General features: G+C 43.7%; 55 protein-coding genes (2 of these 55 running past the window's edge). 34 read left to right on the top strand and 21 right to left on the bottom strand.

Annotated features, from left to right (window positions below; translation table 11 throughout):
• The 3 genes from clpB to A3K91_RS08665 form a co-directional block, all read left to right on the top strand.
• A protein-coding gene (gene clpB / locus A3K91_RS08675; protein ID WP_062844901.1) for an ATP-dependent chaperone ClpB crosses the window boundary here: on the top strand, positions 1 to 1,891 show its 3' portion. It extends 707 nt beyond the left edge of the window; the window shows 1,891 of its 2,598 coding nt (coding positions 708–2,598); its start codon lies beyond the left edge, outside the window; the stop codon is at positions 1,889 to 1,891.
• Between the two features lie 174 nt (positions 1,892 to 2,065).
• Positions 2,066 to 3,307 carry a PQQ-dependent sugar dehydrogenase gene (locus A3K91_RS08670; protein ID WP_062844900.1) on the top strand — a complete coding sequence of 414 codons (1,242 nt, stop codon included), beginning with the start codon at positions 2,066 to 2,068 and terminating at the stop codon, positions 3,305 to 3,307.
• 247 nt (positions 3,308 to 3,554) lie between these two features.
• Complete coding sequence (locus tag A3K91_RS08665; RefSeq protein WP_062844899.1) at positions 3,555 to 5,204, top strand: BCCT family transporter; 1,650 nt, start codon at positions 3,555 to 3,557, stop codon at positions 5,202 to 5,204.
• Positions 5,205 to 5,357: 153 nt separating this feature from the next.
• On the opposite strand, the gene A3K91_RS08660 is transcribed toward A3K91_RS08665, so the two are convergent.
• From A3K91_RS08660 to A3K91_RS08630, 7 genes are all read right to left on the bottom strand, one after another.
• Complete coding sequence (locus tag A3K91_RS08660; protein WP_062844898.1) at positions 5,358 to 5,681, bottom strand: hypothetical protein; 324 nt, start codon at positions 5,679 to 5,681, stop codon at positions 5,358 to 5,360.
• A 222-nt stretch (positions 5,682 to 5,903) separates the two neighbouring features.
• On the bottom strand, positions 5,904 to 6,200 hold the full coding sequence (locus A3K91_RS08655) for a DUF3144 domain-containing protein (protein ID WP_062845958.1): 297 nt from the start codon (positions 6,198 to 6,200) through the stop codon (positions 5,904 to 5,906).
• A gap of 146 nt (positions 6,201 to 6,346) precedes the next feature.
• Positions 6,347 to 7,513: a methionine adenosyltransferase gene (gene metK / locus A3K91_RS08650; protein ID WP_062844897.1), complete on the bottom strand. Its 1,167-nt coding sequence runs from the start codon at positions 7,511 to 7,513 to the stop codon at positions 6,347 to 6,349.
• Positions 7,514 to 7,675: 162 nt separating this feature from the next.
• Positions 7,676 to 8,272, bottom strand: a complete 597-nt coding sequence (locus tag A3K91_RS08645; RefSeq protein ID WP_062844896.1) for a DJ-1/PfpI family protein — start codon at positions 8,270 to 8,272, stop codon at positions 7,676 to 7,678.
• A gap of 177 nt (positions 8,273 to 8,449) precedes the next feature.
• A complete protein-coding gene (gene nth / locus A3K91_RS08640) occupies positions 8,450 to 9,145 on the bottom strand; it encodes an endonuclease III (RefSeq protein WP_062844895.1) in 696 nt (231 codons plus the stop codon).
• A 98-nt stretch (positions 9,146 to 9,243) separates the two neighbouring features.
• Positions 9,244 to 10,098: an RnfABCDGE type electron transport complex subunit B gene (locus A3K91_RS08635; RefSeq protein ID WP_062845957.1), complete on the bottom strand. Its 855-nt coding sequence runs from the start codon at positions 10,096 to 10,098 to the stop codon at positions 9,244 to 9,246.
• Positions 10,099 to 10,435: 337 nt separating this feature from the next.
• Positions 10,436 to 11,326: a LysR family transcriptional regulator gene (locus tag A3K91_RS08630; protein ID WP_062844894.1), complete on the bottom strand. Its 891-nt coding sequence runs from the start codon at positions 11,324 to 11,326 to the stop codon at positions 10,436 to 10,438.
• Between the two features lie 92 nt (positions 11,327 to 11,418).
• Here A3K91_RS08630 and A3K91_RS08625 point away from each other — a divergent pair, with 92 nt between their 5' ends.
• On the top strand, positions 11,419 to 12,354 hold the full coding sequence (locus tag A3K91_RS08625; protein WP_062844893.1) for a DMT family transporter: 936 nt from the start codon (positions 11,419 to 11,421) through the stop codon (positions 12,352 to 12,354).
• Between the two features lie 22 nt (positions 12,355 to 12,376).
• Here the strand turns inward: A3K91_RS08625 and nudC are convergent, their stop codons facing one another.
• From nudC to dnaQ, 3 genes are all read right to left on the bottom strand, one after another.
• Positions 12,377 to 13,372 (bottom strand): NAD(+) diphosphatase, encoded by a 996-nt coding sequence (gene nudC, locus A3K91_RS08620; RefSeq protein ID WP_062844892.1) that lies wholly within the window; start codon positions 13,370 to 13,372, stop codon positions 12,377 to 12,379.
• A 129-nt stretch (positions 13,373 to 13,501) separates the two neighbouring features.
• Positions 13,502 to 15,184, bottom strand: a complete 1,683-nt coding sequence (locus A3K91_RS08615; RefSeq protein ID WP_062844891.1) for a hypothetical protein — start codon at positions 15,182 to 15,184, stop codon at positions 13,502 to 13,504.
• Positions 15,185 to 15,328: 144 nt separating this feature from the next.
• Complete coding sequence (gene dnaQ, locus A3K91_RS08610) at positions 15,329 to 16,972, bottom strand: DNA polymerase III subunit epsilon (protein WP_062844890.1); 1,644 nt, start codon at positions 16,970 to 16,972, stop codon at positions 15,329 to 15,331.
• Between the two features lie 401 nt (positions 16,973 to 17,373).
• On the opposite strand from dnaQ, the gene A3K91_RS08605 reads away from it, so the two are divergent.
• The 3 genes from A3K91_RS08605 to A3K91_RS08595 all read left to right on the top strand — a co-directional run bounded on the left by A3K91_RS08605 (position 17,374) and on the right by A3K91_RS08595 (position 19,929).
• On the top strand, positions 17,374 to 17,925 hold the full coding sequence (locus A3K91_RS08605; RefSeq protein WP_228139846.1) for a hypothetical protein: 552 nt from the start codon (positions 17,374 to 17,376) through the stop codon (positions 17,923 to 17,925).
• Positions 17,926 to 18,006: 81 nt separating this feature from the next.
• Entirely contained in the window at positions 18,007 to 18,312 is a 306-nt protein-coding gene (locus A3K91_RS08600) for a hypothetical protein (RefSeq protein WP_062844889.1), read from the top strand.
• Positions 18,313 to 18,651: 339 nt separating this feature from the next.
• A complete protein-coding gene (locus A3K91_RS08595) occupies positions 18,652 to 19,929 on the top strand; it encodes an LD-carboxypeptidase (protein ID WP_416231975.1) in 1,278 nt (425 codons plus the stop codon).
• 154 nt (positions 19,930 to 20,083) lie between these two features.
• On the opposite strand, the gene A3K91_RS08590 is transcribed toward A3K91_RS08595, so the two are convergent.
• Positions 20,084 to 21,082 (bottom strand): GlxA family transcriptional regulator, encoded by a 999-nt coding sequence (locus tag A3K91_RS08590; RefSeq protein WP_062844888.1) that lies wholly within the window; start codon positions 21,080 to 21,082, stop codon positions 20,084 to 20,086.
• Positions 21,083 to 21,375: 293 nt separating this feature from the next.
• On the opposite strand from A3K91_RS08590, the gene A3K91_RS08585 reads away from it, so the two are divergent.
• From A3K91_RS08585 to arfB, 6 genes are all read left to right on the top strand, one after another.
• On the top strand, positions 21,376 to 23,181 hold the full coding sequence (locus A3K91_RS08585; RefSeq protein WP_062845954.1) for an acyl-CoA dehydrogenase: 1,806 nt from the start codon (positions 21,376 to 21,378) through the stop codon (positions 23,179 to 23,181).
• Between the two features lie 23 nt (positions 23,182 to 23,204).
• Positions 23,205 to 24,212 (top strand): NADP-dependent oxidoreductase, encoded by a 1,008-nt coding sequence (locus A3K91_RS08580; protein WP_062844887.1) that lies wholly within the window; start codon positions 23,205 to 23,207, stop codon positions 24,210 to 24,212.
• A gap of 3 nt (positions 24,213 to 24,215) precedes the next feature.
• Positions 24,216 to 24,998: an SDR family NAD(P)-dependent oxidoreductase gene (locus tag A3K91_RS08575; RefSeq protein WP_062844886.1), complete on the top strand. Its 783-nt coding sequence runs from the start codon at positions 24,216 to 24,218 to the stop codon at positions 24,996 to 24,998.
• Positions 24,999 to 25,097: 99 nt separating this feature from the next.
• A complete protein-coding gene (locus A3K91_RS08570) occupies positions 25,098 to 25,859 on the top strand; it encodes an SDR family oxidoreductase (RefSeq protein ID WP_062844885.1) in 762 nt (253 codons plus the stop codon).
• A 216-nt stretch (positions 25,860 to 26,075) separates the two neighbouring features.
• Positions 26,076 to 26,936: an HpcH/HpaI aldolase/citrate lyase family protein gene (locus A3K91_RS08565; protein ID WP_062844884.1), complete on the top strand. Its 861-nt coding sequence runs from the start codon at positions 26,076 to 26,078 to the stop codon at positions 26,934 to 26,936.
• 75 nt (positions 26,937 to 27,011) lie between these two features.
• Positions 27,012 to 27,425, top strand: coding sequence for an alternative ribosome rescue aminoacyl-tRNA hydrolase ArfB (gene arfB / locus A3K91_RS08560; protein WP_062844883.1), 414 nt, complete (start codon positions 27,012 to 27,014; stop codon positions 27,423 to 27,425).
• A 19-nt stretch (positions 27,426 to 27,444) separates the two neighbouring features.
• Here arfB and A3K91_RS08555 read toward each other — a convergent pair whose 3' ends face one another.
• Positions 27,445 to 28,644, bottom strand: coding sequence for a sugar transporter (locus A3K91_RS08555; RefSeq protein WP_062844882.1), 1,200 nt, complete (start codon positions 28,642 to 28,644; stop codon positions 27,445 to 27,447).
• Between the two features lie 450 nt (positions 28,645 to 29,094).
• On the opposite strand from A3K91_RS08555, the gene A3K91_RS08550 reads away from it, so the two are divergent.
• Both A3K91_RS08550 and A3K91_RS08545 read left to right on the top strand, forming a co-directional pair.
• A complete protein-coding gene (locus A3K91_RS08550) occupies positions 29,095 to 29,727 on the top strand; it encodes a hypothetical protein (protein WP_062844881.1) in 633 nt (210 codons plus the stop codon).
• Between the two features lie 122 nt (positions 29,728 to 29,849).
• Positions 29,850 to 30,440 carry an HAD family hydrolase gene (locus A3K91_RS08545; protein WP_084387315.1) on the top strand — a complete coding sequence of 197 codons (591 nt, stop codon included), beginning with the start codon at positions 29,850 to 29,852 and terminating at the stop codon, positions 30,438 to 30,440.
• Positions 30,441 to 30,702: 262 nt separating this feature from the next.
• On the opposite strand, the gene A3K91_RS08540 is transcribed toward A3K91_RS08545, so the two are convergent.
• Positions 30,703 to 31,338 (bottom strand): TetR/AcrR family transcriptional regulator, encoded by a 636-nt coding sequence (locus A3K91_RS08540; RefSeq protein WP_062844879.1) that lies wholly within the window; start codon positions 31,336 to 31,338, stop codon positions 30,703 to 30,705.
• A gap of 321 nt (positions 31,339 to 31,659) precedes the next feature.
• On the opposite strand from A3K91_RS08540, the gene A3K91_RS08535 reads away from it, so the two are divergent.
• The 4 genes from A3K91_RS08535 to A3K91_RS08520 all read left to right on the top strand — a co-directional run bounded on the left by A3K91_RS08535 (position 31,660) and on the right by A3K91_RS08520 (position 37,448).
• Positions 31,660 to 32,811, top strand: coding sequence for an acyl-CoA dehydrogenase family protein (locus A3K91_RS08535; RefSeq protein WP_062844878.1), 1,152 nt, complete (start codon positions 31,660 to 31,662; stop codon positions 32,809 to 32,811).
• Between the two features lie 92 nt (positions 32,812 to 32,903).
• Positions 32,904 to 34,112, top strand: coding sequence for an acetyl-CoA C-acetyltransferase (locus tag A3K91_RS08530; protein ID WP_062844877.1), 1,209 nt, complete (start codon positions 32,904 to 32,906; stop codon positions 34,110 to 34,112).
• A gap of 56 nt (positions 34,113 to 34,168) precedes the next feature.
• On the top strand, positions 34,169 to 36,358 hold the full coding sequence (locus A3K91_RS08525; protein ID WP_228139845.1) for a 3-hydroxyacyl-CoA dehydrogenase NAD-binding domain-containing protein: 2,190 nt from the start codon (positions 34,169 to 34,171) through the stop codon (positions 36,356 to 36,358).
• Positions 36,351 to 37,448, top strand: a complete 1,098-nt coding sequence (locus tag A3K91_RS08520; protein WP_099046700.1) for a CaiB/BaiF CoA transferase family protein — start codon at positions 36,351 to 36,353, stop codon at positions 37,446 to 37,448. Before A3K91_RS08525 ends, A3K91_RS08520 begins: the two co-directional genes overlap by 8 nt.
• 70 nt (positions 37,449 to 37,518) lie before the next feature.
• Here A3K91_RS08520 and A3K91_RS08515 read toward each other — a convergent pair whose 3' ends face one another.
• The gene (locus tag A3K91_RS08515) at positions 37,519 to 38,199 is read right to left on the bottom strand and encodes a GntR family transcriptional regulator (protein ID WP_062844876.1); all 681 of its coding nucleotides are present in this window, start codon (positions 38,197 to 38,199) and stop codon (positions 37,519 to 37,521) included.
• 256 nt (positions 38,200 to 38,455) lie between these two features.
• Between A3K91_RS08515 and madL the strand changes: the two genes are divergently transcribed.
• The 12 genes from madL to A3K91_RS08450 all read left to right on the top strand — a co-directional run bounded on the left by madL (position 38,456) and on the right by A3K91_RS08450 (position 48,585).
• Positions 38,456 to 38,860, top strand: coding sequence for a malonate transporter subunit MadL (gene madL / locus A3K91_RS08505; protein WP_062844874.1), 405 nt, complete (start codon positions 38,456 to 38,458; stop codon positions 38,858 to 38,860).
• A 74-nt stretch (positions 38,861 to 38,934) separates the two neighbouring features.
• Positions 38,935 to 39,696 carry a malonate transporter subunit MadM gene (gene madM / locus A3K91_RS08500; RefSeq protein ID WP_062844873.1) on the top strand — a complete coding sequence of 254 codons (762 nt, stop codon included), beginning with the start codon at positions 38,935 to 38,937 and terminating at the stop codon, positions 39,694 to 39,696.
• A 77-nt stretch (positions 39,697 to 39,773) separates the two neighbouring features.
• Positions 39,774 to 41,429: a malonate decarboxylase subunit alpha gene (mdcA, locus tag A3K91_RS08495; RefSeq protein ID WP_062844872.1), complete on the top strand. Its 1,656-nt coding sequence runs from the start codon at positions 39,774 to 39,776 to the stop codon at positions 41,427 to 41,429.
• Between the two features lie 43 nt (positions 41,430 to 41,472).
• Positions 41,473 to 41,790, top strand: a complete 318-nt coding sequence (mdcC, locus tag A3K91_RS08490) for a malonate decarboxylase acyl carrier protein (protein ID WP_062844871.1) — start codon at positions 41,473 to 41,475, stop codon at positions 41,788 to 41,790.
• The gene (locus A3K91_RS08485) at positions 41,783 to 42,700 is read left to right on the top strand and encodes a biotin-independent malonate decarboxylase subunit beta (protein ID WP_062844870.1); all 918 of its coding nucleotides are present in this window, start codon (positions 41,783 to 41,785) and stop codon (positions 42,698 to 42,700) included. Before mdcC ends, A3K91_RS08485 begins: the two co-directional genes overlap by 8 nt.
• Positions 42,701 to 42,704: 4 nt before the next feature.
• A complete protein-coding gene (gene mdcE / locus A3K91_RS08480) occupies positions 42,705 to 43,421 on the top strand; it encodes a biotin-independent malonate decarboxylase subunit gamma (protein ID WP_062844869.1) in 717 nt (238 codons plus the stop codon).
• Positions 43,422 to 43,515: 94 nt separating this feature from the next.
• Positions 43,516 to 44,220, top strand: coding sequence for a malonate decarboxylase holo-[acyl-carrier-protein] synthase (mdcG, locus tag A3K91_RS08475; RefSeq protein WP_062844868.1), 705 nt, complete (start codon positions 43,516 to 43,518; stop codon positions 44,218 to 44,220).
• A complete protein-coding gene (gene mdcB, locus A3K91_RS08470) occupies positions 44,171 to 45,058 on the top strand; it encodes a triphosphoribosyl-dephospho-CoA synthase MdcB (RefSeq protein ID WP_062844867.1) in 888 nt (295 codons plus the stop codon). The genes mdcG and mdcB overlap by 50 nt, the downstream gene beginning before the upstream one ends.
• Positions 45,036 to 45,956 (top strand): malonate decarboxylase subunit epsilon, encoded by a 921-nt coding sequence (mdcH, locus tag A3K91_RS08465; protein WP_062844866.1) that lies wholly within the window; start codon positions 45,036 to 45,038, stop codon positions 45,954 to 45,956. Before mdcB ends, mdcH begins: the two co-directional genes overlap by 23 nt.
• Positions 45,957 to 46,014: 58 nt before the next feature.
• Positions 46,015 to 46,821, top strand: a complete 807-nt coding sequence (locus A3K91_RS08460) for a sulfite exporter TauE/SafE family protein (protein ID WP_084387314.1) — start codon at positions 46,015 to 46,017, stop codon at positions 46,819 to 46,821.
• Between the two features lie 165 nt (positions 46,822 to 46,986).
• Complete coding sequence (locus A3K91_RS08455; protein WP_062844865.1) at positions 46,987 to 47,643, top strand: glutathione S-transferase; 657 nt, start codon at positions 46,987 to 46,989, stop codon at positions 47,641 to 47,643.
• Positions 47,644 to 47,853: 210 nt separating this feature from the next.
• Entirely contained in the window at positions 47,854 to 48,585 is a 732-nt protein-coding gene (locus A3K91_RS08450; protein WP_416231976.1) for a DarT1-associated NADAR antitoxin family protein, read from the top strand.
• A 222-nt stretch (positions 48,586 to 48,807) separates the two neighbouring features.
• On the opposite strand, the gene A3K91_RS08445 is transcribed toward A3K91_RS08450, so the two are convergent.
• From A3K91_RS08445 to otsB, 6 genes are all read right to left on the bottom strand, one after another.
• Positions 48,808 to 49,479 carry a glycosyltransferase family 2 protein gene (locus A3K91_RS08445; protein ID WP_062845949.1) on the bottom strand — a complete coding sequence of 224 codons (672 nt, stop codon included), beginning with the start codon at positions 49,477 to 49,479 and terminating at the stop codon, positions 48,808 to 48,810.
• Positions 49,480 to 49,541: 62 nt separating this feature from the next.
• Entirely contained in the window at positions 49,542 to 50,312 is a 771-nt protein-coding gene (locus tag A3K91_RS08440; protein WP_062844864.1) for a class I SAM-dependent DNA methyltransferase, read from the bottom strand.
• On the bottom strand, positions 50,296 to 51,195 hold the full coding sequence (locus A3K91_RS08435; protein ID WP_228139844.1) for a PIG-L deacetylase family protein: 900 nt from the start codon (positions 51,193 to 51,195) through the stop codon (positions 50,296 to 50,298). The genes A3K91_RS08440 and A3K91_RS08435 overlap by 17 nt, the downstream gene beginning before the upstream one ends.
• A complete protein-coding gene (locus tag A3K91_RS08430) occupies positions 51,183 to 52,205 on the bottom strand; it encodes an acyl-CoA/acyl-ACP dehydrogenase (protein WP_062845948.1) in 1,023 nt (340 codons plus the stop codon). The genes A3K91_RS08435 and A3K91_RS08430 overlap by 13 nt, the downstream gene beginning before the upstream one ends.
• Before the next feature lie 73 nt (positions 52,206 to 52,278).
• A complete protein-coding gene (locus A3K91_RS08425) occupies positions 52,279 to 53,925 on the bottom strand; it encodes an alpha,alpha-trehalose-phosphate synthase (UDP-forming) (protein ID WP_062844863.1) in 1,647 nt (548 codons plus the stop codon).
• On the bottom strand, positions 53,922 to 54,806 hold the full coding sequence (gene otsB / locus A3K91_RS08420) for a trehalose-phosphatase (RefSeq protein WP_228139843.1): 885 nt from the start codon (positions 54,804 to 54,806) through the stop codon (positions 53,922 to 53,924). Before otsB ends, A3K91_RS08425 begins: the two co-directional genes overlap by 4 nt.
• A 416-nt stretch (positions 54,807 to 55,222) precedes the next feature.
• Here otsB and A3K91_RS08415 point away from each other — a divergent pair, with 416 nt between their 5' ends.
• The 3 genes from A3K91_RS08415 to A3K91_RS08405 all read left to right on the top strand — a co-directional run bounded on the left by A3K91_RS08415 (position 55,223) and on the right by A3K91_RS08405 (position 57,584).
• Positions 55,223 to 55,927: a hypothetical protein gene (locus A3K91_RS08415; protein ID WP_062844862.1), complete on the top strand. Its 705-nt coding sequence runs from the start codon at positions 55,223 to 55,225 to the stop codon at positions 55,925 to 55,927.
• Positions 55,928 to 56,090: 163 nt separating this feature from the next.
• Positions 56,091 to 57,071, top strand: a complete 981-nt coding sequence (gene rluF, locus A3K91_RS08410; RefSeq protein ID WP_062844861.1) for a 23S rRNA pseudouridine(2604) synthase RluF — start codon at positions 56,091 to 56,093, stop codon at positions 57,069 to 57,071.
• A 75-nt stretch (positions 57,072 to 57,146) separates the two neighbouring features.
• The gene (locus tag A3K91_RS08405) at positions 57,147 to 57,584 is read left to right on the top strand and encodes an SRPBCC family protein (RefSeq protein WP_062844860.1); all 438 of its coding nucleotides are present in this window, start codon (positions 57,147 to 57,149) and stop codon (positions 57,582 to 57,584) included.
• A 77-nt stretch (positions 57,585 to 57,661) separates the two neighbouring features.
• Here the strand turns inward: A3K91_RS08405 and A3K91_RS08400 are convergent, their stop codons facing one another.
• Positions 57,662 to 57,671 carry the 3' end of a DUF1244 domain-containing protein gene (locus A3K91_RS08400; protein ID WP_062844859.1) on the bottom strand. Its footprint extends 314 nt past the window's final position, so only the last 10 of its 324 coding nucleotides appear in the window; its start codon lies off the right edge, out of view; it ends in the stop codon at positions 57,662 to 57,664.

Genomic DNA, 57,671 nt, shown 5'->3' with positions numbered 1-57,671 from the left:
ATTAGACTTAGGTGCGCTTATTGCGGGTGCTAAATTCCGCGGTGAGTTCGAAGAGCGTCTCAAAAGCGTGTTGAGTGATTTGGCCAAGCAAGAAGGCAACGTTATCTTGTTTATCGATGAGCTACATACCATGGTCGGTGCAGGCAAATCAGAAGGCGCGATGGATGCAGGTAACATGCTCAAACCAGCATTAGCTCGTGGTGAGCTACATTGTGTTGGCGCGACAACGCTTGATGAGTATCGCCAATTTATTGAAAAAGATGCCGCGCTTGAACGTCGTTTCCAAAAAGTACTTGTCGATGAGCCAACGGTTGAGGATACCATTGCGATATTGCGTGGCCTCAAAGAGCGTTATGAGTTACATCACGGCGTCGATATTCAAGACAGCGCAATCATTGCTGCCGCTCGTATGAGTCATCGTTATATCACCGATCGCAAGCTACCGGATAAAGCGATTGATTTGATTGACGAAGCAGCCAGTCGCTTACGTATGGAGATGGACAGTAAGCCTGAAGCTTTGGGCAAGCTTGATAGTCGCTTGATTCAGTTAAAAATGCAGCGCGAAGTCCTAAAAAATGAAGAAGACGCAGGGGCGCAAGCAGAGCGTAAAGTATTGGATGCGCAAATCGAAGAGCTTGAAAAAGAATACGCTGACCTTAATGAGATTTGGCAAGCCGAAAAAGCTTTGGTCAAAGGCAGCCAGCAGTTAAAAGACGAGCTAGACAAAGCGCGTATTGCTTATGACAAAGCCAGTCGCGAAAGTGACTATGAAACCATGAGCAAACTGCAATATGAGACCATTCCGCAGTTAGAGCGCCGTATCACTGAGTCTGACTTGGCAGAGCAAAAAGAGCAGACCGGTGAAGGCAATGGTGTCAAATTGCTACGTAATAAAGTCACAGACAATGAGATTGCAGAAGTGGTTGCAGCAGCGACCGGTATCCCAGTCAGTAAAATGATGCAGGGTGAGCGTGACAAAATGCTCGCCATGGAACAAAAACTCCATGAGCGTGTAATTGGTCAAGATGAAGCGGTCGAAGCGGTCGCCAATGCCGTACGTCGTAGTCGAGCAGGATTGTCCGATCCGAATCGCCCATCAGGTTCCTTCCTATTCTTAGGGCCAACGGGTGTTGGTAAGACAGAGCTGACCAAATCGCTTGCGAACTTCTTGTTCGATAGTGAAGACGCCATTGTCCGTATCGACATGAGCGAATATATGGAGAAGCATAGCGTCAGTCGTCTGGTGGGTGCGCCTCCAGGGTACGTCGGTTACGAAGAGGGCGGTGCATTGACGGAAGCGGTACGTCGCAAGCCTTATAGTGTTATCTTGTTTGATGAAGTTGAAAAAGCGCATCCTGATGTGTTTAATATCTTGCTACAAGTATTGGATGATGGGCGTTTGACGGACTCTCAAGGCCGAGTGGTGGATTTTAAAAATACGGTTATCATCATGACCAGTAATTTGGGGTCGCATAAGATTCAGGAAATGGTTGGTGAAAGCTATGAGGATATCAAAGCTGAAGTGATGGAGTCTGTTGGACAACATTTCCGTCCTGAATTTGTCAACCGTATTGATGAAATTGTTGTCTTTCATCCACTCGGTATGTCACAAATGGCAGGTATCGCTGATATCCAGCTAGATCGATTGCGCAAGCGTTTGTATGAGCGTGAAATGGATATTGAACTATCAGCAGATGCAATGAATAAGCTGGTTGCTGTGGGTTACGATCCTGTCTACGGCGCGCGTCCACTAAAACGTGCGATTCAGCAAGAGATCGAAAACCCATTGTCACTCAAACTGCTGGCAGGTGATTTTGTTGCTGGTGACATCATTAAAGTCGATGTCGGCGCTGATGACAAACTGGTTTTTGATAAACTGAGAATGAGTTAATAGCAAACGCCAAACAATGTTTTTTGTAAATATAAACCAACCCCTTACTTGCGATGGCAAGTGAGGGGTTTTTACGTTGTGTATTGGTATTATTTTACTTTTTTAACACGATGACTGTGTTATAAATAATTTAAGCTCTAATGACACGAACTTAACACGGATGGAGAGTAAAAGATGACGACAATCAACAAAAGGCATATCAGCACACCATTAACCCTACCAATCATTGTATCAGCACTTCTGTTTAGTACGGCAGCTTGCTCCAATCAATCAGGCCTAACTACCAGTACGGATTCCAAAGACGCAAAAACCTCACCTAAAAAATCAGCCGTCAGCAATGAAAAACCTGAATTCACTACCAAGACTGTTGCAACTTTTGATGAGCCTTGGGCAATGGTAGCGCTGCCCAAATCGAATAATGCGTCCCTCAAGTTTTTGGTCACGCAAAAGACAGGTGAGTTGTTTATTGTAGATACTGCTACAGGGGCTAAGACAGAAGTTACGGGTATACCTAGCGTTGCTTACGGCGGACAAGGTGGATTGGGAGATATTACGGTTGCGCCAGATTTTGCGACCTCCAACAACGTCTATATCAGCTATGCAGAAGCAGGTAAGGGCACTGATAGCAATAAATTTGGGGCTAAGGTGATAAAGGCCAAACTGTCAGGATTGAATAGTGCGACGCCAAGTCTGCAAAATATCACCCCAATTTGGCAACAAACACCGAAAGTAACTGGGCAAGGTCATTATAGTCATCGCTTGCTATTTTCACCTGACGGACAGTATTTGTATATCAGCTCAGGGGAGCGTCAGAAAAAAGACCCAGCGCAAGACATGAGTATGAACTTGGGCAAAATCATTAGGTTACATCCTGATGGCTCGGTGCCAAAAGACAATCCATTTGTCAGTGATAGCAACAAAATTGCTTCTCAGTTTTGGACAGTAGGCAATCGTAATGTACTGGGGATGAGATTCGATGAAAATGGTAAGTTATGGATAAGTGAGATGGGGCCAAAGGATGGTGATGAATTTAACTTAATTGAAAAAGGCAAGAACTATGGTTGGCCGATTGTGTCTAACGGACGCAACTATTCTGGTACGCCTATTCCCGATCATGATACTCGTCCTGAGTTTGCAGCACCTAAAGTCACATGGACGCCTGTCATCTCACCCTCATCAATGAGTCTCTATACTGCTGGTACACATAACGATTTCCCAGCATGGCAAGGAGATTTTCTAGTTGGTGGATTATCCTCAAAGGCTTTAGTAGTAGTGGATGTTAATAATAATACTGCTTCCGAGCGTTATCGGTATGATATGGGTGAACGTATTCGTAGTGTGTTGACAGTGGATGGTAAAGTATGGGTATTGGAAGATGAGAATGACAGCAAGTTGCTGCAACTAATACCGAAATAAGATATTCCCCCCCCTATATTTCTGTTTTATTGTTTTAAAAATTATCTGTGAATACAAAAATTAGTAGGCAAACTGAGGTAGGTAGCGCTACCTAGTTTGTCTATTTTTTGTAAAACTGCATATGGATATGCTACATAATTTTATAGTATGTCTATTAGTAACGAAATTGTAAGTATTTGAATTAGATTTGATAATTATGAGCGACCTTGTTAAGGTGACCCTTCTAAAAAATCGAGGCTAATAAATAATGGATCATGTAAAGGTTGGCAGATTAGGCCCATTCCCCCGAGTTAGTAAACCTGTGTTTATTACTTCGGCATTACTTATCGTAGGGTTTATTATTTTTGGTGCTTTTTTCACCGAAACAGCAGGAACACTATTTACTTTCTTACAAAATTTTATTACTGATAAGTTCGGCTGGATGTTCACCATTTTGATGAACTTGGCGCTGATCTTTTGTATTTACCTTGCAGCGAGTCGGTATGGTGATATACGTTTAGGCCAACAGACAGAGAAACCAGAGTACAGTCTGTTCTCATGGATTGGCATGTTGTTCTCAGCCGGTATTGGTATCGGATTGGTATATTGGGGCACAGCTGAGCCGTTGTATCACTATATGGCACCGCCACTTGGCGAGCCGGAGACGATAGAGGCTGCCAAGCAAGCAATGAGCATCTCATTTTTGCATTGGGGTTTACATGCTTGGGCCATTTATACCATTGTAGCGTTGTCGTTGGCTTACTTCCATTTTCGTCGTGGTTTACCGCTCTCTATTCGCTCAACCCTGTATCCTATATTAGGCGAAAAAATTTACGGTCGCTGGGGTCATACGGTTGATATCTTGGCCGTGTTCGGTACGATGTTTGGGGTAGTAACTTCTTTGGGTCTGGGTGTTATGCAGATCAATTCAGGTCTAGAGAACTTATTTGGTATTCCCAACAATTTGACAGTACAGTTTATTACTATTGCTTTTGTGACCGCACTTGCATGTGGTTCGTTGATGCTTGGTCTTGATAAAGGTATCAAGCGCTTAAGCGATATCAATATGGGCTTTACAGGTATACTTTTGGCCTTTATGGTTATTTTGGGACCAACCTTATTTATTCTTGATAGCTTTCTTGAAAATATCGGGAATTACGTAGTTAATTTAATACCTTTATCAACGTGGGGTGAGTCTTATAGTAATACAGACTGGCAAAGCAGTTGGACCATGTTCTACTGGGCATGGTGGGTAAGTTGGGCACCATTTGTAGGGGTGTTTATTGCTCGTATCAGCCGTGGTCGTACGATTCGCGAGTTTGTATTGGGTGTGCTTTTAATTCCAATGGTGCTTTTATTTTTCTGGTTCACAACTTTTGGCGGTGTGGCTATCCATATGGAGCTGCTCGCAGGGCTTGATCCAACCCTTGCCAATCCAGGCTTGGTAGAAGCCGTACAGCAAGACATGGGCAGCGCCATTTTTAGACTGGTTGAGTATTATCCATTTACAAAACCGATTACGTTACTTATCGTTGTTATGATCATCCTATGGTTTGTCACGTCATCAGATTCGGCGAGCTTTGTGATTGATATGTTGACTGCTGGTGGTGATACCAATCCACCTAAAATTCAGCGCTTGTTTTGGGCAGTTACGGAAGGTTTGATTGCTGCTATTCTGTTGGCTGCTGGTGGCTTGGGTGCTTTACAGGCGGCAGCTATTGTCGCGGGACTGCCCTTTGCTTTGGTCATATTTTTGATGATGTATGCGTTGCATCGTGGTTTGGGTCGAGACCGACTGATACTTTATCGGGCTCAGCAGCACTTTATTACTGAAGAGTCTGCCGATCATAACTCAGCCAATGAATTTGCTGATGAGCACTTATTAAAAGGGCCACCCAAGATTACAAAAGACGAATAGTTCGCTGATAAAATAGCTATCATATGATGGTTATCTAAAACAAAAAATCCTAAGACACATGAGTGTTTTAGGATTTTTTATGTCTGTATGGCAAATAATTTTGTTTAAAGCGCTCAGTTGTCTGAGCATGATTTTAAATCTTTGGGTGCGGTATTATTTACATTCACCTTTCACATAGCCTACTGCTTCGGGCATATTGCAAGCAGAGCAAGCATTGCCTGCTGTACGGTAACCAATTACGGAACCGACCTTGGTTTTTACACAGACTGGATCATACTGCATGGTACACATGGTATCTCCAGCATTCGCGTTAGAAGGCGGGCATTGAGTAAAGCTGCCTTGAGGTAGTGTATTGCTGGTCTTAGTTGGCTGAGTAGGTGCGGTATTTGTGTCTGGACTCGATAAATAACTACAACTTGTCAGTGCCATTGTTAGGGTTAAACCAAGTAAAGAAGATTTAAGCAAATTGATCATCATGGTATGTCCTTATGAGATGAAGATGGTGATTTTTGTTACCGACATGCTGCTGTCTTATTGATAGTAGCGCATTTATAAGCGACCATCTATAGGGTATCGTTTTTAAAATATAATGAGGCTAATGAGGTTAAAAGTATCAACAAAAAAGCCCAAGCTTGTCAGACAGCTTGGGCTTTAATATAAGTATTACTGCTATCAAAATATCAAATAAGCAAGCTGACTTTATTCAGCTGGTTTATCATCTTTGTTGATTTGAACATATTTATCAAAGTTTTGCGCATAATCTGTTAAGTTATCGCTTAACATCTGACGATACTGTTTGACATAGAATTCAACGATATCGTCTTTTTCTTTGGCAAAGTCGTCACCTTTAATAAAACCGATAGAGGCGACTGACGCACTATAGCGTGCGGCTGCATACAATAAAGAAGCACCTACTTGTCCAGAATGTGCTTCTGGCCCCAATTGGCTATTTGCAACACCGATAATGGCATCAGCGCGCTGGTAAAATGCCTGCATTTCAGGGGTGATCTCAATGTTTGCATCCACATTGTTGTCTTGAGTGTTGTTGTCTTGAATATTGTCTTGAGACATAAGCGACTCCTAATAAGTGTCGGAATTTTAAGTTTATAAAAATGGTTTATAAACGATATAAAGTAAAATTTCTATAAACCAGCGTCTGCTTTTAAGATCTCAGCTTTGTCTGTTTTTTCCCACGTAAAGGCGGTTTCTGAGCCCAAACGACCGAAATGACCAAAAGTAGCGGTTTGCTGATACATTGGCTGCAATAAATTGAGCATGCGAGTAATGCCATAAGGACGCAAGTCAAAATGCGTACGAATCAGACGAATGATCTCATCATTGCTGATTTTATTGGTGCCAAAAGTATTGACAGAAATAGAAGTCGGTTCAGCGACACCAATCGCATAGCTGACTTGTATTTCACAGCGCTCAGCCAGTCCTGCTGCTACGATGTTTTTTGCAACATAACGCACCGCATACGCTGCGCTACGATCCACTTTTGAAGGGTCTTTACCACTAAATGCACCGCCGCCATGACGCGCCATACCGCCGTAAGTATCAACAATGATTTTACGACCTGTCAGTCCTGCATCACCAACAGGGCCACCGATGACGAATTTGCCAGTTGGATTGATGTGATAGCGTGTACCTGCATGTAGTAGCTCAGCTGGTAATACGTGCTTGATGATAGATTCCATCACTGCTTCTTGCAGATCCTTTTGCGATATGCTTGGATCATGCTGGGTCGATAAAACAACGGCATCAACTGCGATGGGCTTATTGCCATCATATTTTAGGGTAACTTGCGCTTTGGCATCTGGACGTAACCACGGTAGCTCTCCTGCACGGCGTAGCTCAGACTGACGTTCCATTAAGCGATGAGCGAATTCGATAGGAGCGGGCATTAAGACGTCAGTTTCGTTACTGGCATAACCAAACATTAGACCTTGGTCACCTGCGCCTTGCTCTTCAGGATCACTGCGATCAACCCCTTGAGCAATTTCAGGAGATTGCTTACCAAGCATATTGATGACAGCACAAGTTTCGCCATCAAAGCCCAAATCTGAATGATGATAACCAATGCCATTCACAGTATCACGAACCAGACGCTCCAAATCGATATTGGCAGTTGTAGTAATTTCACCTGCTAATATCACCGCACCTGTTTTGACCAAAGTCTCGCAGGCCACACGTGCATGCAGGTCTTCACTCAAGATAGCATCAAGGATAGCGTCTGATATTTGGTCAGCCATTTTATCAGGATGGCCTTCACTCACAGATTCTGAGGTAAATAAGTTGTATTCACGCATAATGGGATCGCTTAATTGCAGGGACTGTAGTTTACGCACTCAGTCATTATTAAATGTATAGAAAAATAAAAGATGAAAAAGAATCAAAAAATTAGCGTATTTTAACGTGTATCGAGGCAAAACTCTAGCGATGGATAGCATTATGAGGTAACCAAGCCTTGATCAAGGGCGATAAAAGTCATCGATATCACTATTTTCTTGCCAACGATATTCGGTATAGGTGGCAATGTGACGTGCGGTCTCTACATCATGTCTGTCAGCAATAAAACCGAGTGCCATGTCCATGCCAGCACTCACACCTGATGACGTATAAAACTTATCATCGACTACCCAGCGTGCTTGCTTTATCCAATGGACGTTATCAGATTGCAATATTACCCATTGCCACGACAGCTTGTTAGAGGTGGCGCGCTTGCCATTCAAAACTCCTGCCTTAGCCAACAAGGCGCTACCAGTGCAGACGCTAAGCACCCAATTCGCTTGTTCGACAAGCGCTGTGATGATCTGCAAAAAAGACTGGTTTTGCACCAATTGCCTAGTACCCATCCCGCCTGGCACCAATAAAATATCAGTCTGATCGTCTAATTTTGTGACGGCAGTCGTTTGCATAGCAACACCATGCTTGCTGCGAATAATACCACCAGTCATCGAGGCAAATTGAATGCGATAATACTCAGGCATACTTCCAAACATCTCGATAGGCCCAAACAAATCCAAAGTTTCAAAGTCGTCAAACAGCAATGCGGTGATCGTATTCATTTGATTCTCCTTAATATGACAATGATTTTTATAACGATAAGTAACCATCCATGGCAACTAGAGTTCAAAATTTTTGCTTTACCTATTGATATAAACGATAGGGTAATTTATCGAAGTGGTAATGATAGCCTGACGTATAATCCATCGTTACGGGTTGAAACGCTATAGGTCAAAAAGTTATAGTTCTAAAAACGTGGCTTTGTCTTTAAACATACACTCGCCATAGACAGGGCAGGCGCCGCATTTCGGTGTGCGAGCTTGACAGGTATAGCGACCGTGCAAAATAAGGTAATGATGCGCATCAACGATGAAGTCGTCTGGAATACGTTCAACCAGTTTTTCTTCTACAATCAAGACGTTTTTACCAGTGGCAAGCCCCGTGCGATTGCCGACGCGAAAGATGTGCGTATCGACCGCCATCGTTGGTTGTCCAAACGCTGTGTTTAAAACCACATTGGCTGTTTTACGCCCAACGCCCGCTAGTGACTCTAAATCTTTGCGATTATCAGGGACAGTGCTATCAAATTTCTCAATCAAATCGCGGCAGGTTTTGATGACGTTTTTGGCTTTGGCGTTGTATAAGCCAATGTTTTTAATGTACGCCTTTAAACCGTCTTCACCCAATGCCAATATCGCTTCAGGTGTATTCGCTACTGGATACAATTGCTGGGTAGCAATGTTGACACTCACATCCGTTGCCTGTGCAGACAATATGACGGCAATCAATAACTCAAAATTGCTGGCATAATTGAGTTCAGTAACTGGTTCATCAATTGTCGCCGCCAGTTTTTCAAAAAATGGACGTACATCACGATTGGGCATTCTTCTCGATGGCGGTGTATCGGCTGTTTTATGTTTGACAGTTTTACTCATAATATTTTATTAATGAATGTTATTGGGCAATGAATGAGTCAAGCTCTTATTTTGGCTATTTTATAGCAATTCAACAGCGCGTATTGTGTATCAAATGATTAGAACTGTAAAAGCTCGGCCTGTAGCGCCTCAAGCTCAGCTTGCTTTTGCTCATTGGCACGAACGCTCAGTTGTTTTTCCAGTTTCTTGATCTTAGTACGTAATTTGGCCGCGGCAATGGTATTTTTTGCTTGAGTCTCACTGATATTGAGAGATTGGCTCGCTGCATTGTTCAGTTTGGCCTCTACCATGCTGACCACTGGTCTGCTATTGCTGCTATCTGCAAGCTGTTCGGTCACTCGTCTTAAATGCGTGTGATAGCGCAGTCTCAAATCTTCTTGCTCGGCTTCTCGCTCAGAGACAGAAACCTCGCGCTCTATCGTGACCAAGTCAATACAATCAACGGGACAAGGCGCGATACATAGCTCGCAGCCAGTACAGAGGTCAGTAAATATGGTATGCATGTGTTTACCAGTACCAACAATAGCATCAACGGGGCAAGCAGGAATACACTTGGTACAGCCAATACAGTCATCCTCACGAATCACCGCACGCACCTCAGTAGGTCTGGCAGAGGCAGTATCTATTGGCCATTGAGAGGGAACGGCTTTAAGGGGTATCTTATGAGTGTTAGGATACAGAATCTGAGCGATGGCGTCAGTGACGGGTTGCCCACCAGGTACGCATTTATTGTGTGGCTCGTTATCTAAGACGATGGCAGCGGCGTAGGGCAAACAGCCATCTGGATGCTCACAAAGACCACATTGAGTTTGCGGTAAACAAGCATCAATACGTGAAATTTTTGCTTGTACATCAGTAGGCAGGGTGTCAATGTGCAATGACGTAAACAAGATGGGGAGGTCTGCCAAGCGAGTTTGTTGAGCATCTTGAGAATGGGTGTCGGTTTGGGACATGGTATTGCAGGCCTTAATATCGGTCATTATCAAAGGTTGTCTCCTATATCTGTCAATAAAGAGACAGACAAGTGACTATTACAAAAGGCTATTAATTGGGCACTTTATCGGTATATCACAAGTTTGTGTACGGAGGTTATATGGTCAATAGCAACCAACCCAGCTATAGCGATTGCTCTTTTGCCGCGAAAGATTAACACATTTGAAGCTCTAACACAGTATAGTCAAATACTAAGATTATGAGGGTAAAATTAAAAAATCATGACGAGAGCATGAGGTATTTGGCTCAAAAGTGATACTGATTATCAGCATGAGAAAACAATCATTGTCGAAGCGCCTACTCATCAAAGCACTTGAGCATAAAATCGATTAATAAATGCATACGATAAGGCATGTTATCACGGTCGCGATAGAGCATCTGACAGCCTCTTGGTTGGTTATGCCAATCGGGTAATACCTGTTGTAAATGTCCTGACGCTATCAAAGGCTCAGCATCATAATCGGGAATAAAACCCAGACCAATACCGTCTGCGATAGCCCTTGTCAACAAGCTGATGTTATCGACCTTTAGACGGACATTGTGCATTGGCTGGTGTGCTTGTACCTCACCTGTTGTGCGATGTTGCAGATGCCAAGTCGACATAGGCGTACACAATACGGTAGGGTAGCCTGTCAAATCGCTGGGTACGTGAATAGCAGAGATATTGGTATTACTTGAGGCACAAATCATAAAGCGAATATTGGTCAGCTGTCGTCCAATCCAATGATCAGCACTGTGCTCACCGATGCGAAAAGCGATATCAATGGCCTGTGCTTCTATATCAATGGTTTGATTGGATAGTCGCAAATCCAAATGGATATCTGGATATTGCTTTAAAAAGGCATTGAAATAGGGTGCCAAAATATCGCTGCCAAAGTTGACAGGGGCACTGATTCTAATCGTACCTTTGGCTTGGTTTTTATCTTGTAATAAGCAAACCGCGACGTTTTCTAATTCGTCAAACAGATGGGCGCTACTTTTATAATACTGTTGTCCTGCATGGGTTAGCTGTACGCGATGCGCATCACGATTGAGTAATCTGAGTGCCAGATCGGATTCTAATTTGGCAACGCGGCGGCTCAATGTTGATAGCGGCATATCTAGCATGACAGAGGCTTGACGAAAGCTGCCGTATCTGACAACGGCGCAAAAGCTGCGCATGTCATCGAGGGAGTAGTTAAATTTCATATTCGGAATCTATGCTCTCGTTATTGCTTGTTTATACCGTATTTAAAATATATACACTGGTGGTTATCTTTTCGCAAGTTTTTGGATGTAATATGAGCCGTTCCGCGAATACCAATGCCGTACTATGTCTGTTACTGTGCACGTTTTTTTGGGGTGCAAGTTTCCCTGTTGGCAAACATGCTTTGGGAGAGGTCAATGCCTTAACCTTAGTCATGTGGCGCTTTAGCATTGCCGCTGTGTGTCTGTACCTTTATGCAAAATATAAGCACATGCCAATGCCGAATCTCACGCCAAAACAGTGGGTGTGGGCAATTGGTGTGTCCATCATTGGTGTTGGTGGCTTAAATCTGGGTCTGTTCACAGGCTTGGCTCAGACCAATGCTAATAATGGTGCGTTGATTATGGCCCTCAGCCCACTAGTAACGTCCTTGATTGGTTCTGTGGCGCAGCGTCAGTTTCCTACCAAGGGCGCGCTGTTTAGTTTGGTGGTTTGTCTCTCTGGAGTGCTACTGGTACTGACCGATGGCGCATTTGCCAAACTATTGGGGTTTGAGTTTAATCACGGCGATCAAATGATCTTTTTGGGCATGCTGTGCTGGAGTCTGTATACTTATCTGACCCAAGGCATTAGCCGCTGGATGCCAATGATTCCTTATACCTTGGTTGGTATGCTGTCAGGTCTGGGCGTCATCTCGCTGATGGTACTGTTTAGTGCAGAGGTGCACCCAATACAAGAAAGCCTAGTGATCAGTCGTGGCGTTCTTGTTGATTTGATATTTATTGGGGTCTTTGGCACGGTTGGCGGTTACCTGTTGTGGATTTCTGGCGTGAAACAACTTGGTGCTGCCAATGCGTCTTTATTCTTTAATTTTGTGCCCGTTTTTGCAGCGCTGACTGCATTCGCTTACGGTCAGCAAGTCACAATTTTACAGTTGGTCGGTATGATGATTGTCATCGCTGGATTACTAATACCCAGACTGTTCAAATGGCAACAGGCGCGTTTGGCAAGCCGAAAAGCCACTGTTTAAGTGAGATAGATAAACCAAACGCTTATAAGCTCACGCCTTGTTCATGAGCGACCAGTGCAATCAACTCATAAGCAATACTGCCTTTAAAAGGAATTTGGGGCAGGTTTGAAATATCAAAAAAATCTGCGTGGGTCAGCTCTTCTTCTTGAATAACGATATCACCCTCTGCATAAGTGGCTTTAAAACCAAGCATTAAGTTAGAAGGAAACGGCCAAGGCTGACTGCTTACGTAGCTTATATTGGTCACACTGATATTTACCTCTTCTGCGACTTCGCGTACCACGGCATGCTCCAAACTTTCACCTACTTCGACGAAGCCAGCAATCAAACCATACATGGCTGGCTGCTTTTGCACGCCATGGCGTCGATGCTGTGCCAGTAAGATTTGCATTTCTCCCGTTTTCGGATTGGGACGAGTGATGGCAGTGATGACACATGGCTGGACACGAGGATACTGGCGCAACTGACATACGGGACAGACCATCGCGCGTTCGTCCGTTTTAGTATGAACGGCAGGCGTGGCACAGCGACTACAAAACTGTGTATCTTCTTGCCAACGCAATAGCTGTATGGCTTGGCTGATTTGAGTAGATAGTGCAATAGGCAGCTGGGTAATGAGCTGTCTATAAGGCAAAAAATCGTATCCGCTATGGTCAGTTATTGTTGGCAAGACAATATTGTGTGCTAGGGCATAGGCATCAGTAATGGCGCTGGTGCTTTGAGCTGTGAAAGTGTCGGAATCGAAAGGATGGGCTTGAAAAGGATCAGAAGTAAAACCATCAGTCTTAGTCGCTTGATGGCCAAATTCAACGGAATTTTTTGGCGAACTATCAGTCAACCAATGATTGGGTGCCAGGCTCTCAAGTAGCGCCACTCGACCAATTTGATAGGTTGGCGAATGCTCGCTATCTTCTGAATGTGGAGCAGACTGCGGTAATTGAACCTGCAATGGCCACCAGCCATCAGATGTTTGATGACATAAAAGAGTGTCATCACGAAATACGAAAGCATGGGTCATATACGACATTCCAAAGCATTAAAAACAAGTTTGTAGTACGTGACATACAAACTTGTTTGAAGTAATAAAAATATAGAAAGTTCTATCGTAATGAAGAGTTAATGACATTACGATCAAACTGTATCGACACTAGGCTGCCAATAACGCGCTTAAGCTTTGTTGACCGACATTAAGCGCCTGCTTACTGACAGGACGATTGTATTCCAAACCTTCTAAATGATAATCAACCGCCATAATAATATCGGCAATATAGGACAGGGTATCATCTTCTATGCGACGTCCACTTTCGATACGCTGTTCAATATAGTTAGCCAATTGACTGAGCATGCTGGCGGGGGTTGGCAGTTGCAAAAAGCGTACAGCTCCTGATACTTGGCGCATCATCTCGGGTACGTTTTGAATATTCAGTAAATCTCGTTCTGGCTCAGCCAAATAGTCAGTGATGGCTTGTTCGGCACTGGCAATCGCGGTACGACTCTCTTGTATCAAGGTATCATTGGCAGTATTGAGCTGATGCAATGAGATATGAGGGTTGTTCAATGGCAAATAAATAGCGCCTGGGGTATGTGTTTCTGCCATCGCGATGGTGGCATTTTCGGCATGCATCAAGGCCAATAATAAATGATCAAAATCCTCAGGTGCAGGCGCTCGCCAATGCTTGACCGCTTGTGCAGCTGTACTGAGACTGCTGGCGGCACTTGTTAGACCAAGCAGTCGTAGTGCTGAGCTCAATGCAGTAAGTTCGTCAGTAATCTGTGCTGTCTGCATGTCAGCAGGATTAATGGAGTCACCGCGAGCGTAACTGTCTACATCTTCTTTAATTGTGTTGATTTGGGTTTGAATAATCGTGTTTAAAGTATCAGTCAACGTACGATTAGGCCCAAATAAAAAGCGCTTCATCTGTTCAATCTGAGGCCCTTCTAATTGGTTGTCAGCGTACAGTTCACGCAGTTGCTGCGCCTCAATAGTGTTACGCTGGCACGCAAAGCTGACCAAATCAGCAAAACGTCTATCCATCACTGGTAGATAGCTTTGGAATTGTTGCTCCAAATAAATAAAGATGTGTTTTTGACTCAAGGTCAGCGGCAACAGGGTGGCGATATCAGTGACAGCGGTATTGGCTGCTTGCCAAAATAAGCTGTCGGTCTTTGAGGCAATCAGCGCACAGGCCGCACTCATGGCATCGACTTTTTGTTGCTCATCTGGGCTAATGTTGCCATCTTGATTGAGTAGAACCACGCTAAGCCCACTACGATAGGCATAGGTCAACAATTCGTTATCGATATCGAGCTCTTTGAGTGGCTGAAAGTTGCTTTCAGGATTGGCAATAATAACGCTACTGCTACCAAAAGCAGAAAAATAATCTGCTGAAATAAGGTTTTGGTGACTATGAGCGTTCAGTTTGTTGATCACTGGCAATAATAAAATGGGCTCTACCGACTCCGTCAATAGTACAAATTCGACATAACGCTCAAGTGTCATAATGGCTTCTGATAGATCCATAATCAAATCGATATCATTATTATCACCATTGTCATAAAGACGCTGCAATCCATTGGCAATAGCTGTATTTAAGACTTCAGCACCGACCAAAGAGATCAGTTTAAAAATATAAGATAACTGCTTTAGGACAACGATAGAATCTAGCAGTAAAGGTGCCTGACTGTCATCGTCATTGAACTCACCCAGATGAATCTCGGCATCTTTTAGCGTTACGATAATCTCATCATGCAGCAAATGTAGTGAGGGTAGATTGAAATCAGTGATACTAAGCGTGGGAGCGGTTAATTTCATTTGCGCAGACTGGTCCATAGTTATTTTTCCATAATGTACTGATGAGAATGGCGATGGGTTAGATAATGCTAAAAGTAGGTATGGGTGCTGTTTTAACGCTGATTATAATCATGAATGCTGTACTGTAGAATTGGTAATATCAAAAACGGTCACGATCGATAACTACATATGGGCTTTGAGCTCAGGGTAGTCCTCTGAAAGCGAGGTGTACCACTGTTGGTTTGCGTCTTCGTCTGTGCTTGACGCCAGCAATAAAGCGGCTAGATCGCTAAAATTTGCATGGGCAGTTTGTCCGCCCTCAGTTTGTGCATCTTCCTCAATGGCAAGCGTGACCTGCCCACCTGTCATCGCTAAATATACTTCAGCCAAAATCTCTGAGTCAAGTAAAGCACCATGGAAAGTACGATCTTGCTTACCCACATCTAAACGTCTTACTAAGGCATCTAGGGTGTTTTTTTGCCCCGGATACTGCTGTTTTGCCATGGCCAAAGAGTCAGTCACTCGTACCCGCTCGGCAAAGTCATTGAGACCAACTTTAGCAAACTCCATGTTTAAGAAGTTCATATCAAACGAGGCGTTATGGGCGATGATTTCTGCCCCATCCATAAAGTCATATAGCGATTTTGCCACTTGATCGAAGGTTGGCTTATCCGCTAAAAATGCCTCAGAGATACCATGAATGCGAATGACTTCCTCATCCATACCGCGCTGTGGGTTAATATAGACATGCAGTTTTTCGCCAGTGAATTTACGCCCAACCATCTCGACGATACCAACTTCGATGACACGATCGCCTTTTAGCGCATCAAGTCCTGTGGTCTCGGTATCCATAATCAGTTGACGGTCAGATTCATGACGATGTTTTGGTTCAGGTAGCAGCGGCTTAAAGTGCGGATTGGCACGACTGGTATCACCATCGAATTTGACACCATCATCCGCTACCTCTGACAGTTTGCCTTCATTCATTGTATCGGTCATTGGGACAGATGTTGGTACATTCATTGGTACATGGGCTTCTGGCATATCTATGGTACTCATTGGTTTGGTCGCATGAGGCGGTGTATGAGCGTGTGCTTCATAGCGATTTGTGTCTATTATAGCGTCTTTAGCCATCATATTATTGTCATTGTTATGACTTTCTAGTGGCTCATTATCAAGCTCTTCATCAAGTTCGTTCTCTTCCATATCCAGACCTAGAGGGTCAAAACTTAACCAGTCATGACCAGAAGCCGCTGATGCATCGTCAGTCATTATGGACACTTTTTTTTTAGATAAATTCTGTGTGTGCAGGGCTGATGAATGATCGCTACTGGAGGTGACGCCTAGGTTTGCCAATTCGTCTGCTTTTTCGTTGCCGGTATGTCCAGCATGACCTTTTACCCAATGCCAATCAACATCACGTTTTTGGGTCAACGCATCCAATTGTTGCCAAAGATCTTGGTTGGCCACAGGTTTTTTGCCCGCTGTTTTCCAGCCTCTTTTTTTCCAGCCCTCGATCCATTCTGTAATCCCTTTTTGGACATAACTTGAGTCGGTCCAAATCTCAAGTTTTTGCTCAAGAGGACTGTGCATCAGTGCTTGTATGGCACCCATCAACTCCATACGGTTATTGGTCGTCTCTTTATCACCGCCATATAAATCTTGCGTGCTACCATCGCTGAATATAAGGTGCGCGCCCCAGCCACCAGCACCAGGATTGCCCTTACAGGCACCATCCGTATAAGCCACAGTGGTATTCGCTTTGGCGGCCAATGGATTCATCGTGCTATTTGTGTTCAATGAGGGTATGTTGCGATTGTCTGACATAAAAATATATTGACCTGATAAATGCTAAATAAGGGAGAGAAAGAAAAGCGGTGCTACGGTGAGGGTTACGATAACGACCTATCTAGATGCTGGGTTTGAGTATAACAAATCTATCGCTGATATGGGCAGTCGTCATGTACAAAATCGCGAACTCATAGATGCCTTTTTATATGACAATTTATAGGATAATAGTAACCTGCTGGTTTTCTGTTAAAATAGCGTCAACTACCAAAAGCTTCCCATAAAAATAGGGATTTTGGGGCAACAAACAGTAGCCATAAATGGCAGAATGTTTGTACCACAACGCTTTAGTTACTGTACTGTTTAATAGCCATGCTATTCAATAGTAATGCTCTCAACACACGCTCTTAACGCATGAATGAATGCAGGATAATCCGATTATGTCCTTATGCACAAACGTTGTTTCAAACAGATTGACGCATCTTACCGTTAGCTTGGCTGTGAGCAGCATGTTATTTTTGACGGCTTGTAATGATAGTAATATACAAACCGAGACACAGGTGGCTGAGGCAGTCGATTTGTCTATCTTTGAAGGCTGCTATACGGTAAGTAATGATGAGCCTGCCCAAATAAAAGTAAGTCAACAAGATGGTGCTTGGGTGATGCAAATGAAAGAGCCTGCCAGTGCCAAGCGCGTTTGGGACAACCCTGAGCCATTAGAGATGATTGAAAACAGTGATGTCTCAAAGTTCTTTTCTATTGATCCTAATAATGTCGATGCCGTGATTGGCCGTCCTGATAGGGTGCTGGTACTGGCTCATGTCAAATCTGCGTACGCCAATATCGACCCACTGCTAGATAGTGAGTACTTGTCTTATATCTATCGCGGTGCCAATACGATCTATCGTGTGGAATGTGATGACGTCAATACTGATATTTTGGCCAATCCTCATGCCGATATTATTGTCGATAATGTGAATGAAAGTGTGTAAATAAGTGGTATTTAACTGCTATTCAACTGCTATTGAATATTAATCATCGTTTGTTATAAACCGTCATCAGAGTCAGGCAATATGAATTTTTTTAGTTATGTGGTGTTGGGTGGATTTTCTTATGCAGCAGGTTGGGTTATAAGAACGTATGTTTTGGACAAAAAACCCCAACCCGAGCAGCCTTACAATCTAAAACATCCGACGATTTTGGCGTACTTGGGTATATTCTTTATTGCTATGCTGATTGTCTCATGGCTTATTGGTCGTTATGCGTTGGGACATGCCACCATCGATCTGCCTTTTATTATTGTGAATAGTCTCGTTGCCACCTTTGTCTGCTCATTCGGTCTCAATCCCGAAAAAGCCAATTATGATGTGCCTGATTAATATTCATAGACAATTAATAACGCACAATCAATTGGATATAGTAAATAACCAATAAAAAGCCACGACCGATACCGAATTATCGATCTTGGCTTTTTTGCTATATAAACATCATGAAGTTTATATAAAAAGACGCTTTTTATATCACCATTCATTTGCATTATTGGCAGCCTTTTTTATGTTGGATCTTACAATCCAAGCAACATTATCGTCACAGTAGCGAAAAAGTAAATACGGGCAAGGGTTGGGCAACCATACTCGCGAGCAGGCACGTTATAATCCTGTCTTTTATAGCTGATGAAAATAACAACTAAGACAAAAGTAAAAAGGAAGCCGCAAGATATGGTCTCAAAGACACCGTGGACACAGGATGCTACCACTACCAAAAGCCAAAAATCCGCTTCAGTGACGAATGCCAAAACTGGACTGAATCGCAGGCAGTTTTTGCGTCAAGTAGTGATAAGTGCAGGCACAGGATTGTTAGCCGCTCAAAGCATCTCTCAAGTACTGGCTGCCAATACCATGGATAAAAATAGCAGCACGTCACTGACCAAAGATGATCTGCCATTGGTGCAAGATGGTGCGTCGTCGCAGACGTCCCTAACCATAAGCTGTATTACGCCCACTATCGAAACGCAGCTTTTTGCCAGCTCTAATGTGGGCGGCAGTGATGAGCGCAATCAATTGGCGCTGGATCGCGTGGCGTGTGCAGGGTTTAAAGTAAGCAATCCTACGATCACCAGCCGGCAATATTTGCGCTTTGCAGGTACTGACTCACAACGTGCCAGTGATCTTCAAAATATCGCGACTGGTGCAATAGCGGCCCCTAAATTGCTACTGGGCGTACGCGGTGGCTATGGTGCGATGCGCTTATTACCGATGATTGACTGGTCGATGCTTGGTCGTATCATGAAAGAGTGTGGCACGATACTCGCAGGATTTAGTGATGTGACCGCCATTCAATGTGCGCTACTGGCAAAAGGCGACATGAGCTCGCTTGCGGCCCCAATGCTTTATAGTGAGTTTGGCAAAATCAACCCCGATCAAGTGACTTGCCAACAGTTTGCCAATGCCTTGAGCAATCCTAATTTAACGATTAGTATTGAAGATGCGTCTTTAACCAGCCAGCAGTTACCCAGCATTCTGACAACGGGCGTGCCAAAAGCGGTGCGCGGTACTATTTGGGGCGGTAACCTGAGTGTGGTCTCTGCGCTGGCAGGCAGTGAGTATTTACCACGGATTGAGGGTGGGATTGTGTTTTTGGAAGATGTAGGCGAGCAAGCTTATCGCATTGAGCGCATGTTATATGACTTGTACTTAGCGGGCATATTTAAGGGTCAGCAAGCGATTGTATTTGGCGCATTGTCTGGTTCGGGTGAGGACAGCTACGATAAGCGTTACGATGTTGCCACTGTGGTTCGTCAGTTGCACAAGTTGACAGGGCTGCCCGTTTATAGCGGTATGCGATTCGGTCATATTGGAAAAAAACACAGTTTTCCGCTAGGCGCGACGTGTCAAATCAGTCCCAATACCAGCGGCGGCTATCAATTGGCGTTCACCGAGTATCCCACGATTAAAGCCGATGCGATTCATGTCGAAGGGCTGTGGCAGAATGTTTAAGAGCTCAACAATACTGTAGTCGATTCTCAATAAAACAGAGACACTACATGTCAACGCTGAACTGAAATAAATGTTTCTTGCTTGCTGTGCCTTTACAGACAGAGGTTAAGAAAAATTTATTCCAGTCCCGCTAACTCATTTTTATACTAAATCGTTAAATCGCTAACCGTGAAAACTTGTCTTGGTATTCTTTGGGCGTCAACTCGGTAGTGCGTTTGAACAAGCGTGTGAATGACGAGATGTCCTCATAACCCACTTGATCCGCCAGAGATTTTATCGTCACATCGCCCGATTCTAATAGGCGTTTTGCTTGCTCAATTCTAACCGCTTGAATGTACTCAATGGGGCGCATGGCCACACAAGATTGAAAGCGTCGATTTAAGGTGCGTGGGGTGATATTGACCATACCAGCCAACTGACTCACTTGAATGGGTTTATTAAAATTTTCTTCTATAAATTCTTGTACCTGCTTGACTAGCGGGTCGGCATGCGGTTTGTGCAACGTCACATTTGTATAGCTGTTTTGGTTGCCGCGCTTACTATCGATAATCTGAGTTCTCGCCACCTGCGTAGAAATCTCACGTCCGCAATAGCGCTCTATGAGTAATAAGCCCAAATCATAAAAAGCACTGCCGCCTGCGGCACAAAAGATATTGTCTGATTGGGTCACGAACTGATTTTCCTGTAAATCCACGAGCGGGAAGTCTGCCTTAAACTTACTCGCATAACCCCAATGCGTGGTGGCGATCTTATGATCTAGCAAACCTGCCTTTGCCAAAAAAAACGCGCCACTACAGTTACTGGCGATATCTGCGTTGGTGTCAGCGAGTCTGATGAGATGGGGCAACAACTCACGGTTTTGTGTTAACACCTTATCGATCGAATCACCAATGGTCGGCACCAGCAATAAGTCGCATTCCATCACGTCTTGGATATCACAATGTGCCCGCATCATTAAGCGATTGCTACAGCGGATATCGCCGCCGCCCAAACTCGCTATCTGTACCTTAAATCTAGGCGCTACGTCCTCACCTAAAAATCGCTGCCAGCTGACCCCAGTGAACGAAAACAAGTCCAAGGCACCAGCGAGCACGCTACCCAGCACGCCATCGAAGCCAAGAATAATCACTGTAAACGGTTTGAAGTTGGACATGGGTTTTCGTTTTCCTTTATTTATTGCCAATACTATAGTTAAGTTCATATAAAAAAATACAGCGAGACGGGGATAAATTTTTTGTCGCCTCTGTCTGCGAAGGCACAGTAAGCAAGAAAAATTTGTACCAGTCTCGCGTCATAATGTCTGGTATCCATTTTATTCAGTATCGATAACATGTCTTATTTGACCATAATTATGTCATAAATGACAATGCGGTAACGTGTGAAATTGGCTTAGTATCTATGGATACCTCATTTTCTTTTGTCAACAAGCACAGTAGCGAGACTATTATGGCAGCAGATACCCTTATCAACGACTTTGAATTACCGTTTCAATTGTATGATGTACTGGGTGCTGAAACGCTGACCCAGCATCCCAAATTTGCAGAGCATAGCCGTGAGACGTTTGACGCGGTATTAAATACTGCAAACAAAATGGCAACCGATTTGTTTTTACCGCACAACCATATCGCAGATAAAAACGAGCCGCAGTTCGAGGGCAAAAAAGTCAGCATGATAAACGATGTGAAAGTCGCATTTGATGCGTATCGTGAGTCAGGTTTTATCGCGGGTCGCTATAATTTTGAAGATGGCGGTATGCAGTTGCCTGAGACGGTGATGACGGCAGTGGCAGGCTATTTTATGGCGGCCAATCCTTCAACCACGGCTTATCCTTTTTTGACCACAGCTGCGATTAATGTGATCTCACATTTTGCGAGCGATGAGATCAAAGCTGCTTTTATGCCGCGAATGCTGGCGGGTGAATTTACCGGAACGATGGCATTGACAGAGCCGCATGCTGGCTCGTCGCTTGCAGATATCAAAACCACTGCCGTCAAACAAGCCGACGGTTCGTACCGAGTCAAAGGCAGTAAGATTTATATCTCGGGCGGCGATCATGAGCTGTCTGACAATATCGTCCATTTGGTATTGGCCAAAATCCCTGGTGGCCCTGGCGGTGTCAAAGGGATTTCTTTATTTGCGGTACCAAAGTACCGATTAAACGATGATTTATCCATTGGTGAGCGTAATGATGTTCATCTAACGGGACTCATTCATAAACTGGGTTATAGAGGCGCGACGTCGACAGCATTGAGCTTCGGTGATGAAGGCGCGTGCCATGGTTACCTCATCGGTGATGAGCATTTTGGCCTGCGTTATATGTTTAAGATGATGAATGAGGCGCGTATTGCCGTGGGTTTTGGTGCGGCAATGATTGGTTATCGCGGTTATCAGTATTCGCTAGATTATGCCAAAGACAGAACGCAGGGTCGCATCGCACCAAACAACAAACCTGAGGATGATGCGACGGCGATTATCCAGCACGGTGATGTCAAACGGATGCTACTGGCACAAAAAGCCTATTCTGAAGGTGGCATTTCATTGTGCTTATACGGCTCAAACCTGATCGACCGTATCAATACTTGCGAAGATGCCACAGTAAAAAATGAGCTGTCAGAATTATTGGATTTATTGACGCCAGTATTAAAAGCCTGGCCGTCTGAATATGGGCCTAAAGCCAATGATTTGGGTATTCAAGTATTGGGCGGGGCAGGCTATACCCGCGAGTATCACGCCGAGCAGTTTTGGCGGGACAATCGTCTTAATCCCATTCATGAAGGCACAAATGGCGTGCAAGCATTAGATTTGTCATTTCGCAAGTTATGGCAAAAAGGCGGTCTTGGTATTCAAATCCTAAAACGTGAAATCACACAGGATTTGGAAAGTATCACCACGCCAGAGACGGCGAAGCTGGCAGGTAAATTGACACCTTACATGGGTGAGTTGCATGAAGTTTTGATGCATTTGAGTAAAGTCTTACAAACCGAAAAAGCGGTCACCTTAACAGGCAATGCGCAGGCGCTTATGAATATTTTTGCCTCGATAGTCGTGGCATGGATTTGGATTCGCCAAGCCAGTAAAGCAGAACAGCTGCTGGGCAATACAGACGATACTGAGCAACGAGATTTCTATCAAGGCAAGATACAAGCAGCAAAATATTTTATCGATTGGGAATTACCATTAATCAAACGCGATATCGCAATTTTAACCAATGACAATGCTGTTTGCACAGACATGCAAGCTGCGTGGTTTTAAGAGTCTCTCTAAGGATAAGAGTCATGACAAGCATGAATAAGCAATGGCGGCTAAAAACAAGACCCGTGGGTGAACCGAATGCTGACACATGGGAGTATACCGAGACCGAGGTGCCGACCATTGAAGATGGACAGTTACTGATAAAAATCGACTACATCTCTATAGATCCTGCAATGCGTGGGTGGTTGAACGATGCAAAGTCTTACATCGCGCCTGTGAAGGTTGGCGATGTCATGCGTGCAGGCACTGTTGGCGAAGTGATTGACAGTAAGCACGCAGATTTTGCCATTGGTGACTATGTCTCAGGTCACAATGGCGTGCAGTCGTATGCTGTGAGTGACGGTACAGGACTATACAAAGTCGATCCAAATCTTGCACCGCTGTCTTATTATTTGGGCGTTTTGGGTATGCCGGGGATGACAGGGTATTTTGGTTTATTAAAAACAGGTCAACCAAAAGCAGGCGAGACTGTCGTGGTATCAGGCGCTGCGGGTGCTGTCGGTAGCTTGGTCGGTCAAATCGCCAAAATCAAAGGCTGCCGAGTGGTCGGTATCGCAGGCGGTCGTGAGAAATGTCAGTTCTTAGTCGATGAACTTGGCTTTGACGCCGCCATCGATTATAAAAACGAGGACGTAAAAAAAGCCCTCAAACAAACTTGTCCAGATGGGGTCGATGTGTACTTTGACAATGTGGGCGGTGATATCTTAAATGATGTGCTGACTCAGATTAATCTGCGTGCGCGTATCGTCATTTGCGGTGCAATCAGCCAATATAATAATACTGAAGCGGTCAAAGGCCCATCAAACTATCTGTCACTACTGGTCAATCGGGCGCGCATGGAAGGGATTGTGGTATTTGATAATGTTAAAGAATATCCAATTGCTATGAAAGAGATTGCAGGCTGGATTCAATCGGGCGACATCAAAGTCAAAGATCATATCGTTAACGGTATCGATACTTTCCCTGAGACGCTCATGATGCTGTTTAAAGGGGAAAATTTCGGTAAATTGGTTCTCAAGGTAGAGGAATAAATCATGACATTAAGTACAAATGGAATTGCATCAGACGTGACAGGTAAACGCATTTTAATCACAGGCGGTGCATCAGGCATCGGTGCTGCCAGTGCGCTGCTGCTGGCAAGTCGCGGTGCAAAAGTTGTGATTGGCGATTTGGCAGAAGCACTTGGGGTAGCGGTCGCCAAGCAAGGCCAAGAGGCAGGCAATAGTATTGTTTTTCAAAAGGTGGATGTAATGAGCGGCGATGAGGTGCGTGCGCTGTTTGCTTTTGCCATGCAAGAACTTGGTGGCCTTGATGTCGTGATAAATAATGCGGGTATCGACCATCAGCCTGCGCCCATGCATGAGCTGAGCGATGAAGACTTTGATCGCAATATTGCCGTCAATTTAAAAGGGGTGTGGCACTGTATGCGCGCTGCTGTCACTTGTATGGCATCCAATGGCGGTGGGCATGTGATCAATGTGGCCTCCATCGCAGGCTTGCGCTCCGCGCCCATGCTATCGGCTTATAGTGCTGCCAAACATGGCGTGATGGGGCTGACCAAGTCCGCTGCCCACGAATACGCGCGCGTTAATATTCGCTTTAATGCGGTATGTCCAAGTTTTATCGATACGCCAATGGTACGCAACACCATGGCAAACATGACTGAGCGCGCGCAAGAAGCCACCATCAAAGCCAGTCCGCTACGTCGTCTGGGTGAGGTTGATGAAGTGTCAGGCGCGATTGCATGGCTTGCCAGCGATGAGAGCACATTTATGAATGGTCATGCCTTTACACTCGATGGTGGGATGGTGGCCTAGCTGGCCTAATGTACCTTATTAAAACAATTGATATTAAATTTGGCGGTGCTGCGAACTTTTTTCCATCACTGCTAATTTAAAAAAGCATAAGGAGTTCTCATGAAAGATTTATTTGATTTAACAGGCAAGATTGCGTTGGTGACGGGCGCGAGTCGCGGTATTGGTGAGTCTATCGCGCGTCTGCTTGCATCGAGAGGGGCGCATGTGGTTGTGTCTAGCCGTAAGATCGATGCTTGCCAAGCGGTTGCCGATAGTATCATTGCTGAGGGTCATAAGGCCAGTGCGTTTGCTTGCCATGTGGGGGATATGGCGCAGATTGAGACGATTTTTGAGCATATCAAAAGTGAGTTTGGTCAGCTTGATATCTTGGTCAATAATGCGGCTGCCAATCCTTATTATGGTCATATCTTGGACACGGATTTGGCCGCTTTTGATAAGACCGTAGAAGTCAATATTCGCGGTTATTTCTTTATGTCGACGGCCGCTGGCAAGATGATGCGTGAACAGGGTGGCGGTGTGATTTTGAACACGGCATCAGTCAACGGTTTGGTCGCAGGGGACAAGCAAGGGATTTATTCAATTACCAAAGCCGCTGTCATTAGTATGACCAAAGCCTTTGCTAAAGAGTGCGGACCTCTAAATATTCGAGTTAACGCTTTATTGCCAGGTTTGACCGATACTAAGTTTGCCTCCGCCCTTACGACCAATGATAAAGTCTTGAAGATGGCGCTGCACGCTATACCATTAGGGCGTGTGGCTGATCCAGATGAAATGGCTGGCACAGTATTGTATTTGGTGTCTGACGCGTCAAGTTATACCACTGGCGCAACCGTGGTCGTCGATGGTGGAATGTTGGCTTAATTAGCAAGCTGTGAAAAATGGTTTACAGAATAAAAGTCATTATCAGATTCGAATACGAAACCGCATGAGATTAAATGTCGTGCGGTTTTTTTTGACTCACTTTGTGATGTACCTGCCTAAAGTAAGGTATCCTCAGACAAAACATAATCACTCAAAAGAAAGTATTGATATATCGTCAATCCAGCATTGAATAAATATATTTATAGGAAATCAAATATGAGTTTTGTCAGTGGCGATAATAGTAAAGTAGAAATTTTTGCTCAAAACAACACATGGCTTTTTGTGCCAGCGACTCGGATTGACCGAATAGAAAAGGCGTTTGCTAGTGGCGCGGCCGCAGTAATCGTGGACTTAGAAGATGCCGTCGCTCAGGAGGGCAAAGCTCAAGCGCGAGAAGCGTTAAAAAATTACTATGACGATCAAAACGAGAAGCACACTTATCAGCCGATTTGGTTGCGTATCAATCGGGCAGGGACTGAGGCGTTTTTTGAAGACTTGGCATTGTGCCAGCAAATGCCCAAGCTGGCGGGCGTCTTATTGGCAAAAGCAGAGCAAGCTGGCGACATCGAGCATGTTTATCAATTCACAGGATTGCCTGTCATTGCACTGATAGAGAGCGCCACTGGCTTATATCAAATCGACAGCATGGCAAAAGCCACTGGTCTTGCTGCCTTCAGTTACGGGTTTTTAGACCTGTGTAATGATTTGCGCGTGCAAGTGGGCACGCCTTCAGCCGACCTTATTGCTAATCAGATTCGTTATCAGTTTATTGTAGTATCAAAGGTACACAAGCTAGCACCGCCGATTGACACCATTTATCCTGATTTTAATGATGAAGTAGGGTTACGCACTCGCGTACAGTTATGGTCACAAATGGGCATGTCAGGAATGCTGTGTATCCATCCCAAGCAAGTGGCTACCGTGCAGCAAGCCTTGCAGCCGACAGACAAAGCGCTTGAGTTTGCCAAGCGTGTGATCGAGGAGTACGAGCGAAGTGGTCAGGCGGTATTTAAAATAGAAGGCGAGATGGTCGATGCACCAGTTATTGAGCGCTCCCGTCAGCTGTTGGCTCAGTAGCAGGTAAGTAGATAATACGTTATCATGAGCCCCATAGCACTATTATCAAGCCCATCGACCCTATAAAAGAACTCTATGATTTTTATCAGTAATACCATTAGCCTAAATGATAATGACGTGGACATTAGTGCCATGCGCTCGCAAGGGGCGGGCGGGCAAAATGTCAATAAAGTTTCCTCTGCGATTCATCTGCGCTTTGATATCCTTGGCTCAAGTTTGACCGATACTCAAAAACAGCGTTTGCTGGACAGTAAGGATAGCCGAATCACCAAAGAAGGGGTGCTGATTATCAAGGCCCAGCAGTTTCGTACGCAAGAAAGAAACAAGATTGATGCGTTTGAGCGATTGCAGAGCTTTATCATAAAAGCCACTCATGTGAATAAAACCCGCAAACCCACCAAACCGAGCAGAAATTCCAAGCGCAAGCGCGTGGATCAAAAGACCCAACGCGGCAAGACCAAAGCCTTGCGCGGTAAAGTGGATTATTGACGATGGCGCCTTTTACGTCTTAACCAAGTCTTTTACTCAGCTCAGGGAAGCGCTTGATCATAAATAACATCAATAGTAGGGCGATGCTAGCAATCGCCGCCCCAACGTAGCCCACGCTTGATATAGAGATATGCGTCACTGCATAACCGCCGAATAACGCGCCCGCACCAATACCCAAATTGATAATACCTGAGAACATTGACATCAGCATGTCTTGCGCATTCACATCCACCATGATGACTTTGGCTTGCATGGTGATGATAAGCAACATCAGCGCGGCTCCCCAAAGTAACGCAATCAGGCTAAGCGCCCATACCGAGGTGACGGCCAGCAATAGCACAAGCATCGAGCCGAGCATCAGTATCGTCGACATTAGCATCAACTGAGTATTTAAGCGATCTCCCCAGCGACTGAATATCCAACTGCCTAAAATACCAGCGGCACCGAACAGTAACAGGACGAAAGTGGCTAAATTCTCACTAATGGAGCCGACTTGACGCATAAACGGCTCAATGTATGAGTAAGCGGTGTAGTGTGCCGTAAAGACGAGTAAGATAAGCAAATACAAGCAGACCAATAATGGGTTTTTGAGCAATTCTGGGATTTTTCTAAAAGACCCTTCAAACATACTTGGCAGAGTTGGCAAAAGCCTCGCTTGGAGAATAAAAACGATGAGCGCAATTACGCCAATACCACCAAAGGTCGCGCGCCAGCCAAACCATTGACCAATCACTCGTCCTAAAGGTACACCCAGTACCATGGCCAATGACGTACCGGTTGCCAGTACACTAAGCGCCATCGCTTTTTTGCCTTCTGGTGCCACACGTATAGCGATCGCCGCCGTGATTGACCAAAATATCGCATGAGATAGCGCGATACCAACGCGACTGATCAGCAAGACATTAAAACTCCACGCAAAAACAGAGAGGATGTGGCTGACAATGAAGACAGCGAATAAGCCCAAAAGCAAACGCTTGCGCTCAAATCGACTGGTCAGCAGCATAAGTGGCAATGACATCGCTGCGACAATCCAAGCATAGAGTGTCAACATCCAGCCTGTTTCTGCCGTGGTGATTGAGAAATCTTGCGCAATGTCACTTAACAATGCGACAGGAACGAATTCTGTGGTATTCATGATAAATGCGCTAACGCCCATCAAAAATACTTGAAAATACTGAGTGCGGCGAGCATCTGAGCTCGCCTCAAGGGTGTGTTTCATAAGATCCAATACAAAGAAGGGGCTAATACAGCAAAATGAGCCAAAAAGCGGTATAAAAAATACTAAGGAATATAAGAGTGGAGGGGAAGATACCAAGTCAAAAGCATAAGTTAAAGTAGTTTTTTGCTATTTCGGTTGGATTTCTTTTGTCTTAAGTGGCCAATTGTATGAATTTTAAAAACAGCCCTTGTATCAGTATTTATTTTCTATTAGCTGATATGCTATCATCAATGCATTATCCATCGTGGGTTTAACAGTTTTGTATTGCCAATCATTATTGTCATCTAATGAAAACGTACAAACCTTGCAACTTCCAGCACGATGTAAAACAATTCTGGTAAAGCGCATGAGCCTGTACTCCGACACCTCATTTGTGCCAATTTATTTGCCTATTTGGGCTTATTTCATACTTTTTCGTCGGAGTTACAGGAGCCAAAGGTGTTTAATACTATGAATTACACTGTCAATCAATCCCCATATACCCGTCGTTATCAGCCACGTCATCTTCTTGCACACTATGCCATCGCTCAAATAGATACGCTTAAATTGCGCTCGCAAGATATTATCAAAGCCATGCATTATCCGTTAAAGCATACGATACCGGCATGTGATCGACTGCGTCATGTACTGTCTAGCAAATACCTTGGACTTGATGGTAGCTATAGTGACAAGTATTTTACAGCTGATGAATTCCTAGCAACGCTATTTTCGGTGCTTGAAATCCCTTACGAGCCATTTGCAGAAGACATTGCTCAGATTAAATACGATTTGATACATTCTGACAATCCTGTGTCCAAGTATAGTTTACGAGCGCAGGTTGAGTTCGAATTTAATGATGCCAATTGGATGGCGCGTGGTAATGCTGCACGTTTGGCTCACATACGTCTTCCAGATGGATTTGCCGAATTAGAAGAGGCAGAGCGTCATGTGATTGTAAAAGAAAGTATCTGTGAGCACTATCAGCGTTATGAAGGTAATTTGCCTTTCGAGGGAATCATCAAAGGCTATGAGCTGATGACTGAGCAGAATAATAAAGTGGTCGATAGTTTAGAATATGGATTGCCAAAATCGAGTAGTGTGTAGGTTTTTGACTATATAAAAGATAACTGTATTTGCCTATTTGACAGAAAGCTCATGATATAAGTCAAAAAATAGTATTTGATTATTAGTGAGCCCTCTTATTTTTTTAAATATCTGGGCAGATTATGAATATAGCGTTGTTTGATTTTGACGGTACGATTACAGAGTGTGACACTTTTACACCTTTTATAAAAGCAGCGATTCCCAGATCTAGAATGCTTATAGGGCGATTACTACTCATGCCTTCTATTCTAGCTTATCGTACTGGTATTTTATCAGCTTCTTCAATCCGTCAGCAAATCGTCTATATTGGCTTAAAAGGGTTTTCTAAAACGTGTTTGGAAACGTTGGGGAAAAACCATGCGAACGAGTTTTTATCTAGTGTTATTAGAGCGAATGCATTAGAGAGAATTCAATGGCATCTTGATTCAGGAGACAGAGTTATTGTTGTGTCTGCCTCACTTGATGTATACCTGAGACCTTGGTGTGACAATATAGGTATTGAGCTTATTTGTAGTCAACTTGATAATAAAGGTGACATACTCACTGGTAAGTATCATGAAGGGGATTGTACAGGAGCTGAAAAGGTTAGACGAGTCGAATCATTAGTAGATCTTAAAGCATATAAAAAAATATTCGCTTATGGAGATACAAAAGAAGATGAGGCACTACTCAAAATAGCTGATGAAAAATACTTTCAGTGGGAAAAAATTTAATACGATCAGTATTAATATTATGGATGTGTTTTATTTTTTAGCGAGATGATCACAGTCTAACCGCTGATTGATATAAAGATTAAAAATTGATCAAAGCTTATAAATACATTAGTCATAACTACAGACATGTTAAGTCAAAAAAAGCCTCATTTTATTATGAGGCTTTTTTTTATCTATTTTGGGACGAGATACATAAACTATATATTTGATGGACCATCACTGTAAAAGCCATCGTGAATCAAAAAATCTGTAATCTATCTGATCACACAGGCTTAGAAATGGCTCGCCACAGCATATTGAATAAGGCATCGAATTCAGCATTGATAGGGGTGTCAGTCTGACGAATGATATGCATCAACCCAAGGCGACTGATAAAGCCCATAAACACATCAAAAAGTATATATAGCGGTACGGTATCGTTGAGTACGCCGCGATTTTGTCCGTCTTCCAACACGTCTAAAAATGCACCAATCAGTTCTTTATTTTCATAAATGGCAATATTACGAATGTGTGATGCTGATACAGAAGACAATACCATGACTGCATCAGGATGTGAATCTACAAAATCAAAACATACCCATAGCGTCTTACGCAGACGATCTTGCACACTATCAATGCCTTGCAAATGATCCATGATGCGTATGGCCAATCTACCCAGCACAATATCCATGATGGTATAAAAAAGCGTTTGTTTATCACCAAAGTACTTATAAAGCGTTTGCAAAGAAACATTCGCAGACTTGGCGATTTGCGCCATAGTGACTTCATTAGAATCAACGCCAGCGAACACTTTACGTACCGCTTTTTCGATTTTATCTAACGTCGCTGGTCGCATATCCGATAAAAGTGCTAACACTCGAGTATCAACGAGTTGAGACGTTTGAGTAGTCTTAGTCATATTTTATGAGGCCTTTGCTGTCGTGCTCTGTGAATGGTTTTTATTTTAATCATACCGTCCATCCAACCTAAAAATGATACATAAAATGAATCAAATCTGAGTGATTGCACCGAAAAATAGATTAAGGTAATTAATATTACCATTGATTTTTAAACGATTGCGAAAGTGCTTTTATTATCCTAGTATAAGTTTTGAATTCATTAATAATAAAGGTTTTTATAGGCGTCTTACACGGTAATTTATATTACCATAATTAAAATTAATTAGTGGGTATCCTCTTTTTAATGAATAAGTCACTCAACATCGTCAAGGAAAGACATCATGAGTATCGAAAAATTTGTGCCAAACTGGATGACCGAAGAGCATCAAATGGTTTATGACAGTGCGTTAAAAATGTTTAAAAGCTGGGAGCCAAAGGATGAGGAATGGCGCAAAAACGGCATGATTGACCGTGCAGCGTGGGAAGAGGCGGGTGCAATGGGGTTCTTGTGCGCTTCAATACCAGAGGAGTACGGCGGCGGCGGTGGTGATTTTGGTCATGAAGCAGCACTGCTGTACGCACAGGCCGAAGCCAATCAATCGGGTTTTGGTGGTATGGTGCATTCAGGTATTGTGGCCCCGTATATATTGGCGCACGGTACTGACGAGCAAAAAAAAGCATGGCTACCCAAGATGGCAACTGGAGAATACGTTGCCGCGATTGCCATGACTGAGCCTGGCACTGGCTCAGATTTACAGAATATCAAAACCTATGCCGTAAAGGATGGGGAAGATTATATTATCAATGGCTCAAAAACCTTTATCACAAATGGTCAGCATGCCAATCTTATCTTGCTGGCGTGCAAAACAGACCGCGAAAAAGGCGCGCAAGGTGTTTCATTAATTGTGGTAGAGACCGATCAAGTAACTGGTTTTGAGCGTGGCCGTAATCTTGACAAAATCGGTCTGACCTCTCAAGACACCTCAGAGTTATTTTTTAGCAATGTACGTGTGCCGCAAAAGAGTCTGTTGGGCACAGTCGAGGGCATGGGTTTTATTCAGATAATGCAAGAGCTGCCACGCGAGCGCTTAATCATTGCTTTGTCTGGCGTTGGTGCGATGAAACTGGCAATAAATTTGACGTTAGAGTACGTGAAAGGTCGTGAAGCCTTTGGCAAACCGATTTGGGCGTTTCAAAACACGCGCTTTAAGATGGCAGAATGCTATGCAGATTATCTGGCTGCCAGCAGTATGTGTGACGCTGCTGTCGATGCCATGTTAGAAGGCAAGTTAACCGCCCCACATGCGTCATTGATTAAATACTGGGTAACACAAAAGCAGTGTGAGGTCATCGATGAGTGTGTCCAGCTGTTTGGCGGTTATGGCTATATGACAGAATATCCAATCGCGCGCTTATATGCAGATGCTCGTGTACAAAAAATTTATGGCGGCACCAATGAGATTATGAAAGAGTTGGCATCACGCTTTATGTAAAAACTGGATCTGAGCACATATAAAGCGATTGTGGTTGGTGCACAATACAGTAATGATACATGATTGATTTACCAAAATAAAAAGGGACTTTTATGACTGAGACTGCTTACATTTATGAGGCTATTCGCACCCCGCGCGGCAAAGGAAAAAAGGATGGGGCGCTCTTTCAAGCATCGCCAATTTGGCTGGTACGTACTTTGCTAAAAGAGATGCAGCAGCGGCATAATTTAGATACCAGCTTGATAGATGATGTGGTGCTGGGCTGCGTGACACCAGTCGGCGAGCAAGGCTCTGATATTGCTCGTATCGCGGTCATTGATGCTGGCTGGGCGCAAAGTGTGGCAGGCATGACATTATCTCGGTTTTGCGCCTCTGGTCTTGAGTCTATCAATCTGGCTGCTGCCAAAGTCATGTCGGGCATGGAGGATATGGTGGTGGCAGGCGGTGTTGAGTCCATGAGCCGTGTCCCGATGGGTTCTGATGGCGGTGCTTGGTACATGGATCCACGAGTCAATGAAGCGACTCATTTTGTCCCGCAAGGAGTTGGTGCAGATACCATCGCAACGCTCAAAGGCTTTAGTCGTACTGACGTTGATGCATTTGCCACTGAGTCACATCGCCGTGCTGCTCATGCTTGGAGTGAGGGCTATTATGACAAATCGGTCGTTCCAGTTACTGATATCAATGGCATGATGCTGCTTGCTAAAGATGAAACCGTCCGTCCTAATACCAATGTCGAGACCTTAGCTGGGCTAAAACCTTCTTTTATTGTGCCCGGCAAAATGGGCTTTGATAGTGTGATATTAGACAGATACACCACAATTGAAGCCGTGAACCATGTACATCACGCTGGCAACTCTTCTGGTATCGTTGATGGGGCTGCAATCTGCTTAGTCGGCAGCGCAGCAGCTGGTCAAAAAGCTGGTCTTAAACCACGTGCCAAAATCACAATGGCCTCAGTCACTGGCTCAGAGCCAGCTATTATGCTGACAGGCCCCACGCCCGCGTGTCAAAAAGCGCTCAAAAAAGCAGGTATGCAGGCTTCAGATATCGACCTCTGGGAGATTAATGAGGCGTTTGCAGCCGTACCGCTCAATACCGCCGATGATTTCGATCTTTCACTTGATAGGGTTAACGTCAATGGGGGTGCGATTGCTATGGGTCATCCGCTTGGCGCAACGGGAGCGATGCTCATGACCACTGTCCTTGATGAGTTAGAACGTCGTGATTTAAAAACCGCGATGATTACGCTGTGTGTGGGTGGCGGTATGGGGATTGCCACTATCATCGAGCGGGTTTAACTTCTTTCTCAAATAGACTAAAACGCACTATACAAAGAATCATTTAAGGGATAAAAATGATGACAAATAATCAGACAACAGATAGCGTAACAGTAATTAACAAATTAGAAAACTTCTCTGCCCAGCGTGATAATGATGGTATCGTTACCGTCACGATTGACCAAACCACGCGAAAAATGAATGTTATCGGCAATGGCTTTACAGAGTCTTTTGCCATGATGACAGATAGCATTATCTATGATGACGCTGTAAAGGGACTTATTCTTACCTCTGCTAAAGACACCTTTGTGGTTGGTGCGGACATTGACCAACTGGCTCATATCGAAACGGCCGAGCAAGCATTTGCGCTGGTCGAAGCGCTTAAGGGCAGCCTGCGCAAGCTTGAAACATCAAGCAAACCTGTGGTTGCCGCCATGACAGGAACCGCATTAGGTGGGGGTCTAGAGTTGGCATTGGCGTGCCATTATCGGATTGCAATCGACTCACCCAATACCAAGTTGGGCTTGCCTGAGGTCAAATTGGGCTTACTACCTGGTGGCGGTGGTACTCAGCGTTTACCACGTCTAATAGGTATTCAATCGGCACTTGAGCTAATGACTCAAGGTAAAGCGCTGCGTCCAACGGCGGCAAAAGATTTGGGTTTGATTGATGCCACAGCGACTGATTATGTAGATATGATGAGGCAAGCTAAAACATGGATTAATGCCAACCCTAATGCACAGCAACCATGGGATAAAAAAGGCTTCAAAATACCTGGTGGCGATAGCAAGCATCCAAGCGTAGTACCAATCTTTTCGGTGGCGCCTGCCATGGCCAATCAAAAATCCCATGGCAACTATCCCGCGGTTATTCATATTATGTCTTGTGTGTTTGAAGGCTGCCTAGTCGATATCGACACAGGACTTGAAATTGAGTCGCGTTATTTTGCCGCTTGTGTGCTGTCTACTGAATCGAAAAACATGATCAATACACTCTGGACCCAGCTCAATAGCATCAAAAAAGGTCAGTCTCGTCCTCAGGGTATCGCACGTGCAAAAACCAAAAAGGTGGGTATTTTGGGAGCAGGCATGATGGGCGCAGGTATTGCTTATGTCACTGCTAAGGCTGGCATCGATGTTGTCCTGTTAGATACTGAGATAACAGCTGCTGAAAAAGGCAAAGCATATTCTTCTAATGTTTTAGATAAAGCCATTAGCCGACAGCGCGCTACCGAAGAGAAAAAACAAGCACTCTTAAAACGTATCAAACCAACCGTTTCTTACGATGATTTGGCAGATTGTGATCTTATTATCGAAGCAGTATTTGAAAATCGTGATATCAAAGCCAAATGCACCCAGCAAAGTGAAGCTGTGATTTCAAACACGGCCGTCTATGCGTCTAATACCTCCACATTGCCTATTACGGGATTGGCAAAAGCCAGTACGCGACCAAACCAGTTTATCGGTCTGCATTTTTTTTCGCCAGTTGACAAGATGCCGCTCGTTGAAGTCATCATGGGTGAACAAACTGACGATGTGACTTTGGCAAAAGCATTTGATTATGTGGGTCAAATCGGCAAAACGCCCATTGTAGTCAATGACCGTCGTGGGTTCTACACCTCGCGCGTCTTTGGTACCTATGTCACTGAGGGTATCGCCATGTTGAGTGAGGGCGTACATCCACGCAGTATTGAGGTTGCTGGTATGAAAACAGGGATGCCCATGCCGCCCTTAGCATTACAAGATGAGGTGTCATTGAGTCTTGCGTTACACGTCAGTGAGCAGCAGCAACGAGACATGGAGGCAGAAGGCAAACCGAGCACGGTACGTCCGTCGTATGGCATACTCAAAACACTGGTACAAACCTATAAGAGAGAAGGTAAGAAAAACGGCAAGGGCTTCTATGAGTACTTGGACAATGGTGACAAACAATTATGGCCCGAACTGATAACCCTGTATCCACCCCAGTCTGAGCAGCCATCTCAGCAAGATTTGATTGATCGTTTGCTGTTCATTCAAGCCAATGAGTCCGCCAAATGTTATGAAGAAAACGTCGTTCGCTCTGTCGCTGATACCAATGTAGGTTCTATCTTTGGTTGGGGGTTTGCACCTCAGCACGGTGGTACGCTCCAGTTTATTAATGCCATGGGTTTGGACACATTTATTGCCCGCAGTCGTGAGCTTGCCACTATATACGGTGAGCGTTTTGAGCCTGCGCAAATTTTGTTAGAAATGAGCGACAAAGGTGAGGTGTTCTCTGATGACTGATTTGATCAATGAGACTATCGTAGATGCGATGACTGATTGCCTACAAGGATTGCGAGTGGTGGATCTGACGCGCAATTTGCCCGGACCGTTTGCCACGCGTCTATTGGCGGATTTGGGTGCAGATATTATCAAGATTGAACCCAAAAGTGGTGACCCTGCTAGGGCTTTTGGCAAAATGTTTGAGGCTTTAAATCATGGTAAAACCATTAAACAATATGACTTTCGTGATGCTAAAGACATTGATTCGATCAAAGCACACCTAAAACAAGCAGATGTCATGTTGGATAGTTTTCGACCTGAGGTGCTAAAAGGTATGGGACTCGATGCTTCAACGCTTCACTCGATTAATCCTAAATTGGTGATCGTATCGATTACAGGGTACGGCGTCACAAATGGGACAGCAACTACTAAAGGCAGTATCAATCATGACTGGGCACATAATGCCGGTCATGATATTAACTTTATGGCCATGAGCGGTGTCCTTGACCAGTTAAAGACGGCGCAAGGCGCGCAGGCGATGCCGAATGTTCAGTTCGCTGACTTGGCGGGTGGCAGCGATACCGCTGTTATTGCCATACTTGCTGCTGTATTTTCTGCGCAACGGACAAACAAAGGTCGTCATATTGCCATCAGTATGACTCACAGCTTATACCAGCATTTGGTCATGACAAAAGCTACTGGTGCATTTATCCAAAGCATTTCAGGTAAGTGGCCCATGCCGCAACACGATTTTGTAGGCGGTGCATTACCTTGCTATCGTTTATATCAAACGGCCGATCATCGCTACATGGCTGTGGGGTCGCTGGAGCTAAAGTTTTGGCAAGGGCTGTGCGAGGTGCTGGAATTAACCGAGCTCAAAAACAGCCACTGGCAACTTGGTGTTATGCCAAATACTGACAAGAGCCAGTCAGCCATCAATATAATGGCAGAAACATTTGCCAGCCAAACGTTTACCTATTGGCAACACGTGTTTGCAAATACTGATGTGTGCGTCACTCCTGTCCTCAACTTAAGCGAAGCCAAAAAACATCCATTATTTTCCCATCAAGATGAGTATGAAGCGACCTTGGGATGGCAACAAATTCAATAGTGTCAATGACTATTGAACTTAGCGCCTAGGTTTGTCATCAGTTTTGCTTTTGTTATTAGCTTTGTGCTTATTATTGGTTTTGCCCACTCTCATTGAGATTCATGGTGGCAATCAAATCTGTGAATTTATGCCCTTGCACTGAGACGTGGGCTTTTAATATGGTTTCAGCCAACTCTTCATCATGATTGATGATGGCATCTAGGATACCTTGATGCTCTTTAAAAGAGTGTCGCATCCGATTGCTCACTCGCAGTTGCAGCCGTCTATAGGGGTGGAGTCGATTGTGCAAATTAATCGCTTGCTCTATCAAAAATCCGTTATGACTGAGCTGATAGAGAAAAAAATGAAACTTACGATTGGCTTCGTAGTAATCTTCTGGATTGTCTTCTAACAAGTACTCTTCGCAAAGATTGTGCAAAGCCAGAAGCTCTGCTTTTTCTGATTCACTGATTCTTCTCGCGGCCAATCTGCCGCACATGCCCTCAAGCTGCGCCATGACCTCAAACATCTCACAAAGTGTCACTACATCTAAAGTAGGGACAATTGCCCCTCTGCGCGGACGGATTTCTACCAGTCCTTCAGAAGACAATAGCTTTAACGCCTCGCGAATCGGGGTTCTCGACACCCCATATCTTTCACACAATTCCGCTTCATTCAGTTTTGTGCCAGGCGGAAAATGTCCATAAATAATATCATCTTCTATCTTTTTGCTAACTTGCAAAAATAGAGGCAGCTCATCGATTAAACTCATAAAAACCCTTTTTGTATACAAAATATATAGATAATAAATACAATTTCGTTGCGCTTTCCCATAAATTGTTTTAGATTATAGCAAGTCAGCGGAAATAAGCAGTCTTTTGAACGGACAAGTTTTACCAAGATTTGTGACGTTACAGGAATAAAAGACCGTTTTTACCTCTGCTTGCCACTCGCTCTTATCTAATGCGACCTCTATCTCAAACGGACTGTTGATAGAGACTCTGTAACTATAATCAAGGATGATTATTATGATCATATATGGCACTGCTTTATTAGCAGTTAGTTATCTTCTCGGCGTTTTTCTTGGTGGACTATTAGGAAAATTATTAGGCGTTGATGCCAATATTGGTGGTGTTGCTATCGCAATGATTCTACTCATTGTTGGTAAAGAGATGCTTGCCAAAAGAGGCTACCTTCCTAAGGCGACTCAATTCGGTGTTCTATATTGGGCGGGCATGTATATCCCTATCGTTGTTGCTATGGCGGCTGGCCAAAACGTGGTCGCTGCATTGTCTGGCGGTATGGTAGCGGCAGTTGTCTCTGTTATTGCGCTTATTGCAACTATCTTTGTCGTGCGCTTACTCAATAACATCGGAAATGATTACGATACCTTTACTTGGGATGAAACTGACGAACCTCGTGAACAATTATGAGTGTTTCATCAGTATTATTATCATGTCATAAGAGAACTAAAACCACTAATTTAATAGCGCAATGGAGTAATTAAATGGACTTAATTATAGAGACGCTCACCAAAAATGCCTTTGTCACGGCGCTTGCAATCACAGGTCTTGTGATGCTTTTCTCCCAATTACTATCAAAGTACCTTACTAACAATAAATTGCAAGCCTCTGCTATCGCCATTACGCTTGGGCTAGTTGCCGCCTACTTTGCTGGTTTATATACTGGTGGCGAAAAGGGCATCTCTGATATAGCAATTTTTTCTGGTTTTGCTCTGTTAGGGGGGTCGATGCTTCGTGATCTTGCTATCTCATCAACGGCTTTTGAAGTCGATGTAAAAGAGATAAAAAATGCTGGGAAAATTGGTATTGTTGCCTTGATATTAGGTTGCGTCATACCATTTGTGGTAGGGGCTGGTGTCGCATGGTCGTTGGGGTATAAAGATGCTGTCTCTATGACCACCATTGGTGCAGGCGCGATGACTTATATTGTAGGACCTATTACAGGGACAGCAATTGGAGCAAGCTCTGATGTGATCGCTTTATCTATTGCCATTGGTTTGATCAAGGCCGTATTTTTTATGATTGCAACACCGCTGCTTGCTCGATTTATGTATCTCAAAAGCCCTCGCTCAGCCATGATTTTTGGTGGTTTAGTAGGAACGACTAGTGGCGTGGCAGCCGGATTGGCGGGTACAGATGTACGATTGGTACCATATGGTGCTTTGGTCGCTACTTTTTATACAGGACTAGGGGCTTTATTAGGACCGTCTATATTCTTTTTAACGCTAAATGCCTTTTTTGGATAAATAGCCTTTTGACAACCAAATTTTTAATAGCCCGACTTTTGATAACCAGTTTTTGATAAATAGAAAAAGGGAATCTTATGAACACAACCATAAACGAAACCACATGGGACACACAAAAAACCAAACGGCTGGCAAAGATCAATGTCGCGGCTGACAAGGGACTAAAAAAACTAGTCCCAAATGATAGAGTGGTTGAGCTGCTCGAAACCGTCATTGCTCGTGAAGACAAAGTCTGTATAGAAGGTAACAATCAAAAACAAGCTGACTTTTTGTCCGAATGTCTCTCTCAATGTAATCCTGATGTCCTGAACAACTTGCATATTTTGCAGTCGGTATTGGCATTGCCCAGTCACATCGACATATTTGAAAAAGGGATTGCTAGCAAAGTCGATTTTTCTTTTGCAGGTCCACAAGCCTTACGATTGGCAAAATTGGTTCAAAAACAACAGATTCACATTGGCTCAATTCATACGTATCTTGAATTATACGGCAGATATTTTATTGATTTAACGCCAAACGTCTGCCTAATCACAGCCCATTCAGCAGATGCCGACGGCAATCTGTATACTGGCTCAAACACCGAAGACACACCTGCGATCGTAGAAGCCACCGCCTTTAAAAGTGGAATCGTGATTGCACAGGTCAATGAGTTGGTAGATGACGTGCCACGCGTTGATATTCCTGCAGATTGGGTAGATTTTGTCATTGTAGCGCCTAGACCCAACTATATTGAGCCACTGTTTACGCGTGATCCTGCTCAGATTACTGATGTACAGATCTTAATGGCTATGATGGTGATTAAAGGCATTTATGCACCGTATCAGATTAAGCGTCTCAATCATGGTATTGGTTTTAATACCGCTGCCATTGAGCTGTTGCTGCCCACCTATGCCGAAGAGTTAAACCTAAAAGGTAAGATATGTACGAACTGGGCACTCAATCCGCATCCAACCATGATTCCGGCTATCGAAAGTGGTTTTGTTGAGAGCATTCATAGCTTTGGTTCAGAAGTGGGCATGGATGATTATATTGAAAAGCGTCCTGATATTTTCTTCACAGGTAGTGATGGCAGTATGCGCTCTAACCGAGCCTTTAGCCAAACAGCAGGCTTGTACGCTTGTGATTTATTCATTGGTTCTACCCTACAAATTGACTTGCAAGGCAACAGCTCAACTGCAACGGTCGATCGCATTGCTGGATTTGGTGGTGCGCCAAACATGGGGTCAGACCCGCACGGACGCAGGCATTCGAGTTACGGCTATCTAAAAGCGGGACAAGAAGCGACTGATGGGCGCGTGATTAAAGGTCGTAAGCTTGTGGTACAGCTGGTCGAAACCTTCCGCGAAAATATGAATCCTGTCTTTGTCGAAGAGCTTGATGCGTGGCAATTACAAGAAAAAATGGGCAGTGACTTTCCGCCTATTATGATTTATGGCGATGATGTGACCCACATTGTGACTGAAGAAGGCATCGCCAACTTATTGCTGTGCCGCACGCCAGAGGAACGGGAGCAAGCGATTCGCGGTGTTGCAGGCTATACCGCTATCGGTATGGAGCGCGATCATGAAAAGGTAAAAGAATTGCGCGCGCGTGGCATCATCCAGCGTCCAGAAGATTTTGGTATCGATATCTCAAAAGCAAATAGAGATTTGTTGGCGGCAAAATCGGTCAAGGATTTGGTCAGATGGTCTAACGGCACCTATGCGCCGCCAAGTCGTTTTAGAAACTGGTAATCAGGTTTTAGAAAAGGCGAACAAAACTGCTAAGGATAGAACTATGAACTTAATTAATTATACATTTAAATCAGAACCCTTTGATGTGACCACAAAAGACGTTATTTGCGGTGTGGTAGGCTCAGGCAACCTAGAGATATTGGTCTCAGAGTTAGACGATAGCGAACGAAGTAAATTTATTATCAACACTTCAGTGTCGGGTTTTGATCATATTTGGGAAGCCGTTATTCAAGAATTTGTCAATCGTTATGCGGTTGGCGGCTTACAGTTCGAAATCAACGATATGGGTGCAACTCCTGCGGTCGTAAGTCTGCGCCTGAGCCAAGCGATTAATATTTTAGAGGGGGAGGCACATGAATAATTCAAACAATAAAGACTCACGCCAAGCGCATGCACACATTCAAAAAAGTTTTTATGAAAAGACCGCTCGTAATCGCATTGCCAGTATCGTTGATAAAGACAGTTTTGTAGAAATCCTCAAACCCGGCAGCGTGCCGACCAGTCCCAACCTTGCCTCATTAGACATTACGGGCAGTTTTGATGATGGTGTGATTATTGGTAAAGCCAAAATCAAAGACGATGCTGTTTATATCATCGCGCAGGAAGGCCGATTTATGGGCGGCGCAGTAGGTGAGATGCATGGCGCAAAAATCGTGGGTATGCTACTCAAAGCACTTGAAGAAAAGCCAAAAGCAGTGGTGTTCTTTGTCGACTCAGGCGGTGTGCGTTTGCATGAAGCCAATGCAGGCTTGATTACCATTTCTGAGATCATGCGCGCAATGCTCAAGGTGCGTAATGCGGGTATTCCTATCGTCACCGTCATTGGCGGTACGAATGGCGCATTTGGTGGGATGGGTATTTGCTCTTGTTTGAGCACGCACATTATTATGACCGAAGAAGGACGTTTGGCGTTGTCAGGGCCAGAAGTAATTGAAACCCTAAAAGGTGTGGAAGAGTTTGACTCTAAAGACCGCGCGCTAGTATGGCGAGTGACAGGTGGTAAGACTCGTTATTTGCTTGACCATGTGCAAGTATTGGTCGAAGACGATATTAATGAGATTACTCAAGCAGTTGCAGAGGGCATTCAGTTATCTGTCGCTAATATAGATTTGGCCTATTTGCAGCAACAGCAGGATGGTTTGCAGCAACAGTATGATCAATGGTTTGGCGAAAAAGACAGTATCGCTATTTGGGAAGCCATGAACATAAACGATCCTGAATCTATTTCTATGCTGAGCGCCAAGCAAGTTAGAGCAATCAAACAAGGATAATATCATGCAAACACAAACTATTTTAGCCGAATTATTTCCCAATGAGCTTGAGTATCAAATTGATAATTGGGTCATACGCGGCAGTGCCGAGACCAAAGCAGGTAAGGTCGAGATTATCGGTACGGTCGATTCGGCAGCCATTAATCAGGCTATTGCCATCAGACTTGCCAATGAAGTCTTGGACGTCATTGCTCAAGGCAAAAAAACACCGATTGTTTTTATTGTTGATACTCAAGGGCAGGATTCTTCTCGCGCCGATGAGTTGCTGTGTCTAAATAGAACGTTTGCGCATCTAGCGGCTTGTGTCGATTTACTTAGACGTAGTGAGCATCCCAATTTAGCGATTATTTTGGGAGAAGCAGTGAGTGGCGGCTTTTTATCTTATGGTCTGATGGCCAACCAAATCTTTGCACTTCAATCTAGCCAAGTCAAAGTCATGGATCTCAATGCCATGTCAAGAGTCACCAAGATACCGCTAGACAAGCTTCAGTCTTTATCCAAAACTTCGGCAATCTTTGCACCGGGCGTAGAAAACTTCTACAAAATGGGTGCAGTAGATGAGATATGGGTCAATCTTGATGAGCATTTGGTAGAAAATGCCATTGAATCACAACAGGCGCATATTCAGGACTTTTTGACGGATAATCGCCGTCAGGTCGCTAAAGAAAGAGATGGTCGTCTGCTGTGTAATGAGATTGTAGACGCAGTATTAAGTGCATAGATTCATATTCTCATGTCACTTATATTTATGCCAGTTAGATTTTTATCGCTATGATTTTTATAGTGATGATTAAATAGACGGATAGGTGGTTTGCATGCATCGTCATGACTTAGTCTACTTACAACCAGAAGAAGCATTTACCTTGTTAAATGCTTCTGTACCTTTATCTGTCATCCAAGCCATTGACCACATGATTGAAGCCATGCAGCCTTTCACAGTGTGTCGGCAAAGTACAGCGCACGTCTTAAAAGTAGCCACCAGCCACATAGAAAACCACTGTAAATATAGACTTGCGCTCGAACTGTCTGCACCGCCTCAAGTCGTCACTTTGCCATTGGTACTTGAGACAGTGATACCCAGTCTTCCTAAAAACCTTCAAGAACAGACGCAGTCTTTTGTCAGGCAATGTCGTGATTTGAAAGCCGATGTTTATGTATACGGCTCCTTTGCCAATCAATACTTTACCAATCTGCCTTTTGTCACGCCTACATCAGATCTTGATATTTTAATCAATGTTCATGAGATGGATAGGCTGGCCGATATATTGATAGCAATTGAAATCTTTAAGCAATTTGCCTTATCTGTAGCGAACTTGCGAATCGATGGGGAAGTCAGATTACATGGACATGAAGATGTGTCATTTAATGAGCTTATTCATGCTGTAGTGTCTGATATACCGACCGTGGTTATCAAAACGCTTCATGAGGTTGAGCTACAAACAATAGACGTATTACTAGGATGGAATACTGATGAGTGTGAACGTTTTATCGACGCCCGTAAGCGACGTCTTATTTTCTAAGCAGGCCATTTGGCAGCAAATTGATGATTTTGCGCTTGATGCGTTATATGAAGAGATCAACCTTGACAACAAACCGGGATTGGTGTGCCCTTCAGGCAATGGCAGCCATTCAGATATGAATTATGATACGTTCATCGCCAGTATCCAATCGCTGCGAGGGTATTTTGCCACCCTCAGCGCCTACGGTCATGACAACAAAGATTTTGACGATATAAAAAAAGCAGGCATCGAGCAAGAAATAAAGATGCGCCAAGCGACCAATAATATTAATACGCACAAAGGGGCTATTTTTAACTTGGGTTTTGCGAGTGCCGCGATTGGTAAATGTCTACAAGACAATCAAACACTGACCACACAAAATATTTGTGCACAAATCGTCGAAAGCTGGCAGTATGACCTAACGCATCGACTAGAGCGCAAGGCTGACAGCCATGGACAGCAAATGTATAAAAAATATGGTGTGACAGGCGCGATAGAAATGGTGGCGACGGGTTTTCAAATCATTCAAAACTTAGCATTGCCTTGTTTTTATGAGACGCTTTATCGTACTCAAGACTTTGAAAAAGCGGCCATGCAAACCTTGATGACGTTGATAGCATCTCTATCGGACACCAATCTGGTTTGGCGCGGCGGCATGGTTGACTTGACCAATGCCCAGACTATGGCAAAACAGTTCTTACAAGCAGGGGGCGTCCATCAACCTAAATGGCGTCAAGCAGTCAGTACGATCAATGACTATTTTATTCACCGTAACCTTAGCCCAGGCGGGAGTGCAGATTTGTTGGCGGTTACGATTTTCTTTTATAAGGTCGAAAATGAGTTTAATCCTTCTGTTTAGTGGGCAAGGTTTGCAAGGTCAGCGGCATATAGAAGAGGTGTTAAATGACACCAGCGAATACGAGCAAGCATTGCTAAAAGATATGATGCCGGATCTATTTGCAAACGATATTGATAGTACTTTTGCTGGCGAAACAATATTCAGCAACGAGATTGCACAGCCTTTTATTTATACCTTACAGTACCATCGTTGGCAGAAGCTGCGCCAAATGATTGACAAGCCCATCGCTTTTGCAGGCTATTCATTGGGCGAAATCAATGCGTTTTGTTGTAGCGCAGAGCTGGATTTTGAGGCGGGATTGACACTGGTTCAGCAAAGAGCCAAACTCATGGAAGAAGATGTCTCGGCTTCTAGTGGTTTACTGTCTGTGCAAGGGCTACATAGTAGCGAACTTGAAAAATTACTCTTAGAAACCAACACATACTTATCCATTAAAATTGGTGAAGATCAATTCATCATTGCTGGGCACAATGAAAAACTAAGTCAAGCGGAACAACTGGCGCAAACACTAGGCGCACGAAATACCAAGTTACTTAACGTATCTGTCCCTTCTCATACCGAAATGATGCAAGCCGCTGCCGAAAAATTCCGAACCTATACCGACGCAATGACTATGCCAATGATGCAAACCCCTATTATTAGCGCGACTGAGGGTATAAAATACTACGCTGCCAAACAAGGTCTACAGATTCTCTCAAGTCAAATTGATCATCCATTGGATTGGTATACGTGTATGGAAACCATTCAAGAATATCAGCCCAGTATGATTATCGAAATGGGTCCTGGCAATGCACTCTCTAAAATGATCAACAACTTGATGCCACATCTACCTTGCCGAAGCTGGGATGACTTTCGCCATGTTGATGGCTTGTTAGAATGGGTAGTAAAAAACAAATAGACGCAAGTGCGGTTAAAGATAAGCACCACCAAAGATGAGTAAATAAAAGGCAGGTCCGATGTTGTTATATGTGTGGTTTGTTATTGCAGGAGCATTTGCCGGCGTTTGTGCAGGTTTGTTCGGAGTGGGTGGTGGCATGGTTATCGTGCCCGTCTTGGTATGGATTTTTACTTCTTATCAGTTTTCGCCTGAGGTGGTGACTCACCTAGCGGTTGGGACGTCTCTTGCCACTATCGTTGTGACCTCGATCAGCTCTTTAACAGCCCACAATAAACGTGGCGGTGTACGCTGGGATATCTGGCGTAATATGGCATTAGGCTTGGTTATCGGTAGCCTTGTGGGTGCGGGTGTCGCTGATGCTATTGATGGCGACTCTTTACAAGCCATCATTGGTGTTGGCGCCTTACTGATTGCGCTAAAAATGCTCTTCTTTTCGAACAAAGAGCAGCCAAAAAAACCTTTGACGCCGCCAAGTGTTCAGTTTGGTGCAGGTACGGGTATTGGTTTGGCTTCGTCTATTTTTGGTATTGGCGGTGGTAGCTTAACGGTTCCGTTCTTGAATTGGGCGGGCTTGTCCATGAAGCAGTCGGTAGGGACGGCCGCCGCGTGTGGTTTACCGATAGCTTTGGCTGGCGCAGCAGGCTTTGCATGGTTTGGTAAAGACATGACCAATCTGCCTGAGGGGACGATTGGTTTTGTGCATATCAGTGGTTTTTTCTGTATTTCTGTCGCCAGCTTTATCACAGCAAAAATTGGTGCTAAGCTTGCCCATCAACTGCCTGCCTTGATGCTGAAACGTGCTTTTGGCATTTTGCTCCTATTCGCGGGTAGTCAATTGCTCCTAAGTGGTTTAGGCGTCATCTAGCACTATTTTTTGTCAAAATTCATGCAGCTTTTGACAGCCTCTGTCTGATTAGCTGCATTCTTTTATCGACCTTAATATATAACCAAGATCAAAAATGATATCTAAATCTAATAATCACTAGCACCAGTGAACCTGAGTACATTTATTTAACTGCGTAAAATATCTATGACATTATCCCTTCATCGCCTATACTCATTCCGACGTTGTCCTTATGCCATGCGTGCTCGTCTCGGCCTTTTGTTTGCAGGCATGTCTGTCGAGCTACGCGAAATCGTTTTAAAAAACAAACCACCTCAAATGCTGGCGATTAGTCCAAAAGGTACAGTACCTGTCTTACAACTAACAAATGAAACTGTGATTGAAGAAAGCCAAGAAATCATGGTGTGGGCGCTTGAGCAGAGTGATCCACAGGGACTATTGGATAAAGGTATCTTGTCTCAAGCCAATGCGTTGATTGCGCAAAATGACAATGACTTTAAGCATTGGCTGGATCGTTATAAATATGCTGATCGTCATCCTGAGATGACCCAAACTGAATATCGGGAGCAAGGGGAGGTCTTCTTACAGATTTTAGAGAATCTACTGACCAAAAATCGCTACCTATTAGGTGATAGCGTAACCATTGCTGATATCGGCATCATGCCTTTTGTGCGCCAATTCGCCCATGTAGATCGCGATACTTTTTATAGTCTACCGTATCCAAAATTACAGCAATGGCTACAAAACTGGTTAGCGCATCCGTTATTTTTGCAAGCCATGGTCAAGTTCCAACCGTGGCAGGAAGAAGATGAGACGGTGGTTTTTCCTGCCAAAACTGAGTGATGGTGCTGAGATAATGAGTATATTTGATACAAGTATGAGCATGAAAAGACGTTATTTGATGGCATTATTCAGAAATATACAGTAGCATTCACCAGCGTCCAATAAGGGCAGTAGCAATAGAGCGTCGCGATATAGAGATGTAAAATACAGTGAAGCAAACCTGTTAAAAAAGAACATTTATGCAAGATCGTTGATATAAGGCACATGGTTATGGAACAAAGACAGAACCCTATCGAACAAAGAAAAAATCCCGTAGAGCTCAAACCCGTATTTATGCCTCGCGTCAACAGTGACAATCTGGTAAAAACGGACATGGTCAGGGTCGAGCGGCATGTAGGGTTCGCAAGTAGACAAAAGAAAAAAACTATCAATGACTTGCATCAAGTTATCCGTAAGAAATACGGCTTTAATAATGTCTTGGAGATGTCCAGTAAATCAGGCAATAAGCTGAGTTTTTTGCTTAGCCCACTGAGCTTAAAACTTACAAATGATGATGGTAGTCAGTATAGTGTCGAAAATGCCTTTCAAAGTAGTATGATTTTTGAGGATGGTGGCCCTTATACTGATTTGCTAAGTGCGCCGCCAAGACAAGCCAGAAGAGATGAGCGCTTAATGACCTCAGGTGAACTGATTGGCTATAACTATTTTGGTATGGAATGGAGTGTCGAGCCACTGACCACGTTTTATGATTGGCTGTATGTGAATGCCCTAAAACAAAATACTCAGCTGCATGAAGAAGTAATGCAGTATCAGGCTTTTACGGATCTTGAGTTTAATCCTAAGAAAAAGATTCACTGCGCCGCTTATGCACTAGCCATGTTTGTGGCACTTAAAAAACGAGAGTTGCTCGATAATGTTGAAGACCCAATGGCATTTTTTGACTTATATAGTGAGTTTAAAGTGAGCAATACTGAGAAGCTGCTGGAGGCAGGTTGGGTTTGATACTAGTTATAAATAAATACTAGGCCAGTTATAAAAATTTGAGTAAGTCAAAAGCTACGGTTATGTATCGTAGCTTTCACGTTCATTTATGTGGCTATTTTCAATAAGGTTTAGGCATTACCTGAAGAGTAACGATAGAACGTTTTGGTTTGTATAAAAGGTGATTTTCTCAGCTCTATATTTTTGATAAGTCAGCTGTGCCATATATCTAATACGAGTACTTTATAAATTGTCTTTCTCTAGATTTGCCAAAAATGCCGCAAAGCCTTCATTTGCTCGAGCATCTAGACGACTGCTGGTAATCACACGGACACGATTGCTCCAAGTAATGGCATAATCTTGATCTTCGAATCTTTTGACCAAATCTACATCTTCATGACAGGGTAGAGGCGCAAAGCCGCCAACAGCGAGATAGGATTTGCTGCTAAAACTTAAATTCGCCCCATGAATGTGACGATGTCCCATCATATCTTGATAATGCGCGATATAGTCTTTTTGCGTTTGTGTCGTCAAATGTGCCCAGTTATCAACACTTACCACACCGCAAATCATATCGGTAGCCTGCTGCTCGATATGAATGACTTGCTGCACAAGCCAATCTGGTGTCACGATTGAATCCGCGTCTGTGCAGGCTATCCAAGTTGCGCCATTTTTAATAGCGTGGCGAATACCTATATCTCGCACTCGTCCCACACAGTGATAATCACACTCTATGTAATCCACACCTGCATTTTTGACTAACGCCAACGTCTCGTCGGTACAGCCATCAAGCACCACGAGCGGATATGCCAAGATAGTTGAGGGCAGTTGAGTAATGGCTTTGTGAATGGACTTTAGGCAAGCGCTAATAGTCATCGCTTCGTTATGAGCGGGAATCACAATACCAATTTTCATTTCAGCCATGTCGCTATTTTCCATAGTGGCGTCTCCCTCGCATTGTCTTACTCTCACACTTGTTATATCAAGTTTTCTTGCATGGCGACCGATTTTGGAGAGTTTTGCCAAACGTCTAGTAAAAAGTCAGTATCTATTAGCTTGCTTTGATGCGAAAAATCTACTTGCTGTTTCCTCTCGTTGAATGCCTTATTACTGGATACAGTATTGGACAAATCAAACGCTTGATATAAGCGTTGGTGTACCGTCTCACCTGTCATCTCAAACCCATCAATGGGATAACGCCAATGACAGCAGAGTAACGTGCCGCCGATAGCAAGATTTTGCTGAATCCAAGTAATAACGGTATCAATATCAGCGGGCGATAAATAATATAAAATCTCGCTAATGACAATCAAATTAAAGGACGATTGGTGGGTAGGTGAATCGTCTGCTAAAGGATAAGCGTCGAGTAATACATTGCTTAGGGTCGATAAAGTATGAGGAATAACGCCTTGTATGACCTTTACATGAGAGGATTTGGCCAAGCGTTGTTTGGCAAGTGCTACTGCTTGCTGATTACTATCTATACTCACCAACGCCTGACAACGGCGGGCAAGTAACTCACTAAACACACCATTGCCGCAGCCCAATTCAATCGCATTGTCATATTGATTTTGAGGCAATACCGCAAGACACATATCACGCTTGCGTTTTTCATACCAGCGCGTCTGATACTCCCACGGGTCAGTGTTGTCACTGTATAACGCATCGAAATAGGTCTGTGAATAATTATCAGAGTGAGCGATAGCAGGAGTATCATCTGCTATTATAGATTTAGAGATGTGATTCATATAAATAAACCTCCCAGCGTTGGCTAATTCTGGCAATGGTTTGAGCCGATAAAATAGGCGGATTGCCTGTACTTTCATCAGCGGTGATTTGGCTAGCAAAACAGTTGATCGCTTGCGCTTTACGCGCTAATTGCTCAGCTGTTAAGTCAAGTCTGACGGCAATGTGCCAAGGAATGCGCCTATCGTCAGGCTTTGCCCAATGCCATGCCCAAATGAGTGCTTGATAAAAGATCAGATGATGCTTTTTGGCGAATGCAGCAACGACTTGTCCGGTTGCCTCGTGGTCAGGATGTCCGTCATGAATGAAGGGTGCTACCAAAATATCCTCAGGCTGAATGATAGTATCCAATTTTTTATTAAACTGCTCTTGCCGTGCAAATACATCACCGTCAGGCAAGTCTAGAAAAATTGACGTGACTTGTGATGCCACGCCCAATGCGTTTAAAGCCGCAAGGCTCTCTTGCGGGCGAATGATATCTAATGTTTGCGGTGGATAAATTTGTGAGTCTGGGTGGCTTTGGGTACCGTTGGTCACATGGATAAGCAAGATAGAATTCCCGTGCGCTGCCAGTTGTTGCAGCATACCGCCGCAGCCCAAAATTTCATCATCAGGATGGGGCGCAAAGATACACACACGCTGATGCGGTAAAAAGTTTTGTGCAATATTTAATCGAGGTAACGCGTGTAGTCCTTGCCAATTTTGCCAAGTATCTGGACTCGTACCAACACCTTCAATAACTCGATCACCGACAATTGGATGGTTGTGTTCAGCTGTGACTGTACGATTGGCTATAGCGTCAGTACCGATCTTTGTATTGTTATCGCTAAATGTTAAGTCAGACCATGAGAGGTTTTCTGACATATTGGTCGTCACAGTTGCCATATGTTTTCCTGCTCATTAATGGAGTCATTGTTTAAGTCAGTGGCTAATATACTCGACAGCTCCCCAATTCTTTGTAAATCAAACGCGCCATGACTTTGTCGAATAAAAACAGGCAAATCCGCTGATAGCTTTGCAAAATGAGCATTACGGCAAAAGGGCGCTGCGCCTAGCGCTTGTCCAACGGCTTCTACAACATCGCGTGCCAGCTGCTCGACGTTTGCTCTTAACTGACGAATGGCAAGCTCGTGACTGCGAGTGGGTTGGCTGTCTATCAAGTGAGCAACATGATGAAAATACTGCTGCGTGACTGAAAGTGAGATGCTGATTTGTCCTAAATACATGGCTTTATAATCGTGTGGTTTTTGCTGATAGGCCTTTATTAAATAGCCAGCTATAGAAGTGGTTGCTCCATACCAGCAAGCCGCCACACCGGCCGCGCCATGCCAAAATCCCACACGTTCTAGATAGGCATTTGCCGCTCCGACATTACTGGCTGTTGCTTGATTGAAGTGTATGGTGGCCGTATCAGTCGCTTGCATTCCGACCGCATGCCATTCTCCATTATCAATCTCGATTCCCTCTTGTTGCATGGATACGACAAGCAGTTGTGATTGGCCACTCTCATCTCGATAAGTGATGAGTCCATGATCAACGATATTGGCACCCGAACACCAAGACTTTGTACCACTGATTTTACCTTGCTGATAACGTATGGGAACAGGATGACCTTCTGCCGCCCAAATCGCCCATAATCCTTGTGTTGATTCTCTATAACCCAATTCATGTAGGATGCTGAGGGCATCTACATGAGACTCAAACCATTTGGCAATCGTTAAATCAATACCTGCCACGTAGGCCAAAATCTGCCAACGAATCAAAGTTTGTGAATGGTCACCACCAGCAGGATGAGGAATCTTGTCGCCATAAGTCACCAGTATATTTAAAATGTCATGGCGTAATTCATCTGTCATGACAAATGTGCTCAGGGTTTGATTATCTTGCGTAATCATCTCTTCTATAGCGGCTTTAATGCTTTGTAATAAATAAGGTTTTATCTCTAGATGTGACACATGACTCTCCTTATTATTCTTGTCGCTCAGGCATTTGGCGTGTCTCTAGGCGCGCGCTAGCCACTTGATGTTCTTTATTACCGTATAAATCGTCTAAAAAATCTTGTTGCCAAGCGTGTAAATTGTCTTGCTGCAATCCATATAGTAATTCTTGATAGCGTTCTTTTCGCTGCATAAGCGGCATCTCTAAAGCCTTTTTTAAACCCTGTATGATGCTTTTAGGTTGGCGCGGATCGATAATAATCGCCGCCTGCATTTGCTCAGCTGCTCCCGCATATTGTGACAGCAATAACACACCAGGATCATCAGGATTTTGAGCCGCAATATATTCTTTGGCAACAAGGTTCATACCATCTTTGAGAGAATTAACCCACCCGACATCGCTATGCCAGAATGCCTTCATCAATGCTGCATGGTTCAGCGCTTTTTCACTATACGTAATGGCCTGCCAATTCTCTATAAAATTGCTAGCATTACTGTCAGTACTAAAGGTACTGCGTGGTAAAGTAGTGGTTTGACATACATCAGGCGAAAACTGCTGATTGATATCCGTCACGGTTTGTTTGACAGTATTGTAAAGGCATTGATAAGTAGGCAAGTCTAAACGGCTAGGGCAGGCAATTTGTATCAGCTTCAACTGATTTTGATACACCGGATAATGCTGTAAAAAATGACGATAGGCTGAAAAACGCTCCGATAAGCCTTTAGAATAATCGATTCTATCGACTGCAATGATTTGTTGCGCAGCAGGTTTGATACGGTTGCGTTTCGGGTTCGGTTTTATAGATTGAATAGATAAATCCATCGTTTGCTGTTGGATTCTTGCTGCGTTTATGCCAATCGGATAGGCATTAATCGTCAAACAATGCGCGGCGTATGAGGGTAGATTGAGCATCAACTGTGCGCTTGGCGATCGGGTATCCTTGGTCAAACTTTGGATCATATAAGATGTATTGATTGGCAAGTCACTCAAAAGACTCGCTTTTAAATAATGTCGAAACACAGCAAGGCAGTTGGTTTTGTCTTGCTGAGTCTGCATACCAAGTACATCGTAATGGGCAAGGTGCTCAATCAGCTCAGCGCTTTGATTAAGCTGTTGCCAAAATATTAATGGAGCAAAAGGGATATGTAAAAAAAAGCCAATACGATTGTGCATACCCAGCTGCCGGCAATAATAAGCCACACTCAAAAAATGATAGTCATGTATCCAAATCACATCTTCGGGATGGAGAACCTTTTTTAATTGTCTGGCAAAAAGACGGTTCACACTTTCATAGCCTGCATAATCTTCTGGCGTTTGGCTAATTAAATCGGCTTGCTCGTGTAGTAGCGGCCAAAGTACATTGTTAGCAAAACCGCAGTAAAAATGTCGATATTGTTTGGTGGTAAGGGTTGTTGTTAGGTAAGTGACGGTGGTACTAGCTCCGTTTGTGCCAGTAGTCGCTAAAGCAATATCTTCGCTGATATCAAATTCATTGTCAGTGTAACTACAAAAGTCATCAGTATCGTCTGCCTTATTATCGACAACCTTGCCATTCCAGCCCATCCAAATGACTGGACTTCCTGCCAAGACGTCTTGTAAGGCGACCGCAAGCCCACCCGCCATTGGTCCGCTATCAGGCATTTTGACTCGATTGGATAAGACAGCTAAGCGACTCATATACTGTGCCTCATGACATCCTTTGGCAATAAACAATCCGTGTCTATTGACTCAAAATCACTTATATTTTGCTGTTGGAAAAATCTCAAAAAACTCTGAAGTAGCACAGTGACCTCATCAATATTATTTACATAATAATGGGCACAGCTTGGCTCGTGGCCGACCTTGATACCCATTCCTCGCGCTGATTGTTGAGGTTTCTTTAGAGCATTATTTTGACTTTGTATGGCCATAAATCCTGCCTCATCAGTGATATCGTCACCAATAAAAATGGGACAAATATTATCGCTGGCTCGTACTTCTTTTAGTAAGGTTAAGATGGCAGTACCTTTATTTACACCTTTTGGTACTGCTTCGCAAACGTACTTACCGTGTTTCAATGTCCATTTAGCAGAATGTTTTATTGTTTCAGACATAATTGTGCAGGCGACATCGGCTAAGGCAGGGTTTTGCCGATAATGTAGGGCGACCGAGTAAGGTTTGGTTTCTATGGCAAAACCGCTGTAAGACATACAGGATTCAATGATAGATTGCCTGATAGCAGTAAGTGCTGCAGAGTCAACATGCAGAGTGCAGGTATCGTTGCTATTTTCGGCGCCATCAAGAGCGATTTCTAGACCATGCGTCGCTGCTATCGGTAAATTGATAGGGGATAGCATTTGTCTCGCTTCAGCAAGGCTTCGCCCGGTTACAATAGCGATTTTGACACCGTAGTCTTGTATTTTTTGTAAAATCGTTAATGTGGTTCTGGGAATAACGCTGTCTTTTGGATCCAGTGTAAAATCTGCAAGCGTGCCATCGATGTCTAAAAACAAATAATAACTTTGCTGATTTGATAAATAATCAACAAAGTTATTTGGCTGTATATATATGGGTGACATATCCAAACTAACGCTCCTTGCTGAAGTCACATTCAGTCCCTTTGTATGGCATACTGTTTCGTCATTAAGTACCCGTTTATAAAGGAATAACTGATACTTGATAACCACATTAATGAGTTTGCCATAGCCTGAATTGATCTTAGAGGGCAAGAGTGTTTAATTTGGCGTAGGTTCTGTAACTTAGTGAACATCGCATGGACAAAATAACTTCTATCAAGTCTTATTTCGTTGGCAAAACAAAAAGTCTGAAGAGTTCTAAATGTGAATTTACCCGCTTAGAGATACCCAACGACTACTCACTAAATGAGAGAGATTGCCCTTGTCTTTTGATAACGGTATATCCAAAAGTGTCTGAATAAGAGACAATACGCTCATAGATATTTCATAAGCTCATCCATATAAAAAGGCAGTTTTAAATGACCGATAGTAACCCATATAATTTTTTACCTTTGGCGGCCACAGGTCGAAACGAGACTAATACAGCCAACACCTATGCACCTGAAGATATGGTCAAAATATATGAGCAGCAATTTCTCATTGAAGTGCCGGAAGACAAGCTGACTGAATTTTTACCAGCGCTAAAAGCGTTTTATGATATTGATAATCATACCTTGGATGTCAGCGCTGTGATTTTTGATGCAATCGCAGACGCAAGTATCATTTACAATCATAAAATCAAAGTAGGTGGCTATCAGCTACTGGGTGGGTTGATAGAGGAGTCGATTGAATATGATGAAGACCACACAGAGGGTGAAGAGACTCAGAATGAAGAGCTACAAGCCTATACGTTAGAATGTCAGCGTACTTTTTTCATTAACGATGTAGAAATACCTTATCATTTCAATCTGTTCATTTATGGCGATGGTTATTCTACGTTGACCAAAAAAGACACTGTGTTAGAAAAAATGTATTGGTTCGTCAGAGCCAGATTCGAAGAGAATCTATTAGAGGATTCTGAAAATCATGATAGCTTAGCGTCTATTAATGCGCAGCTTAATGGCTTAGGTATTCGTGAAATGGATCTGACAACTATGGATGAGATTGTAAGCTATGTAGAAAACAACATCATAGATGATGCCATGGTGGAAGCACTTAACAAATTATTGGATGATGCGGAATAGTGTCAAAAACCAAATATGAGTATATATTTGATTTTACACGTATTTATCCCTAAAGTGGGGCTGGATTTCCCATGTGATGTGAGCAATCTTGTTGTTAATGATCCATTTAATTCAGGCTTTTTTCTAGCAAAATAAGCTTTTTATAAGGTAAAAACGGTGCTTTATGTTTAACAATCCCACGACTCGTTTAAATAAATACATCAGCGAGAGCGGTATTTGCTCTCGCCGCGATGCTGACCGCTTTATCGAACAAGGCAATGTCTACATCAACGGCAAGCGCGCTCAAGTAGGCGCGCAAGTGGTTGCTGGAGACGCGGTAAAGGTGAATGGACAGCTTATTGAGCCACGCGAGGCGGATGATTTTGTTTTTATTGCATTGAATAAACCCGTGGGCATTGTCAGCACTACGGAAAGCTCTGAAAAAAATAATATTGTTGATTTTGTGAGACACGGGGTACGTATCTTTCCTATTGGTCGTTTGGATAAAGATTCCCAAGGGTTAATCTTTTTGACCAACAATGGTGATCTGGTAAATAAGGTATTGCGTGCTGGCAATAATCACGAGAAAGAATACTTGGTTACGGTGAATAAGCCGATAACGGACAGTTTTATCGAGGGTTTGGCAGGCGGCGTACCTATGCTTGGCAAGATGACGAAAAAGTGCCCAGTGACTAAGGTGGCGCCTACCGTATTTAATATTACGTTAGTGCAAGGTCTAAACCGTCAAATTCGTCGCATGTGTGAGCATTTTGGTTACGAAGTCGTCAAGCTTGAGCGTACGCGGATTATGAACGTCAGTCTTAAAGGCCTCCCAGTTGGCGATTGGCGAGATCTAACCCCAAAAGAGTTGTCTGTGCTGCTTAAAGCTGTAGAAGATTCTTCTTCGGATGCCAGCAATCCAGGCAAGAAATCTCGTCATGCCCCCCGAAAAAACGCTCAAAATGCCAACTCGTCAAAATCAAAAGGCGCTTCAAAACCAAAGGGGGCAGCAAATGGCGGTAGTAAACGTCCCAATGATGGTGCCAAAAAACCAGTGGGTTCTAAAGGGAGTAATGGTCGTCCTTTTGGTAAAAAGACTGGTGGCAATGGCAGACCTACTACAAATGGCAAGCGTCCTGCAAAAGGTCGAGGATCTAAGCGGTAATAAGTTCTTAAAATGTGATTACCTTATGTATCTTTGAAATGGCAGTAAGTTGAATAACTTTAACGAGATAATACTATGTTTAAAATAAAAGTAGAGCGTATTGTCAGAAAACCGATTAATGAGGTATTTGAAGCACTAAGTGACCACGCCAGTTATGGATTATTCAAATCTGTAGGTGTGGCTAAGTTGGTGACTGAAGGTGATGAAGAGCGAAATGGAGTCGGCGCTTTACGAACGGTACAAACCGGAGCCTTTAAAGTATGGGAGCGAATTACTGCGTTTGAGCGTCCTATTCATATGCAATATCAAATCGAAAAAGCTAGGCCTATAAAGATGGAGCACTATAAGGGTATTATTGATTTAAAAGATTTAGGGGATGGAAGCACACACGTGACTTGGATATCTGAAGGCCGATTAGTTGTGCCATTGGTTGGGCGTTTGTTTGATCGTAAAATGCAGAAACAAGGTACAATAGTTTTTAATAGCATGCTCAAGTCTTTAGAAAGCCGCTAAATTAGCGGCAATATTGAGTTTTTTATAGTTTGCTCTGAGTGTCGCTTATGGAGTTTGGGCAACTTTTTTACTCTTAATCAGTCTTTT

The organism is Psychrobacter alimentarius (assembly GCF_001606025.1).
In the GTDB taxonomy this organism is placed as follows: domain Bacteria; phylum Pseudomonadota; class Gammaproteobacteria; order Pseudomonadales; family Moraxellaceae; genus Psychrobacter; species Psychrobacter alimentarius.
Note: the sequence above shows the minus strand (reverse complement) of the source record. Positions and strands in the feature narration are given on the sequence as shown.

Bases quoted from the DNA above. Each gene is read 5' to 3' on its own strand.
- A3K91_RS08670 (WP_062844900.1), top strand. From the start codon at position 2,066: ATGACGACAATCAACAAAAGGCATATCAGCACACCATTAACCCTACCA.
- A3K91_RS08665 (WP_062844899.1), top strand. From the start codon at position 3,555: ATGGATCATGTAAAGGTTGGCAGATTAGGCCCATTCCCCCGAGTTAGT.
- A3K91_RS08660 (WP_062844898.1), bottom strand. From the start codon at position 5,681: ATGATGATCAATTTGCTTAAATCTTCTTTACTTGGTTTAACCCTAACA.
- A3K91_RS08655 (WP_062845958.1), bottom strand. From the start codon at position 6,200: ATGCAGGCATTTTACCAGCGCGCTGATGCCATTATCGGTGTTGCAAAT.
- metK (WP_062844897.1), bottom strand. From the start codon at position 7,513: ATGCGTGAATACAACTTATTTACCTCAGAATCTGTGAGTGAAGGCCAT.
- A3K91_RS08645 (WP_062844896.1), bottom strand. From the start codon at position 8,272: ATGAATACGATCACCGCATTGCTGTTTGACGACTTTGAAACTTTGGAT.
- nth (WP_062844895.1), bottom strand. From the start codon at position 9,145: ATGAGTAAAACTGTCAAACATAAAACAGCCGATACACCGCCATCGAGA.
- A3K91_RS08635 (WP_062845957.1), bottom strand. From the start codon at position 10,098: ATGTCCCAAACCGACACCCATTCTCAAGATGCTCAACAAACTCGCTTG.
- A3K91_RS08630 (WP_062844894.1), bottom strand. From the start codon at position 11,326: ATGAAATTTAACTACTCCCTCGATGACATGCGCAGCTTTTGCGCCGTT.
- A3K91_RS08625 (WP_062844893.1), top strand. From the start codon at position 11,419: ATGAGCCGTTCCGCGAATACCAATGCCGTACTATGTCTGTTACTGTGC.
- nudC (WP_062844892.1), bottom strand. From the start codon at position 13,372: ATGACCCATGCTTTCGTATTTCGTGATGACACTCTTTTATGTCATCAA.
- A3K91_RS08615 (WP_062844891.1), bottom strand. From the start codon at position 15,184: ATGGACCAGTCTGCGCAAATGAAATTAACCGCTCCCACGCTTAGTATC.
- dnaQ (WP_062844890.1), bottom strand. From the start codon at position 16,972: ATGTCAGACAATCGCAACATACCCTCATTGAACACAAATAGCACGATG.
- A3K91_RS08605 (WP_228139846.1), top strand. From the start codon at position 17,374: ATGTCCTTATGCACAAACGTTGTTTCAAACAGATTGACGCATCTTACC.
- A3K91_RS08600 (WP_062844889.1), top strand. From the start codon at position 18,007: ATGAATTTTTTTAGTTATGTGGTGTTGGGTGGATTTTCTTATGCAGCA.
- A3K91_RS08595 (WP_416231975.1), top strand. From the start codon at position 18,652: ATGGTCTCAAAGACACCGTGGACACAGGATGCTACCACTACCAAAAGC.
- A3K91_RS08590 (WP_062844888.1), bottom strand. From the start codon at position 21,082: ATGTCCAACTTCAAACCGTTTACAGTGATTATTCTTGGCTTCGATGGC.
- A3K91_RS08585 (WP_062845954.1), top strand. From the start codon at position 21,376: ATGGCAGCAGATACCCTTATCAACGACTTTGAATTACCGTTTCAATTG.
- A3K91_RS08580 (WP_062844887.1), top strand. From the start codon at position 23,205: ATGACAAGCATGAATAAGCAATGGCGGCTAAAAACAAGACCCGTGGGT.
- A3K91_RS08575 (WP_062844886.1), top strand. From the start codon at position 24,216: ATGACATTAAGTACAAATGGAATTGCATCAGACGTGACAGGTAAACGC.
- A3K91_RS08570 (WP_062844885.1), top strand. From the start codon at position 25,098: ATGAAAGATTTATTTGATTTAACAGGCAAGATTGCGTTGGTGACGGGC.
- A3K91_RS08565 (WP_062844884.1), top strand. From the start codon at position 26,076: ATGAGTTTTGTCAGTGGCGATAATAGTAAAGTAGAAATTTTTGCTCAA.
- arfB (WP_062844883.1), top strand. From the start codon at position 27,012: ATGATTTTTATCAGTAATACCATTAGCCTAAATGATAATGACGTGGAC.
- A3K91_RS08555 (WP_062844882.1), bottom strand. From the start codon at position 28,644: ATGAAACACACCCTTGAGGCGAGCTCAGATGCTCGCCGCACTCAGTAT.
- A3K91_RS08550 (WP_062844881.1), top strand. From the start codon at position 29,095: ATGAATTACACTGTCAATCAATCCCCATATACCCGTCGTTATCAGCCA.
- A3K91_RS08545 (WP_084387315.1), top strand. From the start codon at position 29,850: ATGAATATAGCGTTGTTTGATTTTGACGGTACGATTACAGAGTGTGAC.
- A3K91_RS08540 (WP_062844879.1), bottom strand. From the start codon at position 31,338: ATGACTAAGACTACTCAAACGTCTCAACTCGTTGATACTCGAGTGTTA.
- A3K91_RS08535 (WP_062844878.1), top strand. From the start codon at position 31,660: ATGAGTATCGAAAAATTTGTGCCAAACTGGATGACCGAAGAGCATCAA.
- A3K91_RS08530 (WP_062844877.1), top strand. From the start codon at position 32,904: ATGACTGAGACTGCTTACATTTATGAGGCTATTCGCACCCCGCGCGGC.
- A3K91_RS08525 (WP_228139845.1), top strand. From the start codon at position 34,169: ATGATGACAAATAATCAGACAACAGATAGCGTAACAGTAATTAACAAA.
- A3K91_RS08520 (WP_099046700.1), top strand. From the start codon at position 36,351: ATGACTGATTTGATCAATGAGACTATCGTAGATGCGATGACTGATTGC.
- A3K91_RS08515 (WP_062844876.1), bottom strand. From the start codon at position 38,199: ATGAGTTTAATCGATGAGCTGCCTCTATTTTTGCAAGTTAGCAAAAAG.
- madL (WP_062844874.1), top strand. From the start codon at position 38,456: ATGATCATATATGGCACTGCTTTATTAGCAGTTAGTTATCTTCTCGGC.
- madM (WP_062844873.1), top strand. From the start codon at position 38,935: ATGGACTTAATTATAGAGACGCTCACCAAAAATGCCTTTGTCACGGCG.
- mdcA (WP_062844872.1), top strand. From the start codon at position 39,774: ATGAACACAACCATAAACGAAACCACATGGGACACACAAAAAACCAAA.
- mdcC (WP_062844871.1), top strand. From the start codon at position 41,473: ATGAACTTAATTAATTATACATTTAAATCAGAACCCTTTGATGTGACC.
- A3K91_RS08485 (WP_062844870.1), top strand. From the start codon at position 41,783: ATGAATAATTCAAACAATAAAGACTCACGCCAAGCGCATGCACACATT.
- mdcE (WP_062844869.1), top strand. From the start codon at position 42,705: ATGCAAACACAAACTATTTTAGCCGAATTATTTCCCAATGAGCTTGAG.
- mdcG (WP_062844868.1), top strand. From the start codon at position 43,516: ATGCATCGTCATGACTTAGTCTACTTACAACCAGAAGAAGCATTTACC.
- mdcB (WP_062844867.1), top strand. From the start codon at position 44,171: ATGAGTGTGAACGTTTTATCGACGCCCGTAAGCGACGTCTTATTTTCT.
- mdcH (WP_062844866.1), top strand. From the start codon at position 45,036: ATGAGTTTAATCCTTCTGTTTAGTGGGCAAGGTTTGCAAGGTCAGCGG.
- A3K91_RS08460 (WP_084387314.1), top strand. From the start codon at position 46,015: ATGTTGTTATATGTGTGGTTTGTTATTGCAGGAGCATTTGCCGGCGTT.
- A3K91_RS08455 (WP_062844865.1), top strand. From the start codon at position 46,987: ATGACATTATCCCTTCATCGCCTATACTCATTCCGACGTTGTCCTTAT.
- A3K91_RS08450 (WP_416231976.1), top strand. From the start codon at position 47,854: ATGGAACAAAGACAGAACCCTATCGAACAAAGAAAAAATCCCGTAGAG.
- A3K91_RS08445 (WP_062845949.1), bottom strand. From the start codon at position 49,479: ATGAAAATTGGTATTGTGATTCCCGCTCATAACGAAGCGATGACTATT.
- A3K91_RS08440 (WP_062844864.1), bottom strand. From the start codon at position 50,312: ATGAATCACATCTCTAAATCTATAATAGCAGATGATACTCCTGCTATC.
- A3K91_RS08435 (WP_228139844.1), bottom strand. From the start codon at position 51,195: ATGGCAACTGTGACGACCAATATGTCAGAAAACCTCTCATGGTCTGAC.
- A3K91_RS08430 (WP_062845948.1), bottom strand. From the start codon at position 52,205: ATGATTACGCAAGATAATCAAACCCTGAGCACATTTGTCATGACAGAT.
- A3K91_RS08425 (WP_062844863.1), bottom strand. From the start codon at position 53,925: ATGAGTCGCTTAGCTGTCTTATCCAATCGAGTCAAAATGCCTGATAGC.
- otsB (WP_228139843.1), bottom strand. From the start codon at position 54,806: ATGTCACCCATATATATACAGCCAAATAACTTTGTTGATTATTTATCA.
- A3K91_RS08415 (WP_062844862.1), top strand. From the start codon at position 55,223: ATGACCGATAGTAACCCATATAATTTTTTACCTTTGGCGGCCACAGGT.
- rluF (WP_062844861.1), top strand. From the start codon at position 56,091: ATGTTTAACAATCCCACGACTCGTTTAAATAAATACATCAGCGAGAGC.
- A3K91_RS08405 (WP_062844860.1), top strand. From the start codon at position 57,147: ATGTTTAAAATAAAAGTAGAGCGTATTGTCAGAAAACCGATTAATGAG.